Origin of the sequence: Rhizobium sp. NZLR11, from assembly GCF_019685115.1 — a bacterium.
In the GTDB taxonomy this organism is placed as follows: domain Bacteria; phylum Pseudomonadota; class Alphaproteobacteria; order Rhizobiales; family Rhizobiaceae; genus Rhizobium.
The window spans coordinates 113628-171298 of sequence record NZ_JABDWD010000006.1; the positions used below are offsets into that span (position 1 = coordinate 113628).

The window sequence follows — 57671 nt, forward strand, 5'->3', positions numbered from 1 at the left end:
CGATCGTCAGGTTGGTGGTCAGCTGGCGGAATTCTTCCGGCAGATGGCTGTAGGCCTCCATGGCCAGCGACTCGAAGGCGCTTATCGTCGGCGCATGGCGGTCCCGCCAATCATCGCTCTGGTCTATGCGGGCCATGAATAATCCTTCCTTTGCGGGCCATATAGAACCTTTATCGCCGATTTTCGAGTGCGGAATCAAAGGCAGGAATAAATTCATATAAAATGGCCGTTGACTCTTCATTAGCTCTCTGGAATCTATAAGAACATAACAGGAACAAGACGGATTGGAGAAACGCCATGGCGCAGCACGCCCTGGCGCGCGAGCGGCTTTTTGCGCTCCGCGAAACCATCGCCAGACTAGAGGGGAAGCCGGCGCCGGCGCTTGCGGCGGCCGAGCGGGAAACCCTGGCGGAAGGCGGCAAGGCGCCCCGGAGATGCATTCTGCCGCCGCTGGCGTTTGGGGTGGAATGTCTTGATGAGGCGCTGGAAGGCGGTCTGCCGCTCGATGCAATCACCGAATTCCGCTCGATTTTGTCTCGCGATGCAGGTGCTGCCAGCGGGCTGGCAATGGCTGTCGCAGCGCGGCTGCAGAAGCAGGAAGCGGATGCCGGCAGGCTTTCGCCGTTCCTCTGGATCGGCGATGCTGTCGGCACGCTGGAGGCCGGCCGTCCCTATGCCCCCGGGCTTCTGGATTTCGGGCTGAGCCCGGAGCGGTTTCTCCATGCGGCGCCGCGCAAGCTGGACGAGGCGCTCTGGCTGGTGGAGACGGCGGTGGAAAGCGCTGCTTTTTCGGCCGTCATCTTCGAAGTGCGCGGCAATCCCGCCCATTTCGGTCTGACCGAAAGCCGCAGGCTCAGCCTTCGGGCGCGTGCTGCCCGCCGTCCGCTCTTTATTGTCCGTCAAGCCGGGGCGGAGGAGGCGAGCAGCGCGGCCTTCCGTCTGCATGTCGAGCCGGCCCCGTCCGGTCTGCGGCCATTGCCGGATGGATCGAAGCTTTCCGGCAGCATCGGCAATCCGATTTTCCGTCTGACGCTGGAGAAGAGCCGTAACCCGGCCCCGCTCTCCTTTTTTCTGGAGTGGAACCCCCATGAACGCGAATTTCTCCCTGTCGCCGAACCAAACCTCGTTCGTCCTCCAAGCGAACAGTCAACGGATTCTAGCGCTCAGCTTCCCGCATCTGCCAACGGACCGAATCGCCCGCAGGCGGTGGGGGCTCTCCTGGCGTTCGAAAGGGCGTCCTGAGACGCCGCCTATCGTCTGTTCCGGCAAGCTCAACAATGCGATGCGGCTGACGGCTCTGGACGAGTTGGCCGAGAGGCTGGGCCTGAAGAAGGAGCAGGGCGTTGCCGAAGCGCGCGCCATGTACCCATTGCTCGAGGTCGCGGAAGAGGATCCGGAGGCCGACCGCCGGTTGCTGGAGGCCATTGCCGACTGGTGCGACCGCTATACGCCGCTGGTGGCGTTCGACGGCAAGGACGGCCTGTTTCTGGATATTAGCGGCTGCGCCCATCTCTTCGGCGGGGAAAAGACGCTTCTCAAGGATGTGCTGTCGCGGCTTTTTCATATGGGGTTCGATGCGCGCGGGGCGATCTCGTCGTCGCCAGGCCTTTCCTGGGCCGCGTCGCGCTTCGGGCAAGGCGGCGTGATCGAGGACGAGGAAACGGAGCATGTGCTGCTGCCCTTGCCGGTCGCGGCCTTGCGGCTGGAAGGACGAACCGTCGATGCCCTGAAGAAGCTCGGTCTGAAATATGTCGGCGACGTCATCGATGCACCGCGGGCGCCGCTGACCCGCCGGTTCGGCCCGGGGCTGCTTCTGCGTCTCGATCAGGCGCTCGGACGTGAAGAGGAGCCGGTCTCGCCCCGGCGTCCGGTTGCCAGTCTCTCGGCCGAAAGCCGCCTGATCGAGCCGATCGGGACGGAAGAACAGATCCTTGCCGTCACCAGGCAGGTCGCCATGTCGCTGCAGCCGTCGCTGGAGGCGCGAGGCGCCGGCGGGCGGGTGTTCGAACTGGTGCTGTTCCGGGTCGACGGCAGGGTCTTTCGTATCTCCGTCGGCGCTTCGCAGCCGCTTCGCGAACCAAAGTTCATTGCCGGGCTTTTTTCCGAGCGATTGCAGGCGGTCTATGACGATCTCGATGCCGGCTATGGTTTCGAAATCCTGCGGTTGAATGTGTTGCGGCATGATCCCTTCAACGAGGCACAGGCTGATTTCGAGGGCGACCGCCAGGGAGAAATCTCGCTTTCGGCCTTCGTCGATCGGGTCTCGGCCCGGCTTGGCGCGGATTGCCTGCAAAGCTTCCAGCTCCGCGAGAGCCATGTGCCGGAACGCGCCGTCATCACGGTTCCTGTGATGGATAGTCTTCCCAGGCGGAAAGCGGCGCAGGACATCCAACTTCCTTTCCGCCAAGAGCGTCCGCTACGGCTCTTTGCCACGCCGGAGCCGGTCGAAATCATGCTTGCCGAAGTGCCCGATGGCCCGCCGCAGGTTTTCCGCTGGCGGCGCATGCAGCATCAGGTGGCAAGAAGCGAAGGGCCGGAACGGATCGCCATGGAGTGGTGGATCGACGGGGATGACGCCGAGGCGCGTGACTATTTCCGTATCGAGGACGAGACCGGACATCGCTTCTGGATCTATCGTCGCGGTTTCTACGGCCGGGAACTTGATCCCCGCTGGTTCATGCACGGTGTGTTTGCATGAAGAGCGGGTCCGCATTTTTCGAGATCGGCGTGAGAACGAATTTTTCGTTTCTCGAAGGCGCCGCCAGTCCGGAAGAGATGGTCGTGCAGGCCGCTCATCTCCGGCTCGGCGGTCTCGGGATTGCGGACCGGAATTCGGTTGCCGGCGTAGTCAGGGCGCATGCGCAGGCGGAGCAGCTCGAGGAGAGATACAAGAACCGCGATGCGATTATGGCCCAGGCGGAGAAGCAAGGGAAAAAAGAAACGATTCTCCATCCGATCCGGGTTCAGCCGGGCGCCCGCCTCGTCTTTTCCGATGACACGCCTGATATCCTCGCCTACCCACGCAATCGGCGGGGCTGGGCAAATCTCTGCCGTCTTCTCAGCGCCGGCAATCTGAAGGAAGAAGCGGTCAAGGGAAGCTGCATTCTCACGGAAGCGGAGCTGATGGAATGGGGGGACGAGATGATGCTTGCGCTCGTTCCCGATCGCACCCTTATCGATCATCAGGCGGGTCAGTCGACGCTGGAAGATTATCTGGAACGATTTCGCAGACGGTTCCGCAAGGCTTTTTTTATGGCGCTGGCGCCAGCCTATGACGGCCGCGACAGGCAGGTCTTTGCGGTGCTTGCCATGCTTGCGGCACAAAATCGCGTGCCGCTGATTGCGACCAACCAGCCGCTTTATCATCATCCTGAACGCCGGCCGCTTTCGGATGTGGTGATCGCGATCCGGGAGCATATACAGATAGCGCAAGCCGGATTCCTGCTGGCGCCGAATGCCGAGCGCTACCTCAAGGATTCACGTGAAATGGTCCGGATCTTCCGGGACTATCCTGGTGCGATCGAAAATAGCCAGGCCTTCTTCGGCAAGCTGAGCTTTTCGCTGAAGGAATTGGAGCATAATTATCCACCTGAAAACGATCCCGGCGAAACACCGCAGCAGACGCTCGAGAGGCTGACGAGGGCAGGAGCCGCAAGGCGCTATCCCGAGGGTGTTCCGCTCAAGGTGGCGACGCAGATCGATTACGAGTTAAAACTCATCGGCGACAAGAACTACGCTTCCTACTTCCTGACGGTTCACAGGATCATCCAGCACGCCCGTTATGACCTCAAGGTCTTGTGCCAAGGACGCGGATCGGCGGCAAATTCGGTCATCTGCTATTGTCTCGAAATTACGGAAGTCGATCCTCAAAAGAGCACGCTGCTGTTCGACCGTTTCATTTCGATGGATCGCGACGAACCGCCGGATATCGATGTCGATTTCGAGCATGATCGGCGCGAAGAGGTCATCCAGTTCATCTACAGAACCTACAAAAGAGAACATGCCGGGCTGACGGCGGGGGTGACCACCTACCGTACCCGTTCGGCCGGCCGCGAGGTCGCCAAGGCCTTCGGGCTGTCGGAGGATGTCCAGTCGGCGATCAGCAGCCTCATCTGGGGCTGGTCGGAGGATAATCTTTCCGAGAGGGATGCAAAGGCGGCTGGTCTCGATATCAAGGATCCGGTCACCAGGAACGTGCTGAAATATGCCTCCGAGCTTCTCGGCTTTCCGCGCCACCTCACCCAGCATGTCGGCGGCTTCGTCATCACGCGGGACCGGCTCGATGAAGTGGTGCCGATCATGAAGACGGCAATGCCGGATCGCTACATGATCGAATGGGACAAGGACGATCTCGACAATGTCAAGGTCCTCAAGGTGGATGTGCTGGCGCTCGGCATGCTGACCTGCTTGCGGAAGGGTTTTTCGCTGCTTGAACTGCATTACGACGTGAAGAAGACGCTCGCAGATCTCGGCAACAGGGAGCATGGAGACGAAGGCAGGCCGGTTTACGAGATGATGGGCCGGGCCGATACGCTTGGCGTCTTCCAGATCGAGAGCCGGGCGCAGATGAGCATGCTGCCGCGTCTTAAGCCGAAGGTATTCTACGACCTCGTCATCGAGGTGGCGATCGTCCGGCCAGGACCGATCCAGGGCGATATGGTACATCCCTATCTGAAGCGCCGGGAGCAGCGGGCCAAGAATATCCCGATCGAATATCCGAGTAAGGAGCTGGAAGCGGTTCTGGAAAGAACCCTCGGCGTGCCGTTGTTCCAGGAACAGGCGATGCAGATCGCCATCACAGCTGCAGGCTTTGCGCCTGGAGAAGCCGACAAGCTTCGCAGAGCGATGGCGACATTCAAGCGAACCGGCACGATCGGCAATTTCGAGAAGCGGTTCCTCGAGGGAATGGTCTCAAAGGATTATGCCCCGGAATTTGCACAGCAGTGTTTCAACCAGATCAAAGGCTTCGGTGAATATGGTTTCCCTGAAAGCCATGCCGCCTCCTTTGCACTGCTGGTCTATGCCTCCTCATGGCTCAAGGCCTATTATCCCGACGTCTTCTGCGCGGCGATGCTGAATTCCCAGCCCATGGGGTTTTATGCGCCGGCGCAGCTGGTGCGGGATGCACGCGAGCACGGGGTAAAAATCCTGCCGGTCGACATCAACGAATCCGACTGGGACTGCGGTCTGGAAGCGGCCGCTTTCGATCCGAATGCCATCGATTTTCGCCACCATGAGATGCGCGGGGTCATCAAGGCACGGCACGCGGTGCGGCTCGGCTTTCGGCAGATCAAGGGCGTTTCGGATAAAGAGATGGAGCTGCTCATCAGAAATCGAGGCAAAGGCTACAGCTCCGTTCGGGATCTCTGGCTGCGGTCTGGCCTGCAGAAATCCGTCATCGAGCGACTGGCGGATGCGGATGCGTTCCAATCCCTCAAACTATCACGACGCGACGCGCTCTGGGCTGTGCGGGCGCTGGATGTGAAGAGCGCCGCCGAGGAGCTGCCGCTTTTCGAGCAGGCCCGTCATCTCGACCTCCAGATCGAGCCTGCAACGAAGCTGCCTGAAATGCTGCCGGGAGAGCAGGTCATCGAGGATTATCGTTATCTCTCGCTGTCGCTGAAGGCGCATCCGGTCTCCTTCCTGCGCGAGGAATTGCGCAAGGTGGGCGTGACGCGCAATGTCGATCTTTTAAAGGTCGCAAACGGGCATCGGGTGACGATCGCAGGCCTCGTGCTGGTGCGCCAGCGGCCGGGTTCGGCCAAGGGCGTGATCTTCATGACGCTTGAGGACGAGACCGGGGTGGCCAATGCAATCGTCTGGAACAAGATATTCGACACATACCGTTCGGTTGTGATGGGCGCCCGGCTGGTGAAAATCCGCGGCAGGCTGCAAAGCCAGAGCGGTGTGATCCATACCGTCGTCGAGCATATCGAAGACATGACGCCGACGCTCGGTATCCTGCAACGCGAGGCCCGGCGTTTCGGGGTCTGCGAGCGAGCAGACGAAGTGCTGAGACCGGGAGTCGATCAGCGGCAGAAAAAGCTTGCACAAGAGAGGGCGGAGCTGGAAAAACGGATGGCTGCCACAGACAGCAATTCCGGCGCAGCGGAAACCGCTGTGGTGATGCCGCGCGGCCGCAACTTCCATTAATAGATATCGCACCGATCAGGGCCATGCGGTGCGCCTTCATCTGCTTTCTGGCTGCATCCCCCTGGAACCGCTACATAATCACCAGCGATATGCCTGTGGCCCGATTCGGACGCCGCTGTTCTCTGATGCGGGGCTCGAATTTTTTCTTGACAGCCACCATCTTCTTTAGCAGAAAACACGATAGTCAGTGTCATGTTTGGAATGAAGACGTGCTTGTCTGCAGCTGCAATTATATAACCGACAAGGAAATCCGGGAGGTTATCACCAACCTTCTCGACGAAGACTGTTGGCAGCTTATCGTGCCGGCGAAGGTCTATCACGCCATGGAAAAACGCGGTCGTTGCTGTGGCTGCTTTCCAAACGTCGTCGACATCATTGTGCAGACAACCGAGGAGTATCATGCCCGTCGCCACTCGACGGAGGCCGAGATATTTGATTTCATGTCCCGCTTGAAGCAATTCCATGAGGAAAACAGGAGAGCGGACATTGAAAGGCGACAAAAAGGTCATCGAGCGGCTTAACGAGGCGTTGTTCCTCGAGCTCGGGGCGGTCAATCAATATTGGGTTCACTATCGTCTGCTTGAGGACTGGGGCTACACCAAGCTCGCCAAAAAGGAGCGCGCCGAATCCATCGAAGAGATGCATCATGCCGACCGGCTTGTTGCCCGCATCATTTTCCTCGAAGGCCATCCCAATCTGCAGACCCTTGCGCCTCTGCGCATCGGCCAGAACGTCAAGGAAGTGCTGGAAGCCGATCTCGCCGGCGAATACGACGCCCGCGCGGCCTACAAGAAATCGCGCGATATCTGTCACGAGGCCGGTGATTACGTTTCGATGAAGCTCTTCGAAGAGCTGCTGATGGATGAGGAAGGCCATATCGACTTCCTCGAAACGCAGCTCGATCTGCTCGGGAAAATCGGCGAGAGCAAATACGGCCAGCTCAACGCCGATTCCGCCAACGAAGCCGAATAGTATTCGATGACAAGCCGGCCGCCTGGGCGGCCGGTTCCGCATCTGACGGTATCAGCTGCCGACCCGTCCGATCATCCGGTATCGATCAGTCTTCCGACTGCAATGCTGCCAGATGCTGGAATTCGGCCACCACCTGGTCGTAGACGCTGCGCTTGAAGGAAACGATCAGCCCCGGCAATTCCTGCATCGGCTTCCATTCCCAGGAATCGAATTCCGGCTCGTGGCCGCCTGGCGGCGGGTTGATGGCGATCTCGCTGTCGTCGCCGTCGAAGCGGAAGGCGAACCAGCGCTGCGTCTGGCCGCGGAACTTTCCCCTTAGCCCGATACCGATCAGTGCCGGCGGCAGATCATAGTTGATCCAGTCTCTCGCTTCGGCAAGCAAGGTCACCGTCTTGATGCCGGTCTCCTCGTAGAGTTCGCGGTAGGCGGCGTCCAATGGATCCTCGCCCTCGTCGATGCCCCCTTGAGGCATCTGCCAGAGCTGCGGCGAGCCGTCATACTCCGAATTGCCGTCGGGAATGCGTCGTCCAGCCCAGACAAGGCCAGCGCGGTTCAGGATCATTACGCCGACGCAAGGGCGGTAGGGCAGATCCTCGGCTTTCACGGTCGCCTGGCTCATCTTCTTCTCCGTTCAAGGATTTTCTCGGGGATTTCAGGGGTTACGAGGATCGGTGGAAAGGGCGGCGACGCCGACGATCTCGATGCCGCGCATCGCAGCCTCCTCGCTCCATTTGGCGATGGCGTCAACACTCTCATCGAAAGCCGAAGCGACGCCGATTGCCTGGCCGTTCTTGCGGGCAATGCGCTCGAGCTCGTCGAGCTTCTTCAGGACGGCGTTTATATCGAGCTGGCCATCGAGCTGCAGATCGGCGAAGGCATAGGGCAGTTCGGTTCCCTTGGCGACCGCCGCCGTCTTCGACTGCGCCGACGTGCCGTCGTCGAGGAACAGCAGGCCGCGCTTGCCGATATCGCGCATGACAGGTTCCATGGCGGTGGAATCGGACAGGAAACGTCCGCCGAGATAATTCATGACGCCGGTATAATTGGTGATCTCGCCCATCGCCTTGTGCAGGTTCTCGATATTGCGGGCGGGCGGTTTCGTGGTCAGCAGCGTTTCCGGACCGGGATCATTCGTCGGGTAATCAAACGGCTCGAGCGGCACTTGCAGAAGAATTTCGTGGCCGCCGCGGCGGGCTTCCTGCATCCAGCGCTGCAGGCTGTTGCCGCTTGCGGCAAAGGCAAAGGTGATTTCCTCCGGCAATTCAGCGATGGCGCGCTGCGTTCCGGTCTGGCTGAGCCCGAGGCCGCTGACGACGATGGCGATGCGGACACCGCGTGCGCCGGACGCGGGACGGGCATATTGATCCATCGGCCGCCGGCCATCGGGACCGACGATCGGAAGCCTGCCAAACGGGGTTTGTTCGAGCAGTGCTTCATTCGGCTGGGCCGCCATGCGCGGATCCTGGCCGATCTGCATGGCATCCACCAGCACCGGCCCGCTGCCATCGCGCGGGCGGGGGCTGTATTTGGTGACGACGGAGCCGTCGCCGGTGACCATCTGTTCGACAGTGGCGCCTGAGCGCGGTTCGGCGCGCGGCATGCCGTCCGGCGTCTTTGTGGCGGTTGTCGTCGGTGGCGGAGGCGTATTGGGGGGCGTTGCGGCTCGTTCTGCCGCTGGTGGTTTGGTGCGTTCGAGCCCATCGCCGCGAAACGCCGTATAGAGGGAAAAGCCGCCTATCGCGAAAAGACAAAGACTGGCGGCGATGCGGCCCAGGCGCAAAACACCCGGCCGCCGGCTGCCAGTTTTGCGGTTGCCGCCCAAAGGCGCATGCAGGTCCGTTCCCAATTTTTCGCCCGCTCCAAAACCGGGAAACAGCAGAAAGGGTCAAGGCCGGGCAACTCGCCCGGCCTTGAGGTGATCATTACTTGGCGACGACGGCTTTGTCAGGGTTTGGCGGGAAGGCCGGATCGGTCTTCTTGCCGCGCAGCAGATCGAGCGCGTAGTTCAGCTGAACGTCGTCCTTCGGGTCCGGCGGCACATAGGCAACCGAGCCCGAACCTTCGTCCGTCTCGCTCTGGCCCTTGATATGGCCGCGCAGACTGGATTCGCCTTCGGTCACCATCTTGCCCTGCAGTTCCTGCGGCAGCGGCTCCTCGACCTTGATGTCGGGGGTGATGCCGGTGCCTTGGATCGAGCGGCCCGACGGCGTGTAATAGAGCGCCGTGGTCAGGCGCAGCGCGCCGTTTTCGCCGAGCGGGATGATCGTCTGGACGGAGCCCTTGCCGAAAGAGCGTGTGCCGAGAACGGTGGCGCGGCGCAGATCCTGAAGAGCGCCGGCGACGATTTCCGATGCGGAAGCCGAACCGCCGTTGATCAGCACGATAACCGGCTTGCCATCCGTCAGGTCGCCCGGACCGGCATTGAAGCGGCGGGTTTCATCGGGATTGCGGCCGCGCGTCGAAACGACTTCGCCACGCTCCAGCAGGGCATCGGAGACATTGATCGCCTGGTCGAGCAGGCCGCCCGGATTGAGCCGCAGGTCGAGGACATAACCTTTCAGCTTGTCGGCCGGAACGGTGTCCTTGATCTTCTTGATCGCCTTTTCCATATCAGGATAGGTCTTCTCGGTGAAGGAGATGATGCGGAGATAACCGACATCGTCCTCGACACGCGACTTGACGGCCTGGACGGCGACGACGTCACGGACGATCGTCAGCTCGATCGGCTTGTCGGCGCCCTTGCGGATCAGCGTCAGCTTGATCGGTGTGTTGACGGCGCCGCGCATCTTCTCAACGGCGTCTTCCAGCTTCAGGCCGCGCACGGACTGGCCGTCGATCTCGGAGATATAATCGCCGGCGAGAACACCGGCCTTGGCGGCGGGCGTATCGTCGATCGGGGTGATGACCTTGACGAGGTCGTCTTCCATGGTGACTTCGATGCCGAGGCCGCCGAACTCACCCTTCGTCTGGGTGCGCATGTCCTCGGCGTCCTTCGCATTCATATAGCTCGAATGCGGATCCAGCGAGGAGAGCATGCCGTTGATGGCGTTCTCGATCAGCTTGTCTTCGGCCGGCGGCGTCACGTATTGGGCGCGCACTCGCTCGAAGACATCGCCGAACACCGAGAGTTCCTTGTACGTCGAGGATCCGGCCGCTTCTGCCGGCGCACCCGCCGAGTAAATGACGCTCATTGCGGTCGCACCCATCAATGCGCCGACCAGAACAAAAGAAGCCCTACGAATCATTGCGTGCCTTTCCAGTGTCTTTGGCGGTCCACCATGGTCGGGAATCGACCGGTTTACCGTCCTTTCGAAATTCAATGTAAAGCGTTGGCCGGTCCGTTGCCAGCGCCAATGCAGTTGCGCTTGCCACTCTTTTCGCACCCATCACGGCGAGCGGCTCGCCGGAGAAAACGAACTTTCCCTGACGGGTATTGATCGTATCCATTCCCGAGAGAACCAAGTGGTACCCATCGCCGGTGTCGAGGATGATCATCTGGCCGTAACTGCGGAAAGCGCCGGCGAAAACCACCAGCCCATCCGCAGGCGCCGTCACCACCGTCTCCGGATTGGTGGCGACCGTCATTCCCATGGCCTCGTGCCCGGTGCCGTCGGCATCGCCGAACTGGCGCAGGATATCGCCCGCGACGGGCACCTCCAATTTCGCCTTCAATTCTCCGAAGGGATATGCGGGCGCAATGCGGTTTTTATCGGGCACGCCGCTGTCGGCCAAGGCCTTGGCCTGGGCGCGCTGCTCGTCCGTCATCAGCTTGCGGTTCTCCTCCGCCTGGCGGGCAGCGGCAGCAGCGTCGCGCACCGAAGCGATCTCGGATTCCATAGAGGCGACAAGGCCTTCAAGGCTGGTCGCCTTGCCCGCCAGCTCCTCGGAGCGTTTTCTCTCGGCGGTGAGTTCGGTGGCATTGCTGCGGCTGAGCTTGTCGTTTTCGGCAAGCAGCAGGTCCATGCGCCGCTCTTCCTCGATACCGTTCGTCATCGTCGCGGTCAGGCCGGCCTTCTCGGCGGTACTTGCGGTCTGCAATGCGGCGAGGCTTGCAAGGTCTCCGGCAAGCTTGTCAGTCTCCTTGCGGATACCGGGCACGACGGCGCCGAGCAGGATGGCGCTGCGCACCGAGGCGAGCGCGTCATCAGGGGTGACGAGCAAAGCGGGCGGTGGGTTGCGGCCCATGCGCTGGAGGGCTGCCAGCACCTCGGCCAGGAGGCCGCGGCGCTCGTGCAGGGAGCGGCGGATGCCATCCTCCTTGACGCCGAGATCGGCAAGCTTCTTCTCGCTTGCCAGGATCTGCTTGTCGAGCGCCTTGCGGCGGGCCGCGGACTCGATCAGTGCCTGGCGGATGCTTTGCGTGCTCTTTTCCAGATCGGCGATGCTCTGTTTAAGCGCACTCACCTTGTCGGAGGAGAGGCTGATCGTTTTCGACAGGGTTTCGAGTTCGGTACGGGTCTGATCCCGTTTGGCGGCCAGTTCGGCGGCCGGATCGGGAGGCGCCGGCTCACCTGCCGGCTGCGGTGCCGATTGTGCTGCCTCGGGGGCGGCATCTTGCGCCAGGACGATGAAGGGATTTGCCGACACGGCAATCACCGCCACGCCGACCCCGGCTGCGATAGCCGGCAGGATCATGCGGTATCGCCTGGTTGCTTCTCTCGTCATGCGTGTTGGGGCACTTTCTCAAAACGCGTGCAGACTAAGCTGATTTGGCACGCTTTGCCAGAAAGTTTGAAGCATAACAGCCGGCTGACAGAACACGGCTGCGTGACAATGCGAATTGCCGAGCGGCGGGGAATCAGACGCGGTGATAGGGGTGGCCGGACAGGATGGTCACGGCGCGATAAAGCTGTTCGGCGATCAGCGTGCGCACGAGTTGATGCGGCCAGGTCATCTTGCCCAGGCAAAGCGTGGTGTCGGCACGGTCGTAGAGGGATGGATCGAGGCCGTCGGCGCCGCCGATGGCAATGGTCAGCTCGCGTTTGCCCTGGTCGCGATAGGAGCCGAGCAGGTTTGCGAAGGCTTCGCTGTCAAGCGCCTTGCCGCGTTCGTCGAGAAGGATGAGGATGCTGCCATCGGCAAGCGATTTCAACAGCAGCGCCGCTTCCTCGCGCTTGCGGGTTTCCCCGTTGGAAGCACGGCTTTCGGCAACTTCGGCAATACGGGACAGTTCGAGGCCGACGGCAGGGCCGGCCTTGGCGAAACGGTCGAAATAACGGGCCGCAAGATCCTTTTCGGGGCCGGATTTCAGCCGTCCCACCGCAAAAAGACCAACTCGCATTCATCCGCTCCTGCTGATGCGGCACATCTTGCGCACAAGGCGTCACCGGCCGGCTTCTGATGTTTTCCGGCCAGTCAATGCCACGTTTCAGGCGTCGGGCAGAATGCCGGACCGCCTGTCAGTGCCGTGTTTCTTCATCCATATCCGGAGCCGCCCACATCTTTTCGATGTTGTAGAATTCGCGGATTTCGGGACGGAACACGTGCACGATAATGTCACCGGTGTCGATCAGGACCCAATCGCCGCCTTCCTGACCTTCGACGCGGGCCGTACCGAGGCCGTCGTCCTTCAGGTCGGTGAGCAGATGATCCGAGATCGCCATGACATGCCTGCTCGAGCGGCCGGAGACGACGATCATGTAGTCTCCCAGCGCCGATTTTCCGGCAATGTCGATGGTGACGATATCTTCAGCTTTGGAGTCCTCGAGGCTGGCGAGGACGGTTTCTAGGGCGCGGGCGGCGGCATCGGCGCCACGTTCCGCACTCTTCGGGATAACGGCGAACGTTTTTCCCTTGGCGTGTACTGTTGTCAGTGCTTTCCCTTTCCTGGAATGACAAACCATGCACAACACAGATCCGATCGAGACCGGACCATGGTTAAGATAGGCATCAAACCACTAATGTTTCAAGACGCGCTAAGATACAGAACGGTCGAAAATCCGATCTGGCGTCCGAATTGAAGAATATTGCCGCTCGGGCTGCTTGTGCGGCCGGTGTACAGTTTCCGTACCACGGCGTAAAGTGCGGCAAATTTCACGATTTCACGATTCGATGACCGATCCAGCCGCAAAAACCCTCGTGCCCGTCCTGCGAATCAGCTTCCCGGATGAGGATCGGCTCGGCCATGGGAAGATGGAGCTGCTGGAGCATATCCGCCAGACCGGATCGATCTCGGCGGCGGGGCGGGCGATGGACATGTCCTATCGCCGCGCATGGCTGCTGGTCAGCGAGATGAACCGGATGTTCTGCGAGCAGGTGGTGGAGCCGCAGCGCGGCGGGCAGAAGGGCGGTGGCGCAGCGCTGACGCCGTTCGGCGAGGAATTGCTCGAGCGTTTCCGCCGGATGGAAAAAACGATGCGCACGAGCCTTGCCGGCGATCTCGCCTGGCTCGAGGCCAAGCGCAACCTGCAGCAGCGACACGGCTGATCAGGCCTCCAGGGCCACGGTCTTGACGACGGCGAAGACGACACTTCCCGGTTGGAGATCGAGACGCTCGCAGGAGAGTGTGGTGATGCGGGAAAGAATGATATCGCCGCCGCAATCAAGCCGGATTTCCACCGTTCCGTCCTCGTCCGACGATATCGCCGCGATCCTGCCTTCGAGAATGTTCAGCGCGCTGAGGCCCTCGGGTCTGGTGGTCGCCAGCATGACGTCGCGGGACGGAATGCGGATGCGCACCGGTCTGCCTGAAGTAAGGGCTGCACTCGGAATATGGAGCTGAGAGGATTTCAGGGCGACGGTCGACAGGCGGTGACGCGGATCGAAGCTTTCGACGGTGCCTTCGAGTAGCGCGCCCGCCTCTTTCCGGTCGGCCGCCGCAGAGGGACGGCTCAATATGTCGACGGCGGGACCCGTCGCTTCGACCTTGCCGTCGCGCATGACGACGACCTGGTTTGCCAGCCGCGCCACCTCGGCGATCGAATGGCTGACATAGACGATCGGGATTTCCGTCTCGTCGCGCAGCCGCTCCAGATAGGGCAGGATCTCGGCCTTGCGCGCCTCGTCGAGGGCGGCGAGCGGCTCATCCATGAGAAGCAGGCGGGGCGCGGAGAGAAGGGCGCGGCCGATGGCGACACGCTGCTTCTCACCGCCGGAAAGTTTTGCGGGGCTGCGTTCCAGCAGCGGCTCGATACCGAGCAGGTCGACGATGTGATCGAAGCTTTCACCGCGTGCCGTTCGGGCCGCGAACCAGTGGCCATAGGCGAGATTGGCCCGAACGCTGAGATGCGGGAAAAGCCGGGCCTCCTGGAAGACATAACCGAAGCGGCGGCGATGTTTCGGGACGAAGATGCCGGTTGCTGTTTCGGTCAGGGGCTCGCCGTCGAGGACGACGCGGCCTTCGTCCGGGCGGGCGAGGCCGGCGATGATGCGGATCATCGAGGTCTTGCCGGAGCCGGAGCGGCCGAACAGCGCGGTGACGCCGCGTTCGGAGGTGAAGGCGGCGTCGAGCGAAAAGGTGCCGAGCCTCTGTTTTGCCTCGACGATCAGCGTCATTCCGGGTCGATCCTTTGGCCGGCGAGACGGGCGAGGAATTCGGAGGCGAGCAGCGCGGCCATGGAAATGACGATGGCGACGATTGTCAGGCGCAGTGCGCCGGCATCGCCGCCCGGCACCTGGGTGAAGGTGTATATCGCTGCCGACAGCGTCTGGGTTTCGCCCGGGATGTTGGAAACGAAAGTGATCGTCGCGCCGAATTCACCCATTGCCTTGGCGAAGGAAAGGATCATGCCGGTGATGATGCCGGGCAAGGTCAGCGGCAGGGTGATCGTTAAAAACACCCAGGCGGGACCGGCGCCGAGCGTTCCGGCCGCTTCTTCGAGCTTGCGGTCGACCGCCTCGATCGACAGGCGGATGCTGCGCACCATCAGCGGAAAGGCCATGATGGCGCAGGCGAGCGCCGCACCCGTCCAGCGGAAAGAAAAGACGATGCCGAAATACTGGTCGAGCAGGCTGCCGATCGGACCACGGCGGCCGAACAGGATGAGGAGAAGGAAACCGGTGACGACAGGGGGCAGGATCAGCGGCAGGTGAACGATGCCGTTCAACACCGACTTGCCCCAGAAGCGACCGCGAGCAAGCAGCAGGGCGACGAGGATGCCGAAGGGCAGGCTCGCCAGCATGGCGACAATAGAGACACGCAGGCTGAGCAGGATCGCCGTCCATTCCTCATTGCTCAGGCCCAATATATTCAAATGCAGCTATCTCCAAGATCGAAGGCTCGCTCAGGCGAGCCTCAGTTTGACGACAAATCTCGCTCCTTCTCCGACGTCATCCTCGGCCTTGTGCCGGGCAGATGCTCGGGACAAGCCCGAGCATGACGAAAGAGGAGTTGCCGACTTTGAACCTATGTGAGCCTTCACGCTAAGCTGTCACTGTTGATTCCGCAATCAATTCAGCCCATCATTTCAGGACAGTAAAACCCTGCGCCGTGAAGAAGGCGGCTGTCTTGTCGGATTTCAGGAAGTTGAGATAGGCTGTTGCGTCCGGATTCTTGCTCTCGGCAAGTATGGCGATCGGGTAGATGATCGGCGGATGCGAATCGGCCGGGAAGGTGCCGACGATGGCCACACCCTTATCGGCCGCGGCGTCCGTCTGGTAGACGATGCCGTAAGGCGCTTCGCCGCGGGAGACGAGGGCGAGAGCAGCACGGACGCTTTCGGCGCCGGCGACCTTGGTTTCCACCGATTTCCAGACGCCGAGTTTTTCCAGCGCGGCCATGGCGTATTTGCCGGCCGGAACCGATTTCGGCTCACCCATGGCAAGCTTGCCGTCGCCCAGGAGCCCGGCAAGATCGAAGCCCTGCTTGATCTCGACCGGTTTTGCCTTGTCCTTTTCGGCAACGAGCACGATGCGGTTGCCGAGCAGGTTGGAACGGGTATCGGCCTTGATGAGGTTCTTCTTAGCGACGTAATCCATCCAGTCGAGGTCAGCCGAGATGAAGATATCGGCGGGAGCGGCGTTTTCGATCTGCTTGGCGAGCGCGCCGCTTGCCGCATAGGAGGCAACGGCCTCCGTGCCGCTCTCCTTGGTCCAGGCGGCATTGGCGGCGTCGAGCGCATCCTTGAGGCTCGCCGCCGCAAAGACGGTAAGCTTTTCGGCCGCGGCGGCGGGCGCCGGAAGCGCTGCAGCGCCAAGCCACAGGGCTGATATCGCGGCGGTTGCCAGTTTCATCCATTGGCGGCGGTCTTGCATAAATCATTCTCCAAGGTTCGAAATATTGCGACGAATATAACGGGTAGCGCGCCTTGGCTAGGGATATATCCGGAAAAATATAGCGCACCGGCCGTCTCGTTCGTAGGAACCCAATGCTTCAAACATTCGGCGAGTGCATGGCTTGGACGCAAAATGGGATCTATAGAGCCGGAATATCCAGGCTGCACTTTTGTAAACTTCAAGAATTCTCCGGCGGCAGAACCATGCTCCGTTGATTCCGCCGATAAAAACGGCAGCGCCAAAGCGGCCTATTCGGACAGGATTGCAGTTGGTGCATTGCTGCAATGCACCAATCGATATTCACCTTCGTGCGGAATATGATAAAACACGAGCATCGAAGCGGCGACCTCCTCCTCCCATAGCCGCTCGATAGGGTCGACAACACTCCTCCTCCCAGTTGTCGATCGAGTTTATAAGCCCGACGGATCCTCCCCCGTCGGGCTTTCTCGTTTTCGAACCTTCCTTGAAATTTATTCGGCTTGGCCGTGCGACGAGCCGTTGCGGATTGCCGTCGAGCTCAGGCCGGAGCGCGGCCCGTGGATGAAGGTCCAGGCCGGGGCCTGCTTCTTCCAGAGAATACGGGCATCATCTTCGTCGACACGGGCGAAATCGAAGGTCCGCGTCATTTTCGAGGAGAGGTAGGAGAGCGTCGCGCCCGGCCGGTCGATCACGGCGATCGGGAAGGTGCGGACAATTTCCTGCCATTTCTGCCATTTGTGAAAGGTCTGCAGGCCGTCGGCGCCCATGACCCAGATGAAATGCACATGCGGATTGCGGGCCTTGACGCGGGCGAGCGTATTGGCGGTGTAGCTGACGCCGAGTGTCTGTTCGAAGGCGGTGACCTTGACGCGGGGATCGGCGGCAACACGTTCACTTTCGGCAATACGCTCGGCAAGCGGTGCCAGCTGGTTGCGGCTCTTCAGCGGATTTCCGGGGGTAACCATCCACCAGAGCTGGTCGAGGCCGAGCCGCTTGATGGCGATCTCGGCGACGAGTGCGTGGCCCTGGTGCGGCGGATTGAACGAACCGCCGAACAGACCGACGACCATGCCGCGCTCGCTGTGCGGCATGCGGAGATAATGCCGGTCCAAACTCTCCGCCGTCACGTCAGGGCCGCGTCTGTCCGGCGCCGTGCACCCGGTATTTGAAGGAGGTGAGCTGTTCGACACCGACGGGGCCGCGGGCGTGCATCTTGCCGGTGGCAATGCCGATCTCCGCACCCATGCCGAACTCGCCGCCATCGGCAAACTGGGTCGAGGCATTGTGCAGCAGGATCGCCGAATCGACTTCGGTGAAGAAGCGCGTGACGACGTCGGGGTCCTCGGCGATCACCGCCTCGGTATGGTTCGAGGAATAGGTCTGGATATGGGCGATCGCGCCCGATATGCCGTCGACGACGGCAACCGAAATGATCGCGTCGAGATATTCGGTCGACCAGTCCTCTTCGGTTGCGGGCTTCAGGCCGGGAGCGACCTTCAGCACCGTTGGCGAAGCGCGGACCTCGCAGCCGGCATCGATGAGAACCTCGAGCAGCGGCGTCAGATGCGTGCCGATCGCCGCACCGTCGACGAGCAGGGTTTCGGCCGCGCCGCAGATACCGGTGCGGCGCATCTTGGCATTGACGACGATCTTCTTCGCCATCTCGATATCGGCCGAGCCATCGACATAGATATGGCAGAGGCCTTCGAGATGGGCAAAAACCGGCACCCGGGCCTCGTTCTGCACGCGGGCGACCAGGCTCTTGCCGCCGCGCGGCACGATGACGTCGATTGCCCCGTCCAAACCGCGCAACATGGCGCCGACGGCGGCGCGGTCGGTGACCGGGACGAGTTGGATAGCATGCTCTGAAAGTCCTGCCGCCTTCAGACCTTCGACAAGGCAGGCATGGATCGCCTGCGATGAACGGCGCGAATCCGAGCCACAGCGCAGGATGACTGAATTGCCCGCCTTGAGGCAGAGGGCGCCGGCATCAGCCGTGACGTTCGGCCGGCTTTCGAAGATGACGCCGATGACGCCGAGTGGCGTGCGGACGCGCTCGATCTGCAGGCCGTTCGGCCGGTCCCAGGCGGCGATGACTTCGCCGACCGGATCGGCAAGGGCGGCGATGGCGCGGAGCCCCTCGGCCATCTCGGCGACGCGTTTGTCGTTCAGCGTCAGCCGGTCGACGAAGGAGGCAAGCGTCTCGGTGCCTTCGATGTCCTGCAAATCCTTGACGTTCTCGGCAAGAATCTCAGCCTTGTTGGCCAGGATTGAGTCGGCCATGGCGTTCAGCGCCCTGTTCTTCGCCTCGGCGGACGCAAAGCTCAGCGGTCGTGCGGCAGCCTTTGCCTTGCGGCCGATGTCATTCATCAACGCGTCAATGTCAGGGCTTGGCGCAACGGTATCAAGCATAACTCGCGTCCTTCTTCTGCCTTTCCGATTTCGAACCGACCTGTGCGGTCATCACCATGTCGTCACGATGGACCATGGCCGCGCGGCCGGGATAACCGAGAATGGCCTCGATCTCCGCCGACTTGCGGCCGGCAATCCGGCGGGCGTCCTCGGCATCGTAGCTGACCAGGCCGCGGGCGATCTCGCGGCCGGCGGGGCCGATGATCGCCACCGGATCGCCGCGGCTGAACAGGCCGGTAACGCTGCGCACGCCGGCGGGAAGCAGGCTCTTGCCGGCCCCGAGTGCGGTGACGGCGCCGTCATCGACATGCAGTTCGCCTGCCGGCTGCAGTTGTCCGGCGATCCAGGTCTTGCGGGCGGTCACCGGTGTGCCGGACGGCGCGAACCAGGAGGAACGCGCGCCGTTTTCGATCGCCGATAACGGGCTGTCGGTCTTGCCGGAGGCGATGATCATGGCGCAGCCCGATGTCGTCGCTATCTTGCCGGCATCGATCTTGGTGCGCATGCCGCCACGCGAGAGCTCGGAGGCTGCGCCGCCGGCCATCGCCTCGATCTCCGGGGTGATTTCGGAAATCGTCTCCAGGAAGGTGGCGTTCGGGTCGAGATGCGGCGGCGCGGTATAGAGGCCGTCAATATCGGAAAGAAGGATGAGCAAGTCGGCGCCGGTCATCGTCGCGACGCGGGCGGCCAGGCGGTCGTTGTCGCCATAGCGGATTTCGCTGGTGGCGACCGTGTCGTTTTCGTTGATGATCGGCACGGCGCCGATTTTCAGAAGCTGATTGATGGTAGCCCGCGCATTGAGATAGCGGCGGCGCTCCTCGGTATCGCCAAGCGTCAGCAGGATCTGGCCGGCGACGATCTCGCCGCGCGACAGGCTCTCCGACCAGGCGCGCGCCAAGGCGATCTGGCCGACGGCGGCAGCGGCCTGGCTTTCCTCCAGTTTCAGCGCACCCGAGGGCAGGTCGAGCACCGAGCGGCCGAGCGCGATTGCGCCTGATGACACGACGAGCACATCGATGCCTTTGGCCTTCAGGCCTGAGATATCGGCGCACATGGCGTCGAGCCAGGCCTTCTTCAGCCCGGCCTTGCGGTCGACGAGCAGGGCCGAGCCGATTTTGATGACGACGCGGCGATAGCGGCCAAGCGGCTTACGGCTGGTCATCGGCTCCATCCTCGCCAACGTCCTCAGCCTCATCGGTGACAACAATGTCGCGATGGCGCTGCTTCAGCACCTTGGCCGGCTTTTCCTCGGCATTTTCCTCGACGATGATGTCGCGCAGCGCGCGCAGCACCTCGGTCATGCCCTTGCCGGTGACGGCCGAAATCTGGAACGGCGTCTTGCCGCAGGCCTTGGCCAATTCCTTGGTCTTCTTCTTCAGTTCGGCCTCGTCGAGCACGTCGATCTGCGACAGTGCCACGATCTCCGGCTTGTCCGTCAACTCGTTGCCATAGGCTTCGAGCTCGTGCTTCACCGTCTTATACGCCTTGCCGACCTTTTCCTCCTGGGCGGAGACGAGGTGCAGCAGCACGCGGGTGCGCTCGACATGGCCGAGGAACCGGTCGCCGATGCCGACACCCTCATGGGCGCCTTCGATCAGGCCCGGAATGTCGGCCAGAATGAATTCCCGTTCGTCGATGGTGGCGACGCCGAGATTGGGATGCAGCGTGGTGAAGGGGTAGTTGGCGATCTTCGGCCTGGCGCGAGTGACGGATGCCAGGAAGGTCGACTTGCCGGCATTTGGCATGCCGACGAGGCCGGCATCGGCAATCAGCTTCAGCCGCAGCCAGAGGGTCTTTTCCTCGCCGGGCAGGCCGGGATTGGCCCAATCCGGCGCCTGGTTGGTCGAGGTCTTGAAATGAGCGTTTCCGAAGCCGCCATTGCCGCCATGGGCGAGGCAATAACGCTGGCCTTCGACGGTGAGATCGCAGATCAGCGTTTCCCGGTCTTCCTCGAAGATCTGGGTTCCCACGGGAACCTTCAGCGTCACGTCGCTGCCATTGGCGCCGGTGCGGTTTCTGCCCATGCCATGGGTACCGATCGTCGCCTTGAAATGCTGCTGAAAGCGGAAATCGATCAGCGTGTTGAGGCCGTTGACGGTCTCGACCCAGACATCGCCGCCACGTCCGCCATCGCCGCCATCCGGGCCGCCGAACTCGATGAATTTCTCGCGCCGGAAGGAAACACTGCCCCCGCCGCCGTCTCCGGATCGAATATAGACCTTTGCTTCGTCGAGAAATTTCATTTTACTTCCAGTATCCGGTGGCAGTTGGACGGCCCGTCTTGGCCCATTCGATATAGGCGGTTCCGACGGAGGTCAAAGATTATCGTGAATTTTGCGAGCTATAACATACAGTACGGCTTTGGTCTCGACGGCAGGTACGATCTCACGCGCATTGCCCGGAGCCTTGAGGGCGCCGATGTCATTGCGCTGCAGGAGGTGACCCGCGGCTTCTCGCGCAACGGTTTCGCCGACATGGTGGCCGACATTGCGGCCTTCTTTCCCGACCATTTCTGGGTGTATGGACCGGCCTGCGACATGTTTGTCGAGGCTGATGAAGGCAGGCGCCAGCGGGTGCCGGGCACGCGTTTCCAGTTCGGCAACATGGTGCTGTCGCGCTGGCCGATCGTCTCGACCCGAACGCTGCTTCTGCCGCGCAGCCGGACGGTCGGCAAGATCAACCTGCAGCGCGGCGCAACCGAGGCGCTGATCGCGGCAGCCGGCGGGGCGATCCGCGTCTATTCCGTGCATCTCGACCATGTCTCTCCAGACGAGCGCATCCGCCAGCTGCAATTCTTGAATGCGCGTATCAACGCTTTCGTTCAGGAGGCTGGATCGCTGACCGGGGGCGGTGAATTCGATCTGCCGGAGCCGCCGCTGCCGGAGGATTACGTCATCATGGGCGATTTCAACATGGAGCCGGAATCGCCGGAATATTGCGCCTTTGCCGGTGCCGGCGGCGGATATTACGGCCGTATCGCCAGGATCGGCACGCCGGTCGACGCCTTTGCGGCGCTCAAGGCCTACCGCCCGGAGAGCTACAGCTGGATGAATCCCGAGGATCACGGCGAACGTATGCATCTCGATTATTGCTTCGTCAGTTGCGGCCTCGAGGGCCGGTTGAAATCCGCCCGGATCGATACGCAATCCGTCGGCTCCGATCATTTCCCGCTATGGGTCGAGATCGGCAGTTGACGGAGACGCCGCCGCGGGGCGGCGACATCTCCCCTTTCGGTATGAGCATGATGTTGTCCGAAAACCGCTCACACTTTTCGGCATCATGCTCCGTTAAGCCACCTTGCGCGGCTGCAGCATGCCCGGCTGCAGCACGGTCTCGATGTGCGAGACCATGGTGTTGCGGGCGAAACAATAGATTTCGCCGCAGCCCGTCATGCGGAAACCGAGCTTCTCCTGCAAGCGCAGCGAGGCCGGGTTGTCGGCGAAGACGCCGGAATGGATCGGCGTCTCCGGCATGCGGCGCGAAAAGCGCTCGATGATCGCCGCCACCGCCTCGCTCATATAACCGCGCCGCCAGTAGTAGCGGTTCAGCCAGTAGCCGAGGTGCCAGCGGCCGTGGCGCAGTTCGATGGCGACGTTACCGATATGGACATCGTCCTTGCCGGTGATCGCCAGCGGCCAGTCCGGCAAGGCGCCTGACGTCACCGGGACCAGCCAATCCAGCGCATCCTGCCGGTCGAACGGCGCGGGTACGCGGGACAGCATGCGCGTGACGGCGAAATCGGAAAGCGATTCCGCAATCGATGGCGCATCGCTCAGCCTGTGAGGGCGGAGCGTCAGCCGGGCGGTCGAGATGACAGGCGCGGGGCCTGGCATCATCGGCTTGGTCTCCGGCCTTTGCAGCGCGGTCGTGCTCATGCGATGTTCCCCCAGCTTCTGAGGGACATCCAGGTCTTGCGGTCGAGCCTGTACCATTCCACAGGCACGTTGCTGCCGAGCGCCAGCGAGGCGGCGAGCCCCGAACCCTGGAACTGGAAGCCGCACTTCTGAATGACGCGGCGCGAGGCGACGTTCATCACCCGGCAACGGGCGTCGATCTGATCGACGTCCTGACGGGTCCTGAACACCATATCGACCAGGGCATGGCAGGCCTCGGTGGTATAACCCTTGTTCCAATAGGGCTCGCCCAGCCAGTAGCCGATCTCGACGGTCCTGCCATCGGCATGCGGCTCGACGCCGCAGCAGCCGACAAAGGCGCCGTTTTCGGCTTTGGTGATCGCATAGACGCACTTGCCAATTTCGCCATTTTTCGTGCGACGCACGAAGTCAGCAGCATCATCGGCGGTATAAGGGTGCGGCATACGCGATACCATGGTGGCGACTTTGGCGTTATTGGCGAGATGGGCAAGGGCGTCGATGTCTTCTTCGTGGGGCGCGCGCATGACGAGCCTTTCCGATAACAAGACAGGGCAATCGGTCCTTAACCGTTCCGGCCTCAGCCGTTCTTCGGAAGACACCTGGTCTTCCCGGGGCGACCGTGATTGGTCTGCCCTTAACAATTCGCCTTGCATGGTTCAGTCCTCCTGTTTGGACAAAGAAAAAGGGGAGATGGCGCCCCATCTCCCCTGTTTTCTAGACTGAACCTGATACGGACAGCCGGGTCGATGAGACGCCGGCTGTTTTTGAGCGCTACCGGCTTATTCCGCTGCTTCCGCTTTCGGCATGACAGACACGTAGACGCGACCGTTGGCCTTGGTTCGGTAGTTCACATTGCCGGCGGTAAGCGCAAAAATCGTGTGATCCTTGCCGAGGCCGACGTTGGAACCCGGATGCCACTCAGTACCGCGCTGACGCACGATGATGTTGCCTGCGATGACGGCTTCGCCGCCGAACTTCTTCACGCCAAGGCGCTTGGACTGAGAATCGCGACCGTTGCGCGATGAACCGCCAGCTTTTTTGTGTGCCATTGGAGTTCTCCTTTAAACCCTGTCCCGTTGATCTTACTTGGCAGCCACGATGTCCGTGATACGGACGACCGTGTGATGCTGACGATGGCCGCGCGAACGCTTCGAATTCTGACGGCGGCGCTTCTTGAAGGCGATGACCTTCTTGCCGCGGTTCTGTTCGACGACTTCTGCCTTGACAGAGGCGCCGGTTACGAAGGGCGCACCGATCGCAGCGTCGGCGCCTTCGCCGATCACGAGCACTTCGGTGAATTCAATGGAATCGCCAGCGGTGGCTTCCAGCTTTTCGATGGTCAGCACGTCGTTGGCTGCCACACGGTACTGTTTACCGCCGGTCTTGATGACTGCGAACATTTTTTATCCTTTCATGTTCGTTCCAGCTCTCCCCGCTGCTTCAGCAGGGTGGCCGTCTTTTTATCAGTCGAAGTTAAGCAGGGATTTCAGAGGCTAATCCTCGAATTCGTCCTGCCGGTGAAGCCCCGCGCGAGCGCGGGACGGCCGAGGCACGGATTACTCCACACCTAGTGCGCAGCCGAGATACGCGAGTGACAAAAAGGTGTCAAGGCAAAAGGATGGAATGCTTCGACTTTTCGGCTTGCCAACCTGTCATAGGCCCGTTATGAGAACGCCCGCGCCGAACAAGCGCCGACCAGACCGCGGAGAGGTGGCAGAGTGGTCGAATGCACCGCACTCGAAATGCGGCATACCTGCAAGGGTATCGTGGGTTCAAATCCCACCCTCTCCGCCATAAGCTCCCGGGCGTCAACGTCAGCAATTTTTGAACGTCGGCATAGCTGGTGTCACTGGCCCAGCACCTTCTTCACCCAGGTGTCGACTTCATCGCCGCTGCTCATGTCCGCCTGCACCAACCCATCGATCATGAAGGTCGGCGAGACGTGGATGCCGTTTTGCCGGGCGTATTTGCAGTGCCATTTGATCTCCCGGTCGAGATTCGGGGTTGCGAAGGCGTCCTTCAGCCTGACGCCGCTGTAGCCTTCCAGGCGCTCGATGATCTGGTTCGGCGTCACGTCCATGTTCGCGCCGCCGGCGTGATGGTCGAACTCGAATTCCTCGCGATGCGCGGCGATGGCGGCCATCACCTTCCTGGCGGTGTCCTTGCCGCCTTCCAGCGTCGAGGCGGCGATGATGCAGCGGACGAGGACGCCGGAATACATGTGCCAGGGCTGTGACTGCAGGCGGATTTTGACGGTGACCTTGTCTTCGCCAGCCTGGCTGAGCAGCGCATCGAGCTTGTTGAAGGCTCTGACCGAATAGGGGCAGGTCGGCTCCAGGAAGATTTCGAAGATATGCGGTCCGGTTCCCCAGGTGAGCGGGTCGGCCTGCCATTGGGCGCCTGTCATGGAATTCCTCTCCGAAAGATAAGCTATCCCGAGCGACTTAGGTCAGCAGGCTCCAGAAGCCATGTTTCTTGCCGTGCCGACGCTTCAGGTCTGTGACATAGGCGTCATGGGATTTGGCGTTGCCGAAATTGTCGATATGAGGGGCAAAGGATGCGCAGTCGGCAAGATGCCTCGCCGCGTATTTATAGCGGCTGGACCGGCCGCTATCGAGAGTGAAATCGATCATGGAGCGCAAGACGAAGGTTGCCGCGAGCGGATGTTTCTCCGCCAGAACCTCGGCAGCCGGCGGCATCAGCTCATAGAGATCGCCGTCCAGTTCCGCCTTTCGCCTGATCACCAGTTTCGCTGCCTCGGCAGGTGCCGGCCAATTCAGGAAAAACGCCAGCGCCCGGTGGATATCCGGGAAAGCCTGGGCATGGGCGAATGCCTCCTCCTCGGCCTCGAGATCGTCGAAATCCGGCAGTCGCTTGAGGAAGGCCTTGAGATGCTGGTGATGCAGCGATTGCTCGAAACACGTCCATCGATAGGCCTGCGCCTCCTCTGCGCGCCCCAGGGCCTCAAGCGTCGCGACGTGAGCAAGCTGCCATTCGAGCGGGATATCGGCCAAGCTTCTCGTATCGACCTCACCCAACACCGCAAGCGCTTCTTTCGCCCGCCCGGCGGTGAGCAGACGATCGGCGATTTCGGCCGCTACAATCGGCGTGCTGCGTGTTTCCGCGGGTTGCTGAGCGATGTAGGCATCGACATCCCCCTGGGCATCGGCAATCTCCTGCAGGGCAATGCGCACCGTCAATTCCCGGCTCGTGGCGTAGATCTCATCCTCGTAAACCGAGCCTGCGCTGCCCCAGCCGATGACCTCGCGCTTGTCCTCCGCCGGTTTGTCTTCCGGTTCCTTGGCCCATTGGACAAGAAGATCTTTCAAGCGATCGAGGCCATCATGACCGAGGGCTGGCGTCATCGCTGCAATCAGGTTTTCGTACAGACCGTAGCCATCGTCCTGCACGGCTCTGAACACCTTGTCGGCCAGGACGTCGATCTCGATCTTTGCGGATGCCGCGATGGCGCCGGCATCCTCGCAAGCCTGCCGAAAGCTTTGGATGAGCGACTCGCTGCCGGCGTTGGATCTCTCGAAAATCGAATCCGCCAGGGCGAGGAACTGCCAGATCAGCTCGAAGGCCTCCTCGGGATTATCGGCGGCAACGCTCTCCGTGATCGTCTTGCGCTGGGTTTCCAGGTCGCTCTTCAGCGCCTTCACTTTGTGCCAGTTGATGAAGGTGCGAGCCCGGGCAATGCTGGCAAGCCGCTTTCGCACCTCCCGTGCGATCTCGACGCTGCCGTGATTGCCGGCAAGCTCCATTCGAAGCCGTCGCTTGTGGGCGGCGCTGCCCGTACTGATTTCGATCAGCAGTTCGGCAAGGCGCTGCGCGCCGAGAGGTTCGAGATTCTTCGCATTGAGTGTTGTCTTGGCTGCCATCGGTCATCGCTGTCGTTTCTGCGATGACCCTATCCCGGCGGCGATGCGAGGCCAAGGTCTGGAAGTGTGTGCAAGGGGATAATCCCTTGGTACCTAGGTATTATCTAAAAACTAACGCTGCCTCGTAACGACTCCTAAAGCCGGTTTTGGCACCTTGTTGGCTGTCGAATATTGCTTCCAAATTTTCCGCTGGGGTTAGTCATGAGTCATAATAGAGACGCCTGGGTCAGCCAGCGCGCTTATTCATTGTGGGAAGCAGAAGGCAGGCCGGATGGGCGTGGGGAAAGTCATTGGGCGCAGGCGCTGAGGGAGTTCGAGCAGCTGGAGCTGACGAAGGCCTCGCCGGATGGAAACGATCTCATCGAGAAGCTGAAGGCAGCCGGGCGGCTGATGCGGATCTTTGACGAGGCGGATCCCGCAGTCGACAACGATCGGCAGCTGAAAGCGGTCCGTTAGGCCGTATTACAATTTCCCGGGTTGTCGAAATATTCAGCGGCATTCCAGGCGGACGATCGGTCAGACGTCTTGCCACTTCAATGAAGCCGGCATCGAGGAATACCGAAAGCGTTGCCGAGATCGGCCACCCTCAAGGCGTGGACTTGGTTGACATCGCCCGTCACCATCCGTGACGCGCGACCCTTCCCAAATCTACTGGCGGGCGGCCCAGCCGAGGCCGCGGCGCAGGATGAGGGGCATATAGGGATGGTCGAATTCGGCGGCGACATGGCCGAGAGCGGAATAGAAGATGCGGCCGGCACCGAAATGGCGTTTGAAGGCGACGGGCATCACGACATTGCGGGCGGCCGGATCGTAGGCGCCGGTGAAGGTGGTGGCCGCCAGGATTTCGACTGTCGGATCATAGTGCAGATAATATTGCTCCGAACGGTAGTCGAAATCTGGAATGCCCTCCATGACTGGATCGTCCTGGCGGGTAACGGCGACGCGGAAGTCGATGATGTTGCCGGGATGGGCGACCCAGGTGACGCCGGAGACATAGCGGAAAGGAGCGCTTTCCTTGAAGGATGTGGCCAGCGCGCCGTGATGGCCGGCAAGCCCGAGCCCGCCGCGCACCGCCTCGACCAAGGCGCTCGCATGGGGTTTTTCGAGCGTTTCGCCGGTGATGATCGGCACCAGCAGATCGAGCTTCGCCAGCGTCGGAGACCCGAATATGCCGAGATCGCCGGTGACCTCGATCGCAAAATCGTCCTCGCGCAGCAGGTCGGCGACGATATGAGCGCATTGCTCCGGCTCATGGCCCTGCCAGCCGCCCCAAACGACCAATGCCTTCCTCATTCGCGCTCTCCCTGGCTGATGGCCGCGGACGTTGATCATCACATGGCGGTGCAAGCCCCTTAGATCGGGCACTTATGCAAATCACGCGAATAATTCTGAATGCCGCCGGTCTGGCGCAAATCGCACGGGTCGCGCCGGCTTCGGCATTTGACGTATTGTCCGTTCACGCTTATCGCAATTCCTTCTTTTTATTGACGTCTATCTCGTCTAGGCTTCTTTCGTCTTTTTCTAATAATAAGGGTGGTGCATGGCAGGGGAAACGGTTCTTGTCGTCGGCGGCGCCGGCTATATCGGCTCGCATACGTGCCTCGATCTGGCGAACAAGGGCTATAAGCCTGTCGTCTTCGATAATTTTTCGAACGGCCACCGCGAGTTCGTCAAATGGGGGCCGGCCGAGGAAGGCGATATTCGCGATCGCGCCCGGCTGGATGAGGTGCTGGCCAAGCACAAGCCGGCGGCGATCCTGCATTTTGCGGCGCTGATCGAGGTCGGCGAATCGGTGAAAGATCCGGTCTCCTTCTACGAAAACAATGTGGTCGGCACTTTGACGCTGTTGTCGGCGGCGCAGGCGGCCGGCATCAACGCCTTCGTCTTCTCCTCCACCTGCGCGACCTACGGTCTGCCACAGAGCGTGCCGCTCGACGAAACCCACCGGCAGGTGCCGATCAATCCCTACGGGCGGACGAAATATATCGTCGAGCAGGCGCTTGCCGACTACGATCAATACAGAAGCCTGCGCTCGGTGGTGCTGCGCTATTTCAATGCGGCCGGTGCCGATTTCGAAGGCCGGATCGGCGAGTGGCACCAGCCTGAGACGCATGCGATACCGCTGGCGATCGACGCGGCACTTGGCCGCCGCCAGGGCTTCAAGGTGTTCGGCAGCGATTACGAGACCCGCGACGGCACCTGCGTGCGCGACTATATCCACGTGCTGGATCTTGCCGATGCGCATGTGCGCGCCGTCGAATATTTGCTGAAGGGCGGCCAATCCGTTGCGCTCAACCTCGGCACCGGCACCGGAACGACGGTCAGGGAATTGCTCGGCGCGATCGAGGACGTGTCGAACAGGCCTTTCCCTGTCGAGTATATCGGCCGGCGCGAAGGCGATTCGCATACGCTGGTCGCCAACAACGACAAGGCGCGCGACGTGCTCGGCTGGGTGCCGCAGTATGATCTCAGTCAGATCATCCGCTCCGCCTGGAACTGGCATGCAAAAACCAACCAGCATTGAGCCAGCCGGCATTGAGCCGGACAGCATTGAGCCAGCCAGCATCAAGAAAGCCCGCCGGCCGAACATCCTGCTGATCACGGCGGACCAGTGGCGCGGCGACTGCCTGTCTTCTGTCGGTCACCCTTGCGTGAAAACGCCAAATGTCGATGCCTTGGCGCGGGAAGGCACGCTCTTCCGGCGGCATTATGCCGGGGCCGCACCCTGCTCGCCGGCGCGCGCCACGCTCTATACCGGCCTTTACCAGATGAACCACCGGGTCTGCCGCAACGGTTCACCGCTCGATGCCCGCTTCGACAATCTGGCGCTGGCGGCCCGGCGGGCGGGATACGATCCGACGCTGTTCGGCTATACCGACACGGCGCCGGATCCGCGCGGCATGGATGCTCATGATCCGCATCTGACGAGTTATGAAGGCGTGCTGCCGGGCTTTACCTCACGCCAGCTTCTGCCCGAGCATGAAAGACAATGGCTCTCCTGGCTCAGGTCCCGCGCCCATGCGAATGCCGTCAGCCGCGACATCCATATTCCCGTCGGTGCGCGAGCCGGCGACATTTCCGATGCGGCGCCAGCCTATTCCAGCGGAGAGACTCAGACCGCCTTCCTGGCCGGCGAGTTCGTTCGCTGGCTGGGTGAACAGGATCGGCCATGGTTTGCGCATATCTCGTTCCTCCGTCCGCACCCACCCTTTTCCGTGCCGGAGCCGTTCAACCGAATGTTCAAGCCGGGCGAGGGGCCGGCTTTTGCGCGCGCCGTCAATCGCGAAGCGGAAGAGACAAGTCATCGCTACCTCGCCTATGCCATGCCGCGCACCGGCAAGGGCAATTTCATCCACGGCGCAACGGGGCCGCTCAGCGACTGGAACGGCGAGGATTTTGCCGCAATCCGGGCGATCTATTACGGCATGATAGCTGAGGTCGATGCTCAGCTCGGCCGGATCTGGCAGGCCCTGACGGATGCGGGCGCCTGGGACGATACGCTTATTGTCTTCACCTCGGATCATGCCGAGATGGCGGGCGATCACTGGACGCTGGGGAAGGGCGGTTTCTTCGACGGCAGCTACCATATTCCGCTTGTGATCCGCGATCCCGCAAGCAGTGCCGCGGGCGGGGTCGTCGACAATTTCACCACTGCTGCGGATATTTTTCCGACACTTTGCCAAAGGCTTGGCATCGACGCAAAGAACGGGCTCGACGGTCGGTCGCTGATGCCGTTCGTCAACGGCGGGAGCGGGTCGGGTTGGCGGGACGCGGCATTCTGGGAATTCGATTTCCGCGATATCGCCGAGGGCGAGGCGGAGCGGCATTTCGGGCTCAAGCCGAACGAATGCAATCTCGCGGTGATCCGCGATGCGCAGTTCAAATATGTGCATTTTGCCGCCTTGCCGCCGCTACTCTTCAATCTTCGCGACGATCCGATGGAGCTCGACAATATCGCCGGCGATCCCGCCTATGCGGCGATCCGGCTTGAGTACGCCGAAAAGCTGTTGTCGCTGAGGGCGCGGCATCTGGATCAGACACTTGCCTATACCGAGCTGACGGAAAAAGGGCCGGTGACGCGCCGGCCCTGGCTCTAACGCTTTGAAGTGGCACATAATCCTTTCCGAAAATCGATTCCGATTTCGGGGTTATGTGCTTTACCCGAGATAATCGCGCTTGCCGATCGGCGCACCCTGGTTGCGCAGGATGGCGTGGGCGGTGGTGACGTGGAAATAGAAATTCGGGAGGGCGAAGGCGGTGACATATTCATCGCCCGGAAGCACGATGCCGCTCTTGCCCGGCAGGGTGATTTCACGCGTTTCCGTGCCCTCCAGCGCCTCCTGGGAGAAGCTGGCGAGATAGGCTTCGGTCTTTGCCAGCCGTTCGCGCAGCTCATCGAACGTCTTCTCATTGTCCTCGAACTTCGGGGCGTCTGTGGCGGTCAGCCGGGCGAGGGTGAATTTGGCGCTGTCGCTGGCGCGCTGATACTGGCCGGAGAGCGGCAGCATATCGGGCGCAAGGCGCGCGGCGACCAAGATGGCGGGATCGATTTTCTTTTCCTCTGCGTAGGCTTCGGCCTTGTCGAGATAGGTTTTCAGGCTGGCGAGGCCGCGCTGGAACATCGGAACGGTGAGGCGATAGATCGAAATGGACATTTGTCCTGTCTCCAAAATCTTTAAATGACCGGCCGCGTCGAGGATATCGAAGACGCCTGCGGCCGCGGTCTTGTCTTCGAGCCTTCCATAGATGGAGGCGGCGTTGGTCTTTCACAACAGAGGCAATGCGGGCGCTGATGGTGACGTCCGCGGCATTGCGCCTTCATCTATATCTCGTCGCCGCGAAAGAGGCTTGACGTCGTTCCCAGAAAATGGAATGAATATTCCGAAGAGCAAATTTTACGGTTTGTTTGTTCCGTTTTACACGGGACACCGCGGGAGAGGCGGCGAGAAAATTGCGGCTCCAGGGCAATGCCCGGAGCTCCGGCGTGAGGAGGGTGCAGCCGGGCACCGCTTTGTGGAGGAAGTGAAAATGAAAAAGTTTATCCTGGGCACTGCGATGGCGCTCGTCATGTCGACGGCCGCTCACGCAGAAACCGTCGGCGTTTCGATGGCGAAATTCGACGACAACTTTCTGACCGTTCTGCGCAACGGCATGACCGATTATGCAAAGACGCTGAGCGGTGTGACGCTGCAGGTCGAAGACGCGCAGAACGACGTTTCCAAGCAGCAGAGCCAGATCCAGAATTTCATCGCCTCCAAGGTCGATGCAATCATCGTCAACCCTGTCGATACCGATGCGACCACGGCGATGTCGAAGCTCGCCGCCGATGCCGGCATCCCGCTGGTTTACGTCAACCGCCAGCCGGTCAATGTCGATACGCTGCCGGAAAAGCAGGCCTTCGTCGCCTCGAACGAGCAGGAATCCGGCACGCTGGAAACCAAGGAAGTCTGCCGTATCCTCGGCGGCAAGGGCAAGGCCATCGTCATGATGGGCGAGCTTTCCAACCAGGCTGCGCGCATGCGCACCCAGGACGTCCATGACGTCATCAAGACCGATGAATGCAAGGGTCTGGTGATCGTCGAAGAGCAGACCGCGAACTGGGATCGCACCCAGGGCGCCGACCTGATGGCCAACTGGCTCTCCAGCGGCATCGAATTCGACGCCGTCATCTCCAACAACGATGAAATGGCGATCGGCGCCATCCAGGCGCTGAAGGCGGCCGGCAAGGACATGACCAAGGTCGTCGTCGGCGGCGTTGACGCCACGCAGGACGCGCTTGCCGCCATGCAGGCAGGTGATCTCGACGTCACCGTGTTCCAGGATGCCGCCGGCCAGGGCAAGGGCTCGCTCGATGCGGCGCTGAAGCTCGCCAAGGGCGAAAAGATCGACAAGAAGGTCTATATTCCCTTCCAGCTCGTCACGCCTGCCAACGTCAAGGACTTCGTCACCAAGAACTGAGACGAGTGCCAACAGGATGCGGGCAAAGCCCGCATCCTTTCCGCCTGTCCGTATCCGGAGGAGATGATATGGCCGTCAGCCCGACAACCATGGCCGCCGTGCGTGCGAGCGGTGCAGTTCCCAATGCGGAATATCTCTTGAGCGCCGAGGGCGTTCGCAAGGAATTTCCCGGTGTCGTTGCACTCGATGACGTGCAGTTCCGGCTGAAGCGCGCCTCGGTGCATGCGCTGATGGGCGAAAACGGCGCCGGCAAATCGACGCTGATGAAGATCCTCGCCGGCATCTACATCCCCGACAAGGGCGATATTCGCCTGAAAGGGATCGAGATCCAGCTGAAATCTCCGCTCGACGCGCTGGAGAACGGCATTGCCATGATCCATCAGGAACTGAACCTGATGCCGTTCATGACGGTCGCAGAAAATATCTGGATCCGCCGCGAACCGAAGAACCGCTTCGGCTTCATCGATCACGGCGTGATGCATCGCATGACCGAAGAGCTGTTTACCCGGCTCAATATCGCGATCGATCCCGATATCGAGGTCCGGCACCTCTCGGTCGCCAACCGGCAGATGGTCGAGATCGCCAAGGCGGTCTCCTATAATTCCGACGTGCTGATCATGGACGAGCCGACCTCGGCGCTGACCGAGCGCGAGGTCGAGCATCTTTTCCGCATCATCCGCGACCTCAGGGCCCAGGGCATCGGCATCGTCTACATCACCCACAAGATGAACGAGCTTTTCGAGATCGCCGACGAGTTCTCCGTTTTCCGTGACGGCCGATATATCGGCACGCATGCCTCGACCGATGTTACCCGCGACGACATCATCCGCATGATGGTCGGGCGCGAGATCACCCAGATGTTTCCCAAGGAAGAGGTGCCGATCGGCGAGGTCATGCTCTCCGTCAAGGATCTCTGTCTCAAGGGGGTGTTTCGCGACGTCTCCTTCGATGTGAGAGCCGGCGAAATACTCGGTGTGGCCGGCCTTGTCGGCTCCGGGCGGTCGAATGTCGCCGAAACGCTGTTCGGGGTGACGCCGGCGAGCTCCGGCTCGATCGAACTCTACGGCAAGCCGGTGACGATTTCTTCGCCGACCGAGGCCATCCGCCACCAGATGGCGTTCCTCACCGAAGACCGCAAGGACACCGGCTGTCTGCTGATCCTCGATATTCTCGAGAACATGCAGATCGCCGTGCTCCAGGACAGATACGTCAAGGGCGGCTTCGTGCAGCAGGGGGCGCTCGAGGCGACCTGCGAAGACATGGCAAAAAAACTCCGGGTGAAAACGCCTAACCTTTACGAGCGGGTGGAAAATCTTTCGGGCGGCAATCAGCAGAAGGTGCTGATCGGGCGCTGGCTGCTGACCAATCCGCGGATCCTCATTCTCGACGAGCCGACGCGTGGCATCGATGTCGGCGCCAAGGCGGAAATCCACCGGCTGGTCACCGAGATGGCGCGAAACGGCGTCGCAGTCATCATGATTTCGTCCGAGATGCCTGAGGTTCTCGGGATGAGCGACCGCATTATGGTCATGCATGAGGGGCGCGTGACCGGGTTCCTCAATCGCGATGAAGCAACGCAGATCAAGGTGATGGAGCTGGCCGCGCAGTGATGCGTGGCCTGCGATCGCCCAAGGGAGGTTTGACATGACTACCAAGGCAGCAGAGGGAGCGGCTCCGCTCGCAACCCGGCAAAGGCGGCGGCGTTTACCGACCGAGCTGAGCATTTTCCTGGTGCTCGTCGGCATCGCGCTCATCTATGAAGCGCTCGGCTGGATGTTCATCGGCCAAAGCTTCCTGATGAATTCGCAGCGCCTGACGATCATGATCCTGCAGGTCTCCGTCATCGGCATCATCGCCGTCGGCGTCACGCAGGTCATCATCACCGGCGGCATCGATCTTTCCTCGGGCTCGGTCGTCGGCATGACGGCGATGATCGCGACAAGTTTCGCCCAGTCGTCGACCTGGGGGCGGGCCGTCTTCCCCTCGCTGACTGACTTGCCGGCTGTCGTGCCCATCCTCGTCGGCCTGCTGATCGGGGCGGCGGCGGGTCTGGCGAACGGCGCGCTTATCGCCTACACGAAAATCCCGCCGTTCATCGCAACGCTCGGCATGTTCGTTTCGGCCCGCGGTGTCGCGAAGTGGTATACGAAGGGACAGCCGGTTTCCGGGATCACCGAGCAGTTTCACTTCATCGGAACCAAAGCCTGGCCGGTCGTCGTCTTCCTGGTCGTTGCGCTGATCTTTCACATCGCGCTGCGCTACACCCGCTATGGAAAGTTCACCTATGCCATCGGCGCCAACCCGCAGGCGGCGCGCGTTTCCGGCATCAATATCGAGGCGCATCTCGTCAAGGTCTATGTGATTGCCGGATTGCTTGCCGGCCTTGCCGGTATCGTCACGGCGGCACGCGCGGAAACCGCACAGGCAAGCATGGGCGTCGGCTATGAACTCGATGCGATCGCCGCGACCGTCATCGGCGGCACCTCGCTCACCGGCGGCGTCGGGCGCATCACCGGCACGGTCATCGGCACCATCATCCTCGGCGTCATGACCTCCGGCTTCACCTTCCTCAGGATCGACGCCTATTACCAGGAGATCGTCAAGGGTCTGATCATCGTCGCGGCTGTGGTCATCGACGTCTACAGACAGAAGAAGCGCCGCAAGCACTGATCTCAGATGATGCGATCCGATGGTTTTTGCGGGGGCTTCGGCCCCCGTTCCGTTTTTGGCGCGTGAAGACGGAATTTATAAAAAAGAGGTGGCGAATTCCGTCAGCTTTTCTATTCTGGTCTTCATTCTCGCCCGATCGGGCAGCGCAGGAAGATAGATGCAATTCGTATTTGACGGTCACAACGACGTTCTCCTTCGACTTTGGACACATTCAAAAGACGGTAGCGACCCGATTGCGGAATTCGCAGACGGCACGACCGTCGGCCATATCGATGCGCACCGGGCCAAAAAGGGCGGACTTTCGGGCGGTCTCTGCGCCATCTATATTCCCTCGGGCGATCTCGTCTTCGCCGATCCTGATGCCGATGGCCGTTACATCACGCCGATGGCGGCCCCTCTTGATCCGCTGCCTTCCCTTGCCATTGCCAATGAAATGGCGGCGATCGCGCTGCGGCTCGACCAGGCGGGTGCTTGGCGGCTCTGCCGGACGGTGAAGGATATCCGCGGCGCCATGGTCGACGATATTTTCGCCGCCGTCCTACACATGGAAGGCTGCGAGGCGATCGGCGCCGATCTTTCGGCGCTTGAAGTGTTTTATGCGGCAGGGCTGCGGTCGCTCGGGCCAGTCTGGAGCCGGCACAATGTCTTCGGCTACGGCGTGCCCTTCGCCTTTCCGATGTCGCCGGACACGGCACCCGGCCTGACCGACGCCGGTTTCGCTTTGGTGAGGGAATGCAATCGCCTCGGTATCCTGATTGATCTTGCCCATATCACCGAGAAGGGGTTCTGGGACATAGCGAAGACGACGGACCAGCCGCTGGTCGCCAGCCATTCCAACGCCCATGCGCTGACGCCGGTCGCGCGCAATCTGACGGACAGGCAGCTCGATGCAATCCGCGAAAGCCGCGGGCTCGTCGGCATCAACTATGCCACCGCCATGCTGCGTCCCGATGGGCGTTCGGACGGCGATACGCCGCTTGCCGACATGATCCGCCACATCGACTATCTGGTGAACCGCATCGGCATCGACTGCGTGGGCCTCGGATCGGACTTCGACGGCGCCACCATTCCTGAGGAAATCGGCGATGCAGCCGGCAATCAGAAGCTGATTGCCGCTCTCAGGGAGGTTGGTTATGCTGAGGCTGACCTGACCAAACTCGCCCGTGAAAACTGGCTTCGCATTCTGGCAAAGGCTTGGCGGGAGGACCGTGCCTAAGCCTTTCCTATCCAATCAAAAAACAAGGGGAACAGACCATGATGATCACCAAGCTCAGCCGCAATTTCCGACTGCTTTCCGCCGGTGCCGCACTTTCGCTGCTGATGATGGCAGCACCCGCCGCCTTCGCCGAGACGCCCAAGGATACGCTGGTCGAGGGTTTCGCCATCGATGACATCATCACGATGGATCCGGGCGAGGCGTTCGAGCTGTCGACCGCCGAAGTTACCACCAACAGCTACAGCCTGCTCGTCCGTCTCGATATGGACGACACGTCCAAGGTGAAGGGCGATCTGGCCGACAGCTGGAATGTTTCCGATGACGGTCTGACCTATACGTTCAAGCTGAAATCGGGGCTGAAATTTGCCTCTGGCAACCCGATCACCGCCGAAGACGTCGCCTGGTCGTTCGAGCGCGCCGTCAAGCTCGACAAAAGCCCGGCCTTCATCCTCACGCAATTCGGCTTGACCGGCGACAATGTCACGGAAAAAGCCAAGGCGGCCGATGCCGGCACCTTCGTCTTCACCGTCGACAAGGCCTATGCGCCGAGCTTCGTGCTCAACTGCCTGACGGCAACGGTCGCTTCCGTCGTCGACAAGAAGCTGGTGATGGAGCATGTGAAGGCGGTGACGCCCGATGCCGAGCACAAATACGACAGCGATTTCGGCAATGAGTGGCTGAAGACCGGCTATGCCGGCTCCGGCGCCTATAAGCTGCGCGAATGGCGCGCCAATGAAGTGGTCGTTCTGGAACGCAACGACAATTATTACGGCGACAAGGCAAAGCTCAACCGCGTCATCTACCGCTATATGAAGGAAAGCGCTGCGCAGCGGCTGGCGCTCGAAGCCGGCGACATCGATATCGCCCGCAACCTCGAGCCTGGCGACATCGACGCCGTTTCGAAGAATGCCGACCTCGCAACGACGAGTGCGCCGAAGGGCACGATCTATTATGTCAGCCTGAACAACAAGAACGAGAATCTGAAGAAGCCGGAAGTCCAGGAAGCCTTCAAGTATCTGGTCGACTATGATGCGATCGGCGCAACCTTGATCAAGGGAATCGGCGAAATCCATCAGACCTTCCTGCCGAAGGGCCAGCTCGGCGCGCTCGACGAAAATCCCTACAAGCTCGATGTCGCCAAGGCCAAGGAACTGCTCGCCAAGGCAGGCGTACCGGACGGTTTCTCGATCACCATGGACGTGCGCAACACTCAGCCGGTGACCGGTATCGCCGAATCCATGCAGCAGACGCTGGCGCAGGCCGGCGTGAAGATGGAAATCATTCCGGGCGACGGCAAGCAGACGCTGACCAAATACCGCGCCCGCACTCACGACATGTATATCGGCCAATGGGGGTCGGACTATTTCGACCCGAATTCCAATGCCGATACCTTTACCGGCAATCCCGACAATTCCGATGCCGGCACGGTGAAGACGCTCGCATGGCGCAATACCTGGGAAGCGCCGGAACTCGACAAGCAAGCCAAGGCAGCGCTTCTGGAACGCGACGCTGCAAAGCGCGCCGCCATATATCAGGATATCCAGAAGAAATATCTTGAAAACAGCCCCTTTGTCTTCATCTTCCAGCAGACCGAGGTGGCCGGCTACCGCAAAAGCGTGAAGGACTTCAAGCTGGGTCCGAGCTTCGACACCAATTTCGTCGGTCCGATCGCCAAGGAATAGTCCGGCAGGATTGGCCGCTTGAGCACCGTCGAAACGACACAGGCGGCGCGGCCCCGAAAGGGCCGTGCCGGCGCCTTCGCAAAGGCGCTGGGGCGGTTCCTGTTTGCCGCCGTCACCACCTATTTCGGCCTTCTGGCCGTCACCTTCTTCATCGGCCGCGTTGTGCCGATCGATCCCGTGCTCGCCATTCTCGGCGATCGCGCCCCCGCCCATGTCGTCGAGCGCGTGCGCCAGGAGATGGGCTTCAACCTGCCGCTCTATCAGCAGTTTTTCATCTATATCAAAGGCATACTGTCCGGCGATTTCGGTAATTCGGTGCTGACGACCAATCCGGTCATGGTCGATATCCGCCGTGTCCTGCCGGCAACCATCGAGCTCGCGACACTCGGAACGCTCATCGGCGCCTTCGTCGGCGTGCCGCTCGGCGTTCTCGCCGCCGTGCGGCGCGGCAGCATCGCCGACCAGGTCGTGCGCGTCGTCGGCCTGATCGGTTATTCGGTGCCGATCTTCTGGCTGGCGCTGATTTCGCTCGTCATCTTCTATGCGCGGCTGCGCTGGGTGGCGTTTCCCGGCCGCATCGACATCGTCTTCGAATACACGTTCACGCCGATCACAGGCTTGTATCTGCTGGACAGTGCCTGGCAGGGGCAATGGGATGTGTTTTACGATGTCTTCCGCCACATCATCCTGCCTGCATCGCTGCTCGGCTATTTCTCGCTCGCCTATATCAGCCGCATGACGCGCAGCTTCATGCTGAACGAGCTTTCCCAGGAATATATCGTTGCCGCGCGTGCCAAGGGGCTTTCGGAAACGCGGGTGATCTGGGGCCATGCGCTGCGCAATGCCGCCGTGCCGTTGGTCACCGTCATCGCGCTTTCCTATGCCGGCCTGCTCGAAGGATCAGTGCTGACCGAGACCGTCTTTTCCTGGCCGGGCATCGGGCTCTACATCACCAATTCGCTGCAGAACGCCGACATGAATGCCGTGCTCGGCGGGACGATCGTCATCGGCACGGTCTTCATCGGCATCAACCTTCTGTCCGATCTTCTCTACCGGACACTCGACCCGAGGACGCGAAACCGATGACGGTTCCCGCCAGCCCATCCCAGCCGATGAGCCGCCGCGAATGGCTGCTTTCCGACCGGCCGCAATCGCGCATGCAGGCACGGCTCGGCCGCGCCTACATCACCTGGCGGCAGTTCACGGCCAACCGGCTCGCCGTCGTCGGCCTGCTGATCATCATCGCGCTGCTTTTCATCGCCGCTTTTGCCGATTTGCTCGCCACGCACAATCCCGTCGTTGGCGATCTGCGCAACGCCCGTCTGGTGCCGCCCGGAACGGGGGAATTCCTGCTCGGCACTGATGACCAGGGCCGCGACATCTATTCGCGGCTGATTTATGGATCGCGATTGACGCTGTTCGTCATCGTGCTCGTCGCGGTCATCTCGGCGCCGATCGGTCTGATCGTCGGCACGGTATCGGGTTATGCCGGAGGCTGGGTCGATGCGACGCTGATGCGCATCACCGATATTTTCCTTGCCTTTCCGAAGCTGGTGCTGGCGCTCGCCTTCGTTGCCGCGCTCGGTCCCGGCATCCAGAACGCGATCATCGCCATCGCCATCACATCCTGGCCGCCCTATGCCCGCATCGCCCGCGCCGAGACGCTGACGGTCCGGCGGTCCGATTATATCTCGGCGGTGAAGCTGATGGGCGCCTCGCCGTTCCGCATCATCCTGCGCCATGTCATGCCGCTCTGCATTTCCTCGCTGATCGTGCGCGTGACGCTCGACATGGCGGGCATCATCCTGACCGCCGCCGGTCTCGGCTTTCTCGGCCTCGGGGCGCAGCCGCCGCTGCCGGAATGGGGGGCGATGATCGCCTCGGGACGCCGCTTCATCCTCGATCAATGGTGGGTCGCGGCGATGCCCGGCATCGCCATCCTCATCGTCAGCCTCGGCTTCAATCTGCTCGGCGACGGCCTGCGCGACGCACTCGATCCGAAGGAGAGCGGCCAATGACGACACTTCTGACCGTGGACAAGCTCAAGGTCAGCTACCCCACGCGCACCGGCGTGATCGAGGCCGTGCGCGGCGTCTCCTTCACGCTCGGCAAGGAAAGGCTCGGCATCGTCGGCGAATCCGGTTCCGGCAAATCGCAGACCGGCAGGGCGATCATGGGGCTGACGCCGAAACACGCTAGCGTCACGGCCGACCGGCTGGATTTCAACGGCATCGACCTGATCGAGGCTTCCGCCGGCGAAAGACGCAGGCTGCGCGGCAAGCGCATCGCCATGATCCTGCAGGATCCGAAATATTCGCTCGATCCGGTCATGACCATCGGGCGGCAGATCTGCGAAACGCTGCGTACTCATGAGAGGGTCGGCAAGGCGGAGGCGCGCGAGCGCGCGCTCGCCATGCTGGAAGCGGTGCAGATCCGCGATCCGAAACGTGTCTTCGACCTGCATCCGCACGAGGTTTCGGGCGGCATGGGGCAGCGGGCGATGATCGCCATGATGCTGATTGCCGGGCCTGAATTGCTGATTGCCGATGAGCCGACCTCGGCGCTCGACGTGACGGTGCAGCTCGACGTGCTGAGAATCATGGACAGGCTGGTGGCGGAGCGCGGCATGGGGCTGATCTTCGTTTCCCACGATCTGAGGTTGGTCTCGTCCTTCTGCGACCGGGTCATCGTCATGTATGCCGGAAAGATCGTCGAGGAGCTCGCGGCCGCCGATCTCAAACATGCGCAGCATCCCTATACGAAGGGATTGCTGAATTGTATGCCCGAGATCGGCCAGAGCCGTCATCCGCTGCCGGTGCTCGATCGCAGGCCGGAGTGGGCGGCATGAGCGCCGCTCTTGAGGCCGAAAATCTCAGCGTCGTCTACGATCAATTCCACGCGCTGAAGGATGTCAGCGTCACGGTCGAGCGCGGCGAATCCTTCGGTCTCGTCGGCGAGTCCGGCTCGGGAAAATCGACTTTGCTGAGGGCCGTGGCCGGGCTGGCGCCGATCAGCGACGGGGCGATCAACATCGACGGCGAAGCGTTGAAGGGCTCGAAACGCAGTAAAATCTTCTACCGCCGCGTGCAAATGGTCTTCCAGGACCCGTATGGTTCGCTACATCCGCGCCAGACGATCGACCGGCTCCTGCTCGAGCCGCTGGCGATTCACGGCATCGACGACGGCGAGGCGCGTATCGCCCGCGCGCTCGACGAGGTCGGCCTTGGCAACGGCTTCCGTTTCCGCTACCCGCACCAGCTCTCCGGCGGCCAGCGGCAGCGTGTGGCGATTGCTCGGGCATTGATCGTCGAACCGTCGATCCTGCTGCTCGACGAGCCGACCTCGGCGCTCGACGCCTCGGTGCAGGCCGAGGTGCTGAATCTCTTGGAGCAGATCCGACGCGACCGCAAGTTGACATTCGTGATGGTGAGCCACGATCTCGGCGTCATCACCCATATGTGCGAAAGGTTGGCCGTGATGCGCAACGGCGCTGTCGTCGAACGGTTGAGTTCGGAAGAACTGGCAAGCGGCGCGGTTCGGGAGGACTACACGAAAAATTTGATGATCGCCAGCAAGGGGTTTGTCAAAGCCTGAAAGACAATCTTTTCAACCCGTTGAAAAGAAGGGGTCAGGGTCGGCGTTAAGGATAAGACTTCCCTAAAAGACGACCATTCAACTAGACTATTGACAGCTGCCCTGCTTCTGTCATGATCCTGTTAACGATTGTTAGCTTTCGTGATCGATGGAGGTTGAGGCATGTTCTTTCTCGGCGGGATGACCATGGGCTACCTAGATCCTCCGGTCAAAGCCGATCGCAGGGAACAGATTTCGGTATCTCTTCCCGCGGAAAAGGACCGCCGGCTGATCGACACGTCTTCCAATTCGCCGCAAAGCGAGAACGCCGTCGAGCGCTCGTTGATCTGGGCATGGCGCGTACTCTGCTAAAATGGCGGGCTGCTAAAAGGACTGGTTGAATTTTCTCCTCCGTTCGCTCTGGACGGAATTTTATCTCTACCTACTTGATAGAGAAAATACGAATATCAACGCGAGCCGCACAACCGGCCGCACGAAAACAACGGAGGCGACATATGGCAGATCTGGGTATTTCGCATGCTCACGTGAACCAGTATGGTTCCATCCCGGCCAAGAAGGTGCTCACCACGCGCCATAGGCTTCAGACGCTGCTTCATGGAGCGATCTTCACCGCGGCATTCCTGTTCGTCGTCGCCATGGTTTGCGGGGTCGTCGGGTAATCGGCAAATGGCAGGCGCCGGTGATGCCGGCAGCTGCGGGCGGTTTTCGCCCTTATTGAATTCCGGAACATCTCATTCGGCGTTCTCCCGACACTCGAATGTCAAAGGCGAGTTGCCATAAGGGGGCATCTTGCTCTGGTTGATCGAAGCCGATCCCATCATCATTCTTCCGTCCTTCTTTCATTCATCGAAAACGGCCGCATCGACCTTGTTGGTGCGACCGGAATCGATGAGTTCCTGCCTGCCGGCACCTTAGTGCCGGCATTTTTGTGCCTACCGCCCAGATCAGCTCGCTGAGGGTGGCCGGTGCTTTTTGACTTGAATTATTTCGATACTGTCCAAATTTTCGACATGGCTTTCGCGGAGAGGTATCGATGGTCCCAATACCCGTCGGGCCGCGTCCTTTGCCAGAGCTCAGCCCGTTGCATAGCTTGGCCCAAGTGTCGTTCACCCCGGCTTCATCGATCTTTGAAGAATGGGGCTCCGTTCATGTAGCAGTCATGATAAGCAGTGCAAAAGGCTGCGCAAAACAGCCATAACTTCGTTTGGATCCAGAACCGAACCCATGTCTATTTCCAATCTTTCTCCGAGCCTTCCGCGCGAACCCGAGATTAAGCAGATCGATCATAACGATTCGATCCGCTCGACCTATCTTGCCATCGAGGACATCAAGGCGATGGGCGATGCGGTCGCCCGCAACGGCGTCGACCAGCTGCCGGCTTTCGCCCCATTCGATTTCTTCGCGCGCCATAAGGAAAACGAGAAGGAAATTCTGCGCGTCTACCGGACCACGGCGACCGACGTCGAAGCAGGCGAGACGATCACGCCGGCGGCAGAATGGTTGCTGGACAATCATTATATCGTCGAAGAGGCGATCCAGGAGGTGCGGCGCGACTTCCCCCGCCGCTTCTATCGCGAATTGCCGACCATGGTCGTCGGCGGTGTCGAGGTGCCGCGCACCCTCGTGCTTGCCTGGCTCTACGTCGCCCATACCCATAGCACGATCTCGCAGGAAAGCCTGACGGCGCTGGTCGACGGTTTTCAGGCCAGCGAGACGCTGAGGATCGGCGAACTCTGGGCATTGCCTTCGCTCGTGCGCTACGTGCTCGTGGAAAACCTTCGCCGCATTTCCAGCCGCGTCGAAGCCAGCCGCCGCCTGCGCCGCCGCGCCAACGAGGCGGCCGACGAATTGGTGCGGCTGACCGATCCGGCCGGGGCGGCGGCCTACCTGAAGACGCTGGAACCGCTTGCCGAGGACAATACTTTCTCGACACAGTTCCTCTATCGCCTTCGTGACGGCTCGCAGACGTCGAGTCTCGCCATCACCTGGCTCGACGAGCGGCTGGAAGAACTCGGCCGCAACAGCGAAGAGACGACGACGGCCGAACACAGCCGCCTTTCTTCCGGCAACGTGACGATGGGCAACATCATCCGCAGCCTTCGCGAGATCGACGATGCCGAATGGTCGGTCTGGGTCGAGCAGGTAAGCCATGTCGACAAACTGCTCTGGGAGCATTCCGATTACGGCATCCTCGATTCCGGCTCGCGCAACAAATATCGCAAACAGATCGAAAAGCTGGCCAAACGCTCGCCGCTGACGGAAATGGAAATCGCCCAGCTGGCGCTCGACATGACGGCTGCTGCCAAGGCCTCCGACGAGCCGCAGCCGCATGAACCGAATGTCGGCGGTTTCCTGTCCGGCGCGCAGCGGCCGAAGCTGGAGGCGCGGGCGAATTATCGCCCGACGATCATCCAGCATTTCGTGCGCGCCGTGCGTCGGTTCAACTGGCTGGCAATTGCCGTGCCCGTCATGCTGCTGATGATCATCGCCATGGCGATCGTCGGCCGGTTCATGGCGAATGCCGGCATGGGGGCGATCGAAATCGCCCTGCTGCTGATCATGTTCTCAGTGCCGGCGTCGGAAGGGGCGACGGGTCTCTTCAACACCGTGCTGTCCTTCTTCGTGACGCCGGCGCGCCTCGTCGGATACGAGTTCAAGGAAGGCATTCCGGAGGATGCGCGCACATTGCTCGTCGTGCCCTGCCTGATCTCGAACCGTGACAGCGTCGACGACCACGTGCGCAATCTTGAGGTTCATTATCTTGCCAATCCGCGCGGTGAGCTCTATTTCGCGCTGCTCAGCGATTGGCCGGACAGCGAGGCCGAGGAAACGCCCGCCGATCTCGAGGTTCTCGATTATGCCCGGCGCGAGATCGCCAATCTTTCCGCCCGCTATGCCTATGACGGCAAGACGCGTTTCTATCTGTTGCATCGCCGCCGTCTCTACAATCCCTCCGAAGGCGTCTGGATGGGTTGGGAGCGCAAACGTGGCAAGCTGCACGAGCTGAACATGCTGCTGCGCGGCGACCGCGACACCACCTATCTGCCCGGCGCCAACACCGTGCCGGCCAAGGTGCAATATGTGATGACGCTCGATGCCGATACGCGCCTGATGCGCGATGCCGTCACCAAGCTCGTCGGCAAGCTCTATCATCCGATCAACCGGCCGGTCATCAATCCGAAAACCGGCCGTGTCGAAAGCGGCTATGGCGTGCTGCAGCCGCGCGTCACCCCGTCGCTGACGACGGGCAAGGACGCATCGGTCTTCCAGCGCGTCTTTTCGATCAACCGCGGCCTCGATCCTTACGTCTTCACCGTTTCCGACGTCTATCAGGATCTGGCCGGCGAGGGCACCTTCACCGGCAAGGGCCTTTATCATGTCGATGCCTTCGAGGCGTCGCTGAGGGGTCGGATCGATGAGAACTCCGTGCTCAGCCACGATCTTCTCGAAGGCTCGATGGCGCGTTGCGCCCTCGTCACCGATCTCGAACTGGTTGAGGATTTCCCGATCCGCTACGAGGTCGAGACCTCGCGTCAGCATCGCTGGGCGCGTGGCGACTGGCAGCTGCTGCCCTATATGTTCAATCCGAAATACGGTGTCACGGCACTCGGCCGCTGGAAGATGTTCGACAATCTGCGCCGCTCGCTGACGCCGATCGCCTGGTTCTTCGCCTCCGTGCTCGGCTGGTATTTCATGAGCCCGCTCGGCGCACTGATCTGGCAGATTCTGCTGATCTTCTGCCTCTTCGTCGCGCCGACGCTGTCGCTGATCAACGGCATCATTCCGCGCACCAGCGATATCATCGCCCGCGCCCACCTCTATACGGTCTGGTCCGATATCACGGCCGCCAATGCGCAGGTTGCACTGCGTATCGTCTTCATCGCCGATTCGGCCGCCATGATGGCCGATGCGATCGGCCGCTCGCTCTACCGCCTCTTGGTCAGCCGCAAGCTGATGCTGCAGTGGCGGACCGCCGCCAGCGTTCACGCCAGCGGCCAGGGAACGCTGATCTCCTATTACAAAGGGATGTGGCACGCACCGGCGCTGGCGCTGCTGGCGCTTGGGTTTGCAGCCCTCCCCGGCGGCAGCGCCTTCGTCGTCGGCATTCCCTTCGCGCTGTTGTGGATCCTGTCGCCTGTCGTCGCCTGGTATGTCAGCCAGTCGGCAGAGACCGAGGACCGGCTCGAGGTCGCCGATTCGGTGTCGAGCGAACTGCGCAAGATCGCCCGACGCACCTGGCGTTATTTCGAGACCTTCACCACGGCCGAGCAGAACTATCTGCCGCCGGACAATATCCAGGAAACGCCGCATGTGATTGTTGCGGCGCGCACCTCGCCGACCAATATCGGCGTCTATTTGCTCTCGGTCGTTTCCGGCCGGCAATTCGGCTGGTTCTCCTTCGAGGAGACGCTCGAGCGGCTGGAGCAGACGATTTCGACGATCGACAGAATGGAGAAATTCCGCGGCCATCTGTTCAACTGGTATCACACCGATACGCTGCAGACGCTTGGGCCGCGTTATGTCTCGGCCGTCGACAGCGGCAATCTCGCCGGCCATCTGATCGCCATTTCGTCGGCCTGCCGCAACTGGGCCGAGGCGCCGTCCGCTCATATGCAGGGCAACCTCGACGGCGTCGGCGACACAGCCGGCATTCTCGGTGAAGTGCTGGCCGACCTGCCCGACGACCGCAAGACCGTGCGGCCGCTGCGCCGGCGCCTGGAGGAACGCATCGTCGGCTTCCAGAATGCGCTTGCCGCCGTCAAGCGCGAGCATGAATTCGCCTCGATCCGCATCATCAATCTCGCCGTTCTCGCCCGCGACATCGAGAAGCTCGCCGCCAATCTCGACCATGAGGTCAAGTCGAAGCAGAGCGAAGAGGTCACCCAATGGGCGGCCTCCCTGGTGAAGGTCTGTGAGGCGCATATTTCCGACAGCACCTTCGACCTTTCCAAAGTCGATGCGCTGAGGCCGCGCCTGGTGGCACTGCGCGACAAAGCCCGAGATCTGGCGTTCTCGATGGATTTCGGCTTCCTGTTCCGGCCCGAGCGGCGCCTGCTGTCGATCGGCTACCGCGTCGAAAGCGGTGAACTCGACCAGGCCTGCTACGATCTTCTCGCCTCGGAATGTCGCCTGACCAGCCTGTTCGGCATTGCCAAGGGCGATCTGCCAACGGAGCACTGGTATCGCCTCGGCCGCCAGGTCGTTCCTGTGGGGTCGCGCGGCGCGCTGGTCTCCTGGTCCGGCTCGATGTTCGAGTATCTGATGCCGCCGCTGGTCATGCAGGAGCGCGGCGGAGGGATTCTCAACCAGACCAACAATCTGGTCGTCGTCGAACAGATGAATTACGCCCGCAAGCTCGGAATTCCGTGGGGCATTTCGGAAGCGGCCTTCAATGCCCGCGACCATAATCTCAATTATCAGTACACGAATTTCGGCGTGCCGACGCTCGGCCTGAAGCGCGGCCTCGGCCACAATGCCGTCATTGCGCCTTATGCATCGCTGCTCGCCAGCCAGTACGACCCGCCGGCCGCGCTCGAAAATCTGCAGAGGCTGCGCAAGGTCGGTGCGCTCGGCAAGTTCGGCTTCCACGATGCCGTCGACTTCACGCCGACGCGCGTGCCGGAAGGCAAAAAATGCGCTGTGGTCTATAATTATTATGCCCACCATCACGGCATGTCGATCGCCGCCGTCGCCAACGTCGCCTTCAATGGTCATCTGCGCGAGCTCTTCCATGCCGATCCGGTCATCGAGGCAGCGGAGCTTTTGCTGCAGGAAAAGGCGCCGCGCGACATTCCGGTGATGAGCGGCAAGCATGAATCCGACACGCCGGCCAGCATCCAGGACGACCTGCTGCGGCCGGAGATCAGGAAGATCAGCGATCCGGCTTCGCGTGATCGCGAACTCGTGTTCTTGTCGAACGGCCATTATTCGCTGATGCTGACGGCTACGGGCGCCGGTTATTCCCGCTGGAACGGCCTCTCCGTTTCCCGCTGGAAAGCCGATCCGACCGAAGACCGCTGGGGCAGCTTCATCTTCCTGCGCGATACGGCCACGAATGAATGGTGGTCGACGACCTCGGAGCCGAAGGGCGTCGAAGGCGAAAAGATCAAGGTCGAATTCGCCGACGAGAAGGCGCAGTTCACCAAGACGGTCGGCGACCTCACAAGCGAGGTAGAGTGCATTATTGCGACCGAGCATGATGCCGAGGCCCGCCGCGTCACCCTGCTCAACATGGGTGGGGAAGACCGTTTCATCGAAGTCACCTCCTATCTCGAACCGGTGATCACCTCCGACGATACCGACAATGCGCATCCGGCATTTGCCCGGATGTTCGTCAAGACCGAGATCGGCAAGCGCGGCGACGTCATCCGCGCCGAACGCAACAAGCGCGATCCGAACGAACCGAACATCAGCATCGCCCACTTGATCGTCGACAATGCCGGCGACACCCGCCACACGGAATTCGAGACCGACCGGCGCAAATTCATCGGCCGTGGCCGCAGCCTTGCCGATGCGGCAGCCTTCGATCCGGGCGCTACGCTTTCCGGCAGCGACGGCTTCATGCTCGATGCGGTGATGTCGCTGCGTCGCACCGTCCGCGTGCCGGCCGGCAAGAAAGTCAGCGTGATCTTCTGGACGATCGCTGCGCCAAACCGCGACGAAGTCGACAAGGCGGTCAATCGCTACCGTCATCCCGACGCCTTCAACCACGAGTTGGTACAAGCCTGGACACGCACGCAGGTGCAGATGCGCCATGTCGGCGTTACCTCGCAGCAGGCAGCGGCCTTCCAGCATCTCGGACGCTACCTCGTCTATCCCGACATGCAGCTGCGCAAGGACGAGGCGACCGTCGAGGCCGGCCTGCAGTCGCAATCGGCGCTTTGGCCGCTGGCGATCTCCGGCGACTTCCCGATCTTCACGCTGCGCATCAACGACGACATGGATCTCGAGATCGCCCGCGAGGCGCTGCTGGCGCAGGAATATCTGCGTTCGCGCGGCGTCACCGCCGATCTCGTCATCATGAACGAACGCGCCTCTTCCTACGCGCAGGATATGCAGCACGCGCTCGACGCAATGTGCGAAAACGTGCGCCGCATGGGCCAGGCCGACGGCTTGCGCCAGCATATCTTTGCGGTTCGCAAGGACCTGATGGAGGAGAGCACCTATCACGCGCTGATTGCGGCTTCCCGCGTCACGCTGCATACGAAGAACGGCAAGGTGGTCGACCAGATCAGCCGCGCCGTGGCGCTGTTTGCGCCCTCCAAGGAGGAGCTGCAGGAGATGGAACGGGCCGAGCGCAACAAGGCCCCGGTCAAGCGTGTTGCGCCGGTGCCGCCGCCTGTCGTGCCCGCCGTCGTCATCGAGGAGGAAGGCGATCTCGACTTCTGGAACGGTATTGGCGGTTTTGCCCGCGATGGACGCGAATATGTCGTTCGGCTGCCCGGAGGTCACGCGACGCCGCAGCCGTGGATCAATGTCATCTCCAATGACAGGTTCGGCTTCCACGTATCGGCTGAGGGCTCCGGCTTCACCTGGAGCGCCAATTCGCGCGACTATCAGCTGACCTGCTGGTCGAACGATGCGGTGGTCAACCGTTCCGGCGAGGCGTTCTATTTGACCGATCTCGACAGCGGTGCCGTCATGACGCCGTTCGCAGCGCTTTCCCGCCGGCCGGACATCCGCTTCGAAACCCGCCACGGGCTCGGCTATTCGGTCTTTTCCAGCATTCAGAACGATATCGCCCTCGAGCTGACGCAGACGATCGACCGCGAAAGGCCGGTTAAACTGCAGCGCCTGCGCTTGCGCAACACCGGTTCGACCAGCCGCAAGCTGCGTCTCTACGGTTATGTCGAATGGATCCTCGGCAGCAATGCGGCACGCACGGCACCGTTCATCCTGTCTAGATATGACGAGGAGACTGGGGCGCTGTTTGCCACCAATCCCTACAGCATCGATTATTCCAGCCGCACCGCCTTCTTCGCGGCGAGCGAGGCCCTTTCGAGCTTCTCGGCAAGCCGGCGCGAATTTGTCGGCAAGGCGGGAACGATCAACGCGCCGCAGGCCGTTACCTCGGCCGCCGCCCTTTCCAGCACGGCCGACCTCGACGGTGATCCGGCCGCAGCGCTTGCGATCGACATCGAGCTCGGCGCCGGTGAGGAGCGCGACTTCACCTTCTTCCTCGGCGATACGCCGACGGAGGAAGAAGCGCGCAGCGTCATCGCCGAGATCCGCAAGGCCTCGTTCGACGATGCCGTCGAGGCGAACCGAACCTTCTGGCGGGATTTTACCGGCAGGCTGCAGATATCGACGCCAGATCGTGGAATGAATAATCTCGTCAACACCTGGTTGCCCTATCAGAGCCTCGGCTGCCGCATCATGGCCCGCACGGCCTTCTACCAGGCAAGCGGCGCCTTCGGCTTCCGCGATCAGCTGCAGGACACGCTGGCCTTCGTGCTGCACGAACCCTCCCTCGCCCGCGGGCAGATCCTCAATGCCGCGTCACGCCAATTCCGCGAAGGCGACGTGCAGCATTGGTGGCTGCCCGGAACGGGTGCGGGCGTGCGCACGTTGATCTCGGACGACGTCGTCTGGCTCGCTTACGCGATCCATCATTATTGCAGCGTCACCGGCGATAGGAGCGTGCTCGACGAGCAGATCGCCTTCCTGGAAGGGCCGGCTCTGCTCGAAGGCCAGCACGACTCCTTCTACAGGCCGGAGATTTCCGAGGACAAGGCGAGCGTCTACGAGCACGCGGCGCTGGCGCTCGATCTCGCCATCGCCCGCAAGGGGGCAAACGGCCTGCCGCTGTTCCTTGGCGGCGACTGGAACGACGGGATGAACCGCGTCGGCGTCGGCGGGCGCGGCACCAGCGTCTGGCTCGGCTGGTTCTTGGCGGGCGCATTGCGCTCCTTTATTCCCTATGCCGAAGAGCGCGGCGACACGGCCCGCATAGAGCGCTGGTCGGCGCATCTGATCGAGCTGAAGAAGGCGCTCGAAACTGCGGCCTGGGATGGCGGCTACTATCGCCGCGGCACATTCGACGACGGTGCGCTGCTCGGCTCCAGGGAAAGCCCGGAATGCCGGATCGATTCGATTGCGCAGTCATGGAGCGTGCTGTCGGGCGAGGGTGATCCGGCCCGCGCCGTCACAGCGATGGACGCTGTGCTCGACCAGCTGGTCGACGAGGATGCCCGGATCATCCGGCTGTTCACGCCGCCTTTTGTCAATTCCGCCAGGGATCCCGGCTATATCAAAGCCTATCCGCCGGGGGTGCGCGAAAACGGCGGACAATATACCCACGCCGCAACCTGGGTGGTGATGGCGTTGGCGGAGCTGAAGCGGGGCGATGATGCCTTCCGTTGCTTCCAGATTCTCAACCCGATCACCCACGCGCTCGACAAGGCTTCGGCGGAGCAATACCGGGTCGAACCCTATGTCGTGGCTGCCGACGTCTACGGCCATGAGCCCTATACGTCGCGCGGCGGCTGGACCTGGTATACCGGCTCCGCCGGCTGGCTCTACCGCGCCGCCGTCGAAGGCATCCTCGGCATCCGGCTGAAGCGCGGCCGGCTCTATGTGCGGCCGTCGCTCCCGTCGGAATGGGACGGTTTTGCGGCAGAGGTGGAGCAGGGCGGCGGCAAATACCGCATTTCGGTCTCAAAAGCGTCCAATGACAGCGGCTACACTCTGACGATCAACGGCTGCGAAATCACCGATCCCGAAGAGGGATATCCGCTCGGATAACAGCGTTCTCCACGCTGAAAAACACGGCGATTCGCGGCGGCCAAAAGGGAACCCTTTTGGCCGCCGTCGCGTTTGCAAATCGGATGACAAGGAGACACCCATGGCTAGCACGCCGACCCAAGCCATCGTCACTGGGCGCAGTTCCCTATCCGCCGCCGCGCCAATACGTGATACAAGGCTCGACGTCTTGCGCGGCGTGGCGCTGATCATGATCTTCATCAACCATGTTCCCGGACAGATCTTCGAATATCTGACGACGAAGAATTTCGGTTTTTCCGATGCTGCAGAAGCCTTCGTGCTGATCTCGGGCATTGCCGTCGGCCTTGCCTACGGTTCCGGGTTCCGGCCGGGCAACCGGCTGACGATGGCGATCAAGGCGGTGAAGCGCGCCTTCACGCTCTATCTCGCCCACATGATCACCACCTTCATGACGCTGGCGCTGTTTATCTGCGGCGCGTGGCTGTTTCACCGGCCGGGCTTGCTGGTCGAAATCAACATCCTGGCGGTGCTGATGAACCTGAAGGAAGGCATTCCGGCGTTGCTGCTGCTCGGCCACCAGATCGGCTATAACAATATCCTGCCGATGTACGGCGCGTTGATGTTGATGGTGCCGATCATCCTGCTTTTGAATGCCCGGAGCCCGTTGCTGGCGCTCGGCGTTTCCGGCACGGTCTGGCTGCTTGCGGGCATCTACCAAGTGGCGCCGCACAACATGCTGATCGAAAGCTACTGGTTCCTCAATCCGCTTTCATGGCAGTTCCTGTTTTCGATCGGCATCGTTTCGATGCTGCATATCAAGCGCGGCGGCACCATCCCCCGGCATCGGCTGCTGCTTGCGGCCGCTGCCGGTTACGTCGCGCTGTCCTTTGTCTGGGTGACCGGCCAGCTCTGGGTCTTCGGCAATTCGCTGGCCGCACTTGGCCTGCCGACGGTCATCACCGGTTTCGACAAGACCTTCCTGTCGCTGCCGCGTCTGTTGCACGTGCTGGCACTGACCTATCTGGTCATCAGCATTCCGGCGCTCTCGCGCATTCTGCGCCGTCCTGCAGACCATCCGCTGGCGATCCTCGGCCGCCATTCGCTGAACATTTTCGTCGCCGGCACGATCCTCGCCATGATTGGCCAGGTAGTGCTCTATATTACCAATAAGGATCCGCTGGTCGGTCCGCTCTTCGTGATCGTTGGTATCGCGACGCAATTCGCCTATGCCTATTATCTCGAACGCAAGCGCCAGCAGGGCAAGGTCAAGGCGAAACTGGTCACGGAGCTCGCCAGCGTCCCGGTGCCCGTCCGCATTGGCGGAACGGCCAACGTCTATCGCCGCAACGATCGGAAATAGGCTTTGGATATGCCTGTGAGATGAAGGGAGCCGGCGGCCGATGGCCGCCGGCTTAGTTTTTGTGAACAAGGATGTTCACCAGCTTGCCCAGAGGATCGCGCACATAGAAGCGCCTGACGCCCCAGGGCTCATCGGCCGGGCCGTATTCGATGGGAAAGCCAGCCGCCGACATTGCCTTAAACACGGCGTCGAGGTCGTCGACCTCGATCGAGAGATCCGGTACCGGCGTTCCGGAGCCACCTTCGCTGGCCACGCTGAGTTGAACGGTCATCGAGCGCGGGGCGCCGAACGTCGCGATCCATCCGTGATCCATGATGACGTCAAGACCGAGGATATCCTGATAGAACCGCCGGGCCATGGTGATGTCAGGTGCCTGGACATTGGCAACGATGCGCAGGACCTTCATGGTTTTTCCCTTCGGTAGTCGGTATCAAACCGGAAATTAGGAAGATCGGTAGGGTGGTCAATCGGTTTGGCTTGGAATCGAGACGTTGCTGCGTGTGAGCCCCTTCTGCCCTGCCGGGCATCTCCCCCACAGATGGGGAGATCAGCCAGTGGTTGGCCCTCAATTCCTCTCTACTGCCGTGCGGGACATCAGTTGGTCATTGTTTGGGGAAACCATCGCGCCAGCCGATCTCCCTCCTTGTGGGGAGATGCCCGCCAGGGCAGAGGGGATATCCACACGGCACAGTGCCAATGCATATCGTCCACGGCGGTATTCGGATAAAGCAAAGTCTGAAAGCGTGTCGTAGGAATGCCGTTCGATGCAGCCTCTTAACCCAGCCCAACAAAAAAGGCCGAAAGGGGTTACCCTCCGGCCTTTGTTTGAAACCCAAGCCGATCAGGCGGCTTCGGTGGTATGGGCCTTGCGGACCTCTTCGTCCGTCAGGATACCGCTGGCGCGCAGCAGGGCGGCGAAGCGGCCGTTGCTGTGGCTGAGTTCGTCGAAGCTACCCTGTTCGACCACGCGGCCGTCGTCTAGGAAGAGCACCATATCGGCTTCGCGGACCGTCGACAGGCGGTGGGCGATGATGAAGGTGGTGCGGTTCTGGCGCAGGTTGTCGATTGCGGCCTTGACGCGGTTTTCAGTCTCGACGTCGAGCGCCGAGGTCGCCTCGTCGAGCACCAGGATCGGCGCGTCCTTGAGGATAGCGCGGGCGATGGCGATGCGCTGACGCTCGCCGCCAGAGAGCTTGTTGCCGCGTTCGCCGACATGCGTATCGTAGCGATCCTCACGGGTCTCGATAAAGTCGGCGGCAGCGGCGGCTTCGGCCGCACGGCGCATGTCCTCTTCGCTGGCGCCTTCACGGCCGAGGCGGATATTGTCGCTGATCGAACGGTTCAGCAGGCCCGCATCCTGGAAGACGGTGGCGATGTGACGACGCAGCGACTTGCGGGTCACCTTGGTGATATCGGTGCCGTCGACAAGGATCTGGCCGCCCTGGGCGTCGTAAACACGCTGCAGCAGGTTGACCAGCGTCGTCTTGCCGGCACCGGTCGGGCCGACGATCGCGACCGTCTGGCCTGCCTTCACCGAGAAGGAGACATTGTGCAGGCCCTGCGAGCTGTTGCCGAAGCCGAAGGAGACGTCGCGGAATTCGATCGCACCCTTGACGTCCTTGATCTCGCCATTGCCGGCCGGTTCTTCGCGTTCACGCACCGAGTCTTCGAGCGCATAGAATTCCTCGAGCTTGGAACGGGCTTCGAAAATCTGCGTGGCGAACTGGCGCATCAGGTCGAGGCGGCCGATCAGCAGGTTGGCAAAGCCGATGAAGGCGATGACGTCGCCGACGCGCAGCTGGCCGGCCTGAACAAGCATGGTGCCGATGATCAGGACCACCATCATTGCAATGGTCGACGCCATGCGGTTCAACGCGCTGGCGATCGCCCACCAGTCGAGCACCGGATACTGGGCTTCGAGCAGGCGGTCGGCAAAGGATTTCAGCGCCTTGGTTTCAGCCTCGATGCGGTTGTAGCTGTGCAGGACAGACACGTTGCTGATCGAGTCGCTGACATGCGAAAAGACGGTGTGATAATGGTTTTCGACCGAAGCCTGGCCGTCTTTGGTGCGGCTCATGACGACGCGACCGATCATCCAGTAGGCGACGGCGAGCACCATGAGCACGGCGGAAAGGCGCAGGTCCATCGCCATTGCCGTCGGTATCAGAAGGGCAAGCGCGATAACCGTCGACAGGTGGTTGCGCATGAATTCCAGCCAGAGACCGAACAGCGTCTCGCAGGCGCGCAGCAATGTATGCAGCGCGTTTGAGGTGCCGCGCTGATGGTGCCAGCCAAGCGGCATGGAGATGATCCGGCCGAAGGCTTCCGTCAACAGCGTCGCGCGCCGGCCATGGGCCAGCCTGTCGGCCTCGCGGGCGACCAGGACGAAGGCAACCGTGTTGAAAACGGCGAAGGTCGCCCACATGAAAAGGATGGGCTTGACCTCACCCTTGCCCGAAATCGCATCGATAATGCGACCGAACAGGATCGGCTCCGCAATGGTAATTGTCGCCAGAACGATGTTTGCGACCACGACCAGGGATACGCGCAGCTTGTAGGCGCTGAGATAGCGCAGAGCTCTTGCATAGACCTTGAATAGCGTCACGTCGAACCTCTTATGCATCTGCGAAACTGGATGATGCGATGCTACAAAAGGTTACCTGAACCGGCGATTAACGGAGTATTCAGGGTCCATCGAGGCGACGAGTAACCCGATCGCATTATCGTGGGATTCGACGAGATGACTATGGCGCTGAATTTTCTGCTCGGTTATATCCCTGCAACAATTTGCGCTTGCATTTTAATAAATATTTAGCGCAGCATTAAATTAGAGACTGCATTTTTTGAAGAAGACCGTTTCGCGACCAATTTGAAAAGCCGCCGACGGCCTCGATGCGGGCATCCGTCCGGGCAAGGGGCATTTTGTGAATATTAATTTGTTAATTCAATTGCTTATCATTCTGGAAGAAACGTCAAATCCTCAGGCCGTGGTTACCGAGCTGGAGCAGGTCATCCAAGATTGCGGCTTCGAATATTACGGCCTACGGCGCCATTTGCCGCAGAATCCGGCGCAGCAGAATCCGGAACCCTGGGCTGCGGCGCTTGCCGGCCGCTGGCCGCAACAATGGCCGCAAATCTATACCGCGAAAAAATATGTGCTGATCGATCCGATGGTGCGCTACCTCGCTCATGCGCAGCGGCCCTTCCGCTGGCGGGAAAGCCTGGCAGCATTCCGCAAGGATGCGCAGAAGCGTCGGATGGAGCAGATGATGGTCGATGCTTTCGGTCACGGACTGGAAGACGGTTATATCTTTCCGATCCACGGACGGAACGGCATTCTCGGCAACCTCAGTCTCGCCGGCAAGCCGATCGAGCTGTCGCCGGTGGAGATCGCCCTTTTCGAGGCCGTGGCACGCAAAAGCTTCTGGCGATTGCTCGAGCTGAAGGATGAGGCGGAGGCGCTGGAAACCGTGCTGCCGGCCGACACGCCGCTGACGCGACGCGAAATGGAGATCCTGCATTATCTCGCCGAAGGCATGACCTCGATGGAAATCAGCAAGATGCTGAAGATCTCAAACCACACCGTCGACTGGTATATGAACGGCTTGCAGAACAAGCTAAAGGCGAAAAACCGGCAGCAGGCGGTGGCGCTTGCCTTCCGTCACCGCTTGATAAGCTAGAGCATGATGCCGAAAGGATGAGCGGTTTTCATGCTATGCCTTTGATTTTGATAAGAAATACGATTTATGCCGATCCGGCCTGACATCATCAGCATTTAGAATGGCGAGAAATTGCATTTCGCAGTCGCAAGAGAAATTGAACTTCCTGTAACAAGAAGTTAAGAATTTCCTTCGCGGGTGCAGCATGCCCGCGTCTGAACGCCTGAGGAGACCGTTTTGCCCATTTCCAAGATACTCGTTGCCAATCGCTCCGAAATTGCCATTCGCGTGTTTCGCGCGGCCAACGAGCTTGGAATAAAAACCGTGGCGATCTGGGCGGAGGAAGACAAGCTGGCGCTGCACCGTTTCAAAGCGGACGAAAGCTATCAGGTCGGCCGCGGCCCGCATCTTGCCAAGGACATGGGCCCGATCGAAAGTTATTTGTCGATCGAGGAAGTGATCCGCGTCGCAAAGCTCTCAGGCGCCGATGCCATTCATCCAGGTTATGGCCTGTTGTCGGAAAGTCCCGAATTCGTCGATGCCTGCAACAAGGCCGGCATCATCTTCATCGGCCCGAAGGCCGATACGATGCGCCAGCTCGGCAACAAGGTCGCAGCGCGCAACCTGGCGATCTCGGTCGGCGTGCCTGTGGTGCCGGCCACGGGGCCGTTGCCGGAGGATATGGCCGAAGTGGCGAAGATGGCCGAGGAGATCGGCTATCCCGTAATGCTGAAGGCCTCCTGGGGCGGCGGCGGTCGCGGCATGCGCGCCATCCGCGATCCGAAGGATCTGGCCCGTGAAGTGACCGAGGCCAAACGTGAGGCGATGGCCGCCTTCGGCAAGGACGAGGTCTATCTGGAAAAGCTCGTCGAACGCGCCCGCCACGTCGAAAGCCAGGTTCTCGGCGATACACACGGCAATGTCGTTCATTTGTTTGAACGTGACTGCTCGATCCAGCGCCGTAACCAGAAGGTCGTCGAGCGCGCGCCTGCGCCCTACCTCTCGGAAGCGCAACGCCAGGAGCTTGCCGCTTATTCGCTGAAGATCGCCTCGGCGACCAATTATGTCGGCGCCGGCACCGTCGAATATCTGATGGATAGCGATACCGGCAAATTCTACTTCATCGAGGTCAATCCGCGTATCCAGGTCGAGCATACGGTGACCGAAGTCGTCACCGGCATCGACATCGTCAAGGCGCAGATCCACATTCTCGACGGCTTTGCGATCGGCACGCCGGAATCGGGCGTTCCCGCTCAAGCTGACATCCGCCTGAACGGTCATGCGCTGCAGTGCCGCATCACCACCGAGGATCCGGAGCACAATT

Annotated in this window: 49 protein-coding genes and 1 tRNA gene (2 of these 50 cut by a window edge); 26 read left to right on the top strand and 24 right to left on the bottom strand. The window is 61.1% G+C overall.

Going from position 1 to position 57671, the window contains the following annotated elements:
- Positions 1–136 carry the beginning of a metallopeptidase family protein gene (locus HJB83_RS12605; RefSeq protein ID WP_164007305.1) on the bottom strand. The gene continues 302 nt to the left of window position 1, outside the view, so 136 of the gene's 438 nt are visible here — the first part of the coding sequence; the start codon lies at positions 134–136; the stop codon falls past the left edge of the window.
- Positions 137–297: 161 nt separating this feature from the next.
- On the opposite strand from HJB83_RS12605, the gene HJB83_RS34080 reads away from it, so the two are divergent.
- The 5 genes from HJB83_RS34080 to bfr all read left to right on the top strand — a co-directional run bounded on the left by HJB83_RS34080 (position 298) and on the right by bfr (position 7125).
- Positions 298–1242, top strand: coding sequence for an ImuA family protein (locus HJB83_RS34080; protein WP_246762705.1), 945 nt, complete (start codon positions 298–300; stop codon positions 1240–1242).
- A 10-nt stretch (positions 1243–1252) separates the two neighbouring features.
- Entirely contained in the window at positions 1253–2698 is a 1446-nt protein-coding gene (locus HJB83_RS12610) for a DNA polymerase Y family protein (protein WP_311043796.1), read from the top strand.
- Positions 2695–6153 (top strand): error-prone DNA polymerase, encoded by a 3459-nt coding sequence (locus HJB83_RS12615; RefSeq protein WP_221159558.1) that lies wholly within the window; start codon positions 2695–2697, stop codon positions 6151–6153. Before HJB83_RS12610 ends, HJB83_RS12615 begins: the two co-directional genes overlap by 4 nt.
- Positions 6154–6275: 122 nt before the next feature.
- Positions 6276–6674, top strand: coding sequence for a (2Fe-2S)-binding protein (locus tag HJB83_RS34085; RefSeq protein WP_246762769.1), 399 nt, complete (start codon positions 6276–6278; stop codon positions 6672–6674).
- Positions 6640–7125: a bacterioferritin gene (gene bfr, locus HJB83_RS12625; RefSeq protein WP_003589587.1), complete on the top strand. Its 486-nt coding sequence runs from the start codon at positions 6640–6642 to the stop codon at positions 7123–7125. Before HJB83_RS34085 ends, bfr begins: the two co-directional genes overlap by 35 nt.
- Positions 7126–7210: 85 nt before the next feature.
- Here bfr and HJB83_RS12630 read toward each other — a convergent pair whose 3' ends face one another.
- From HJB83_RS12630 to rsfS, 6 genes are all read right to left on the bottom strand, one after another.
- Entirely contained in the window at positions 7211–7744 is a 534-nt protein-coding gene (locus HJB83_RS12630) for an RNA pyrophosphohydrolase (protein ID WP_221131602.1), read from the bottom strand.
- A 33-nt stretch (positions 7745–7777) separates the two neighbouring features.
- Positions 7778–8971, bottom strand: coding sequence for a divergent polysaccharide deacetylase family protein (locus tag HJB83_RS12635; protein WP_207582275.1), 1194 nt, complete (start codon positions 8969–8971; stop codon positions 7778–7780).
- Positions 8972–9047: 76 nt separating this feature from the next.
- Entirely contained in the window at positions 9048–10370 is a 1323-nt protein-coding gene (locus HJB83_RS12640; RefSeq protein ID WP_207582274.1) for a S41 family peptidase, read from the bottom strand.
- Positions 10360–11760 carry a murein hydrolase activator EnvC gene (locus tag HJB83_RS12645; RefSeq protein ID WP_207582273.1) on the bottom strand — a complete coding sequence of 467 codons (1401 nt, stop codon included), beginning with the start codon at positions 11758–11760 and terminating at the stop codon, positions 10360–10362. The genes HJB83_RS12640 and HJB83_RS12645 overlap by 11 nt, the downstream gene beginning before the upstream one ends.
- Positions 11761–11923: 163 nt before the next feature.
- A complete protein-coding gene (gene rlmH / locus HJB83_RS12650) occupies positions 11924–12406 on the bottom strand; it encodes a 23S rRNA (pseudouridine(1915)-N(3))-methyltransferase RlmH (RefSeq protein WP_207582272.1) in 483 nt (160 codons plus the stop codon).
- A gap of 118 nt (positions 12407–12524) precedes the next feature.
- Positions 12525–12968 (bottom strand): ribosome silencing factor, encoded by a 444-nt coding sequence (gene rsfS, locus HJB83_RS12655; protein WP_007632221.1) that lies wholly within the window; start codon positions 12966–12968, stop codon positions 12525–12527.
- Between the two features lie 208 nt (positions 12969–13176).
- Between rsfS and HJB83_RS12660 the strand changes: the two genes are divergently transcribed.
- Positions 13177–13551: a winged helix-turn-helix domain-containing protein gene (locus tag HJB83_RS12660; protein WP_221115405.1), complete on the top strand. Its 375-nt coding sequence runs from the start codon at positions 13177–13179 to the stop codon at positions 13549–13551.
- Here the strand turns inward: HJB83_RS12660 and modC are convergent, their stop codons facing one another.
- The 7 genes from modC to obgE all read right to left on the bottom strand — a co-directional run bounded on the left by modC (position 13552) and on the right by obgE (position 20972).
- Complete coding sequence (gene modC / locus HJB83_RS12665) at positions 13552–14619, bottom strand: molybdenum ABC transporter ATP-binding protein (RefSeq protein WP_221131603.1); 1068 nt, start codon at positions 14617–14619, stop codon at positions 13552–13554.
- Positions 14616–15317, bottom strand: coding sequence for a molybdate ABC transporter permease subunit (modB, locus tag HJB83_RS12670; RefSeq protein ID WP_221131604.1), 702 nt, complete (start codon positions 15315–15317; stop codon positions 14616–14618). Before modB ends, modC begins: the two co-directional genes overlap by 4 nt.
- A gap of 208 nt (positions 15318–15525) precedes the next feature.
- A complete protein-coding gene (modA, locus tag HJB83_RS12675) occupies positions 15526–16317 on the bottom strand; it encodes a molybdate ABC transporter substrate-binding protein (RefSeq protein ID WP_221131605.1) in 792 nt (263 codons plus the stop codon).
- Between the two features lie 491 nt (positions 16318–16808).
- Positions 16809–17408, bottom strand: a complete 600-nt coding sequence (locus tag HJB83_RS12680) for a nicotinate-nucleotide adenylyltransferase (RefSeq protein ID WP_259671329.1) — start codon at positions 17406–17408, stop codon at positions 16809–16811.
- A gap of 37 nt (positions 17409–17445) precedes the next feature.
- A complete protein-coding gene (locus HJB83_RS12685) occupies positions 17446–18729 on the bottom strand; it encodes a glutamate-5-semialdehyde dehydrogenase (RefSeq protein WP_221131607.1) in 1284 nt (427 codons plus the stop codon).
- On the bottom strand, positions 18722–19891 hold the full coding sequence (gene proB, locus HJB83_RS12690; RefSeq protein WP_207582265.1) for a glutamate 5-kinase: 1170 nt from the start codon (positions 19889–19891) through the stop codon (positions 18722–18724). The genes HJB83_RS12685 and proB overlap by 8 nt, the downstream gene beginning before the upstream one ends.
- Positions 19878–20972: a GTPase ObgE gene (gene obgE / locus HJB83_RS12695; RefSeq protein ID WP_207582264.1), complete on the bottom strand. Its 1095-nt coding sequence runs from the start codon at positions 20970–20972 to the stop codon at positions 19878–19880. Before obgE ends, proB begins: the two co-directional genes overlap by 14 nt.
- 84 nt (positions 20973–21056) lie before the next feature.
- Between obgE and HJB83_RS12700 the strand changes: the two genes are divergently transcribed.
- The gene (locus HJB83_RS12700) at positions 21057–21923 is read left to right on the top strand and encodes an endonuclease/exonuclease/phosphatase family protein (RefSeq protein ID WP_221131608.1); all 867 of its coding nucleotides are present in this window, start codon (positions 21057–21059) and stop codon (positions 21921–21923) included.
- Between the two features lie 93 nt (positions 21924–22016).
- Here the strand turns inward: HJB83_RS12700 and HJB83_RS12705 are convergent, their stop codons facing one another.
- The 4 genes from HJB83_RS12705 to rplU all read right to left on the bottom strand — a co-directional run bounded on the left by HJB83_RS12705 (position 22017) and on the right by rplU (position 24004).
- Positions 22017–22604, bottom strand: a complete 588-nt coding sequence (locus HJB83_RS12705) for a GNAT family N-acetyltransferase (protein ID WP_221131609.1) — start codon at positions 22602–22604, stop codon at positions 22017–22019.
- A complete protein-coding gene (locus tag HJB83_RS12710; protein WP_221131610.1) occupies positions 22601–23257 on the bottom strand; it encodes a GNAT family N-acetyltransferase in 657 nt (218 codons plus the stop codon). The genes HJB83_RS12705 and HJB83_RS12710 overlap by 4 nt, the downstream gene beginning before the upstream one ends.
- A gap of 126 nt (positions 23258–23383) precedes the next feature.
- A complete protein-coding gene (rpmA, locus tag HJB83_RS12715; protein WP_003543909.1) occupies positions 23384–23653 on the bottom strand; it encodes a 50S ribosomal protein L27 in 270 nt (89 codons plus the stop codon).
- Positions 23654–23686: 33 nt separating this feature from the next.
- Positions 23687–24004, bottom strand: coding sequence for a 50S ribosomal protein L21 (gene rplU, locus HJB83_RS12720; protein ID WP_003543907.1), 318 nt, complete (start codon positions 24002–24004; stop codon positions 23687–23689).
- Positions 24005–24308: 304 nt separating this feature from the next.
- On the opposite strand from rplU, the gene HJB83_RS12725 reads away from it, so the two are divergent.
- A tRNA-Ser gene (locus tag HJB83_RS12725) sits at positions 24309–24398 on the top strand.
- Between the two features lie 52 nt (positions 24399–24450).
- Here HJB83_RS12725 and HJB83_RS12730 read toward each other — a convergent pair.
- Complete coding sequence (locus HJB83_RS12730; protein WP_221131611.1) at positions 24451–25011, bottom strand: thioredoxin domain-containing protein; 561 nt, start codon at positions 25009–25011, stop codon at positions 24451–24453.
- A gap of 37 nt (positions 25012–25048) precedes the next feature.
- Entirely contained in the window at positions 25049–26485 is a 1437-nt protein-coding gene (locus HJB83_RS12735) for a DUF6880 family protein (RefSeq protein ID WP_221131612.1), read from the bottom strand.
- Positions 26486–26686: 201 nt separating this feature from the next.
- On the opposite strand from HJB83_RS12735, the gene HJB83_RS12740 reads away from it, so the two are divergent.
- Positions 26687–26941 carry a DUF2934 domain-containing protein gene (locus tag HJB83_RS12740; RefSeq protein WP_207582260.1) on the top strand — a complete coding sequence of 85 codons (255 nt, stop codon included), beginning with the start codon at positions 26687–26689 and terminating at the stop codon, positions 26939–26941.
- 192 nt (positions 26942–27133) lie between these two features.
- Here HJB83_RS12740 and HJB83_RS12745 read toward each other — a convergent pair whose 3' ends face one another.
- Positions 27134–27778 (bottom strand): ThuA domain-containing protein, encoded by a 645-nt coding sequence (locus tag HJB83_RS12745; RefSeq protein ID WP_221131613.1) that lies wholly within the window; start codon positions 27776–27778, stop codon positions 27134–27136.
- 247 nt (positions 27779–28025) lie between these two features.
- Here HJB83_RS12745 and galE point away from each other — a divergent pair, with 247 nt between their 5' ends.
- On the top strand, positions 28026–29009 hold the full coding sequence (gene galE / locus HJB83_RS12750) for a UDP-glucose 4-epimerase GalE (protein WP_207582258.1): 984 nt from the start codon (positions 28026–28028) through the stop codon (positions 29007–29009).
- Positions 28987–30582: an alkaline phosphatase family protein gene (locus HJB83_RS12755; RefSeq protein WP_221131614.1), complete on the top strand. Its 1596-nt coding sequence runs from the start codon at positions 28987–28989 to the stop codon at positions 30580–30582. The genes galE and HJB83_RS12755 overlap by 23 nt, the downstream gene beginning before the upstream one ends.
- 60 nt (positions 30583–30642) lie before the next feature.
- On the opposite strand, the gene HJB83_RS12760 is transcribed toward HJB83_RS12755, so the two are convergent.
- On the bottom strand, positions 30643–31140 hold the full coding sequence (locus HJB83_RS12760; RefSeq protein ID WP_221115412.1) for a DUF1993 family protein: 498 nt from the start codon (positions 31138–31140) through the stop codon (positions 30643–30645).
- A 373-nt stretch (positions 31141–31513) separates the two neighbouring features.
- Between HJB83_RS12760 and HJB83_RS12765 the strand changes: the two genes are divergently transcribed.
- The 13 genes from HJB83_RS12765 (at position 31514) to HJB83_RS12825 (ending at position 52688) form a co-directional block, all read left to right on the top strand.
- Positions 31514–32443 (top strand): sugar ABC transporter substrate-binding protein, encoded by a 930-nt coding sequence (locus tag HJB83_RS12765; RefSeq protein ID WP_221131615.1) that lies wholly within the window; start codon positions 31514–31516, stop codon positions 32441–32443.
- A 68-nt stretch (positions 32444–32511) separates the two neighbouring features.
- Positions 32512–34053 (top strand): sugar ABC transporter ATP-binding protein, encoded by a 1542-nt coding sequence (locus HJB83_RS12770; RefSeq protein WP_221115414.1) that lies wholly within the window; start codon positions 32512–32514, stop codon positions 34051–34053.
- 34 nt (positions 34054–34087) lie between these two features.
- The gene (locus HJB83_RS12775) at positions 34088–35113 is read left to right on the top strand and encodes an ABC transporter permease (RefSeq protein WP_221115416.1); all 1026 of its coding nucleotides are present in this window, start codon (positions 34088–34090) and stop codon (positions 35111–35113) included.
- Positions 35114–35270: 157 nt separating this feature from the next.
- Positions 35271–36329: a dipeptidase gene (locus tag HJB83_RS12780; RefSeq protein WP_207582252.1), complete on the top strand. Its 1059-nt coding sequence runs from the start codon at positions 35271–35273 to the stop codon at positions 36327–36329.
- Positions 36330–36367: 38 nt separating this feature from the next.
- On the top strand, positions 36368–38011 hold the full coding sequence (locus HJB83_RS12785) for an ABC transporter substrate-binding protein (protein ID WP_221131616.1): 1644 nt from the start codon (positions 36368–36370) through the stop codon (positions 38009–38011).
- Between the two features lie 18 nt (positions 38012–38029).
- The gene (locus HJB83_RS12790) at positions 38030–39097 is read left to right on the top strand and encodes an ABC transporter permease (RefSeq protein ID WP_221131617.1); all 1068 of its coding nucleotides are present in this window, start codon (positions 38030–38032) and stop codon (positions 39095–39097) included.
- The gene (locus HJB83_RS12795) at positions 39094–40029 is read left to right on the top strand and encodes an ABC transporter permease (RefSeq protein ID WP_221131618.1); all 936 of its coding nucleotides are present in this window, start codon (positions 39094–39096) and stop codon (positions 40027–40029) included. Before HJB83_RS12790 ends, HJB83_RS12795 begins: the two co-directional genes overlap by 4 nt.
- Positions 40026–40859, top strand: coding sequence for an ABC transporter ATP-binding protein (locus HJB83_RS12800; RefSeq protein WP_221131619.1), 834 nt, complete (start codon positions 40026–40028; stop codon positions 40857–40859). Before HJB83_RS12795 ends, HJB83_RS12800 begins: the two co-directional genes overlap by 4 nt.
- Entirely contained in the window at positions 40856–41605 is a 750-nt protein-coding gene (locus HJB83_RS12805) for an ABC transporter ATP-binding protein (protein WP_221131620.1), read from the top strand. The genes HJB83_RS12800 and HJB83_RS12805 overlap by 4 nt, the downstream gene beginning before the upstream one ends.
- Positions 41606–41767: 162 nt before the next feature.
- Complete coding sequence (locus HJB83_RS12810) at positions 41768–41956, top strand: hypothetical protein (RefSeq protein ID WP_207582246.1); 189 nt, start codon at positions 41768–41770, stop codon at positions 41954–41956.
- A gap of 143 nt (positions 41957–42099) precedes the next feature.
- Positions 42100–42264 carry a hypothetical protein gene (locus HJB83_RS12815; protein WP_007632282.1) on the top strand — a complete coding sequence of 55 codons (165 nt, stop codon included), beginning with the start codon at positions 42100–42102 and terminating at the stop codon, positions 42262–42264.
- A gap of 565 nt (positions 42265–42829) precedes the next feature.
- Positions 42830–51349, top strand: a complete 8520-nt coding sequence (locus HJB83_RS12820) for a GH36-type glycosyl hydrolase domain-containing protein (protein WP_221131621.1) — start codon at positions 42830–42832, stop codon at positions 51347–51349.
- Positions 51350–51449: 100 nt separating this feature from the next.
- Complete coding sequence (locus HJB83_RS12825; protein ID WP_221131622.1) at positions 51450–52688, top strand: OpgC family protein; 1239 nt, start codon at positions 51450–51452, stop codon at positions 52686–52688.
- Between the two features lie 52 nt (positions 52689–52740).
- Here the strand turns inward: HJB83_RS12825 and HJB83_RS12830 are convergent, their stop codons facing one another.
- Positions 52741–53094, bottom strand: a complete 354-nt coding sequence (locus HJB83_RS12830) for a VOC family protein (RefSeq protein ID WP_207582243.1) — start codon at positions 53092–53094, stop codon at positions 52741–52743.
- 435 nt (positions 53095–53529) lie between these two features.
- Complete coding sequence (locus HJB83_RS12835) at positions 53530–55293, bottom strand: glucan ABC transporter ATP-binding protein/ permease (protein WP_207582242.1); 1764 nt, start codon at positions 55291–55293, stop codon at positions 53530–53532.
- Between the two features lie 319 nt (positions 55294–55612).
- On the opposite strand from HJB83_RS12835, the gene HJB83_RS12840 reads away from it, so the two are divergent.
- Entirely contained in the window at positions 55613–56368 is a 756-nt protein-coding gene (locus tag HJB83_RS12840) for a LuxR family transcriptional regulator (protein WP_207582241.1), read from the top strand.
- A gap of 216 nt (positions 56369–56584) precedes the next feature.
- Positions 56585–57671 carry the 5' end (the start) of a pyruvate carboxylase gene (gene pyc / locus HJB83_RS12845; protein ID WP_207582240.1) on the top strand. It continues 2378 nt past the right edge of the window, so 1087 of the gene's 3465 nt are visible here — the first part of the coding sequence; it begins with the start codon at positions 56585–56587; its stop codon lies beyond the right edge, outside the window.

Excerpts from the sequence above, each read along its gene's own strand:
- HJB83_RS34080 (WP_246762705.1), top strand. The coding sequence starts at position 298 with ATGGCGCAGCACGCCCTGGCGCGCGAGCGGCTTTTTGCGCTCCGCGAA.
- HJB83_RS12615 (WP_221159558.1), top strand. The coding sequence starts at position 2,695 with ATGAAGAGCGGGTCCGCATTTTTCGAGATCGGCGTGAGAACGAATTTT.
- HJB83_RS12630 (WP_221131602.1), bottom strand. The coding sequence starts at position 7,744 with ATGAGCCAGGCGACCGTGAAAGCCGAGGATCTGCCCTACCGCCCTTGC.
- HJB83_RS12640 (WP_207582274.1), bottom strand. The coding sequence starts at position 10,370 with ATGATTCGTAGGGCTTCTTTTGTTCTGGTCGGCGCATTGATGGGTGCG.
- HJB83_RS12645 (WP_207582273.1), bottom strand. The coding sequence starts at position 11,760 with ATGATCCTGCCGGCTATCGCAGCCGGGGTCGGCGTGGCGGTGATTGCC.
- rlmH (WP_207582272.1), bottom strand. The coding sequence starts at position 12,406 with ATGCGAGTTGGTCTTTTTGCGGTGGGACGGCTGAAATCCGGCCCCGAA.
- rsfS (WP_007632221.1), bottom strand. The coding sequence starts at position 12,968 with ATGGTTTGTCATTCCAGGAAAGGGAAAGCACTGACAACAGTACACGCC.
- HJB83_RS12660 (WP_221115405.1), top strand. The coding sequence starts at position 13,177 with ATGACCGATCCAGCCGCAAAAACCCTCGTGCCCGTCCTGCGAATCAGC.
- modC (WP_221131603.1), bottom strand. The coding sequence starts at position 14,619 with ATGACGCTGATCGTCGAGGCAAAACAGAGGCTCGGCACCTTTTCGCTC.
- modA (WP_221131605.1), bottom strand. The coding sequence starts at position 16,317 with ATGCAAGACCGCCGCCAATGGATGAAACTGGCAACCGCCGCGATATCA.
- HJB83_RS12680 (WP_259671329.1), bottom strand. The coding sequence starts at position 17,408 with ATGCCGCACAGCGAGCGCGGCATGGTCGTCGGTCTGTTCGGCGGTTCG.
- HJB83_RS12685 (WP_221131607.1), bottom strand. The coding sequence starts at position 18,729 with ATGCTTGATACCGTTGCGCCAAGCCCTGACATTGACGCGTTGATGAAT.
- proB (WP_207582265.1), bottom strand. The coding sequence starts at position 19,891 with ATGACCAGCCGTAAGCCGCTTGGCCGCTATCGCCGCGTCGTCATCAAA.
- obgE (WP_207582264.1), bottom strand. The coding sequence starts at position 20,972 with ATGAAATTTCTCGACGAAGCAAAGGTCTATATTCGATCCGGAGACGGC.
- HJB83_RS12705 (WP_221131609.1), bottom strand. The coding sequence starts at position 22,604 with ATGAGCACGACCGCGCTGCAAAGGCCGGAGACCAAGCCGATGATGCCA.
- HJB83_RS12710 (WP_221131610.1), bottom strand. The coding sequence starts at position 23,257 with ATGCAAGGCGAATTGTTAAGGGCAGACCAATCACGGTCGCCCCGGGAA.
- rpmA (WP_003543909.1), bottom strand. The coding sequence starts at position 23,653 with ATGGCACACAAAAAAGCTGGCGGTTCATCGCGCAACGGTCGCGATTCT.
- rplU (WP_003543907.1), bottom strand. The coding sequence starts at position 24,004 with ATGTTCGCAGTCATCAAGACCGGCGGTAAACAGTACCGTGTGGCAGCC.
- HJB83_RS12730 (WP_221131611.1), bottom strand. The coding sequence starts at position 25,011 with ATGACAGGCGCCCAATGGCAGGCCGACCCGCTCACCTGGGGAACCGGA.
- HJB83_RS12735 (WP_221131612.1), bottom strand. The coding sequence starts at position 26,485 with ATGGCAGCCAAGACAACACTCAATGCGAAGAATCTCGAACCTCTCGGC.
- HJB83_RS12740 (WP_207582260.1), top strand. The coding sequence starts at position 26,687 with ATGAGTCATAATAGAGACGCCTGGGTCAGCCAGCGCGCTTATTCATTG.
- HJB83_RS12745 (WP_221131613.1), bottom strand. The coding sequence starts at position 27,778 with ATGAGGAAGGCATTGGTCGTTTGGGGCGGCTGGCAGGGCCATGAGCCG.
- galE (WP_207582258.1), top strand. The coding sequence starts at position 28,026 with ATGGCAGGGGAAACGGTTCTTGTCGTCGGCGGCGCCGGCTATATCGGC.
- HJB83_RS12755 (WP_221131614.1), top strand. The coding sequence starts at position 28,987 with ATGCAAAAACCAACCAGCATTGAGCCAGCCGGCATTGAGCCGGACAGC.
- HJB83_RS12760 (WP_221115412.1), bottom strand. The coding sequence starts at position 31,140 with ATGTCCATTTCGATCTATCGCCTCACCGTTCCGATGTTCCAGCGCGGC.
- HJB83_RS12765 (WP_221131615.1), top strand. The coding sequence starts at position 31,514 with ATGAAAAAGTTTATCCTGGGCACTGCGATGGCGCTCGTCATGTCGACG.
- HJB83_RS12770 (WP_221115414.1), top strand. The coding sequence starts at position 32,512 with ATGGCCGTCAGCCCGACAACCATGGCCGCCGTGCGTGCGAGCGGTGCA.
- HJB83_RS12775 (WP_221115416.1), top strand. The coding sequence starts at position 34,088 with ATGACTACCAAGGCAGCAGAGGGAGCGGCTCCGCTCGCAACCCGGCAA.
- HJB83_RS12780 (WP_207582252.1), top strand. The coding sequence starts at position 35,271 with ATGCAATTCGTATTTGACGGTCACAACGACGTTCTCCTTCGACTTTGG.
- HJB83_RS12785 (WP_221131616.1), top strand. The coding sequence starts at position 36,368 with ATGATGATCACCAAGCTCAGCCGCAATTTCCGACTGCTTTCCGCCGGT.
- HJB83_RS12795 (WP_221131618.1), top strand. The coding sequence starts at position 39,094 with ATGACGGTTCCCGCCAGCCCATCCCAGCCGATGAGCCGCCGCGAATGG.
- HJB83_RS12800 (WP_221131619.1), top strand. The coding sequence starts at position 40,026 with ATGACGACACTTCTGACCGTGGACAAGCTCAAGGTCAGCTACCCCACG.
- HJB83_RS12805 (WP_221131620.1), top strand. The coding sequence starts at position 40,856 with ATGAGCGCCGCTCTTGAGGCCGAAAATCTCAGCGTCGTCTACGATCAA.
- HJB83_RS12810 (WP_207582246.1), top strand. The coding sequence starts at position 41,768 with ATGTTCTTTCTCGGCGGGATGACCATGGGCTACCTAGATCCTCCGGTC.
- HJB83_RS12815 (WP_007632282.1), top strand. The coding sequence starts at position 42,100 with ATGGCAGATCTGGGTATTTCGCATGCTCACGTGAACCAGTATGGTTCC.
- HJB83_RS12820 (WP_221131621.1), top strand. The coding sequence starts at position 42,830 with ATGTCTATTTCCAATCTTTCTCCGAGCCTTCCGCGCGAACCCGAGATT.
- HJB83_RS12825 (WP_221131622.1), top strand. The coding sequence starts at position 51,450 with ATGGCTAGCACGCCGACCCAAGCCATCGTCACTGGGCGCAGTTCCCTA.
- HJB83_RS12830 (WP_207582243.1), bottom strand. The coding sequence starts at position 53,094 with ATGAAGGTCCTGCGCATCGTTGCCAATGTCCAGGCACCTGACATCACC.